General features: G+C 44.6%; 34 protein-coding genes. 10 read left to right on the forward strand and 24 right to left on the reverse strand.

Annotation, left to right across the window (positions count from 1 at the left end; all coding sequences use genetic code 11):
- Window positions 1–380 (reverse strand): HAD family hydrolase (locus ACJ751_RS05370; RefSeq protein ID WP_407744347.1); only part of this gene is annotated, 380 nt, incomplete at its 3' end.
- 44 nt (window positions 381–424) lie between these two features.
- On the opposite strand from ACJ751_RS05370, the gene ACJ751_RS05375 reads away from it, so the two are divergent.
- Together ACJ751_RS05375 and ACJ751_RS05380 are read left to right on the forward strand one after the other, a co-directional pair.
- Window positions 425–1126, forward strand: a complete 702-nt coding sequence (locus ACJ751_RS05375) for an SDR family oxidoreductase (protein WP_407744348.1) — start codon at window positions 425–427, stop codon at window positions 1124–1126.
- 249 nt (window positions 1127–1375) lie between these two features.
- Window positions 1376–3145 (forward strand): BatD family protein, encoded by a 1770-nt coding sequence (locus ACJ751_RS05380; RefSeq protein ID WP_407744349.1) that lies wholly within the window; start codon window positions 1376–1378, stop codon window positions 3143–3145.
- A 215-nt stretch (window positions 3146–3360) separates the two neighbouring features.
- Here the strand turns inward: ACJ751_RS05380 and ACJ751_RS05385 are convergent, their stop codons facing one another.
- From ACJ751_RS05385 to ACJ751_RS05405, 5 genes are all read right to left on the reverse strand, one after another.
- Complete coding sequence (locus tag ACJ751_RS05385; protein WP_407744350.1) at window positions 3361–4062, reverse strand: response regulator transcription factor; 702 nt, start codon at window positions 4060–4062, stop codon at window positions 3361–3363.
- Window positions 4055–5044, reverse strand: a complete 990-nt coding sequence (locus ACJ751_RS05390; RefSeq protein WP_407744351.1) for a sensor histidine kinase — start codon at window positions 5042–5044, stop codon at window positions 4055–4057. The genes ACJ751_RS05385 and ACJ751_RS05390 overlap by 8 nt, the downstream gene beginning before the upstream one ends.
- A 19-nt stretch (window positions 5045–5063) precedes the next feature.
- Complete coding sequence (locus ACJ751_RS05395) at window positions 5064–5558, reverse strand: gliding motility lipoprotein GldH (protein WP_407744352.1); 495 nt, start codon at window positions 5556–5558, stop codon at window positions 5064–5066.
- Between the two features lie 97 nt (window positions 5559–5655).
- Window positions 5656–6531, reverse strand: coding sequence for a YicC/YloC family endoribonuclease (locus ACJ751_RS05400; protein WP_407744353.1), 876 nt, complete (start codon window positions 6529–6531; stop codon window positions 5656–5658).
- 140 nt (window positions 6532–6671) lie between these two features.
- Complete coding sequence (locus tag ACJ751_RS05405; RefSeq protein ID WP_407744354.1) at window positions 6672–7256, reverse strand: pseudouridine synthase; 585 nt, start codon at window positions 7254–7256, stop codon at window positions 6672–6674.
- Between the two features lie 527 nt (window positions 7257–7783).
- Between ACJ751_RS05405 and ACJ751_RS05410 the strand changes: the two genes are divergently transcribed.
- Window positions 7784–8731 carry a UDP-3-O-(3-hydroxymyristoyl)glucosamine N-acyltransferase gene (locus ACJ751_RS05410; RefSeq protein WP_407744355.1) on the forward strand — a complete coding sequence of 316 codons (948 nt, stop codon included), beginning with the start codon at window positions 7784–7786 and terminating at the stop codon, window positions 8729–8731.
- Window positions 8732–8903: 172 nt separating this feature from the next.
- Here ACJ751_RS05410 and ACJ751_RS05415 read toward each other — a convergent pair whose 3' ends face one another.
- The 6 genes from ACJ751_RS05415 to ACJ751_RS05440 form a co-directional block, all read right to left on the reverse strand.
- Complete coding sequence (locus ACJ751_RS05415) at window positions 8904–9647, reverse strand: LytR/AlgR family response regulator transcription factor (RefSeq protein WP_407744356.1); 744 nt, start codon at window positions 9645–9647, stop codon at window positions 8904–8906.
- On the reverse strand, window positions 9610–12537 hold the full coding sequence (locus ACJ751_RS05420; RefSeq protein ID WP_407744357.1) for a histidine kinase: 2928 nt from the start codon (window positions 12535–12537) through the stop codon (window positions 9610–9612). Before ACJ751_RS05420 ends, ACJ751_RS05415 begins: the two co-directional genes overlap by 38 nt.
- A 132-nt stretch (window positions 12538–12669) precedes the next feature.
- Window positions 12670–13752 (reverse strand): carboxypeptidase-like regulatory domain-containing protein, encoded by a 1083-nt coding sequence (locus ACJ751_RS05425; protein ID WP_407744358.1) that lies wholly within the window; start codon window positions 13750–13752, stop codon window positions 12670–12672.
- Window positions 13753–13932: 180 nt separating this feature from the next.
- Window positions 13933–14931 carry an NAD-dependent epimerase/dehydratase family protein gene (locus ACJ751_RS05430; protein ID WP_407744359.1) on the reverse strand — a complete coding sequence of 333 codons (999 nt, stop codon included), beginning with the start codon at window positions 14929–14931 and terminating at the stop codon, window positions 13933–13935.
- Window positions 14932–14991: 60 nt separating this feature from the next.
- Complete coding sequence (locus ACJ751_RS05435) at window positions 14992–15834, reverse strand: 3-hydroxyacyl-CoA dehydrogenase family protein (RefSeq protein ID WP_407744360.1); 843 nt, start codon at window positions 15832–15834, stop codon at window positions 14992–14994.
- A gap of 85 nt (window positions 15835–15919) precedes the next feature.
- Window positions 15920–16951 (reverse strand): phenylalanine--tRNA ligase subunit alpha, encoded by a 1032-nt coding sequence (locus tag ACJ751_RS05440; protein ID WP_407744361.1) that lies wholly within the window; start codon window positions 16949–16951, stop codon window positions 15920–15922.
- 115 nt (window positions 16952–17066) lie between these two features.
- On the opposite strand from ACJ751_RS05440, the gene ACJ751_RS05445 reads away from it, so the two are divergent.
- The 4 genes from ACJ751_RS05445 (at window position 17067) to ACJ751_RS05460 (ending at window position 22202) form a co-directional block, all read left to right on the forward strand.
- Window positions 17067–18206 carry a formimidoylglutamase gene (locus ACJ751_RS05445; RefSeq protein ID WP_407744362.1) on the forward strand — a complete coding sequence of 380 codons (1140 nt, stop codon included), beginning with the start codon at window positions 17067–17069 and terminating at the stop codon, window positions 18204–18206.
- Between the two features lie 76 nt (window positions 18207–18282).
- Window positions 18283–19680, forward strand: a complete 1398-nt coding sequence (gene dacB / locus ACJ751_RS05450) for a D-alanyl-D-alanine carboxypeptidase/D-alanyl-D-alanine-endopeptidase (protein ID WP_407744363.1) — start codon at window positions 18283–18285, stop codon at window positions 19678–19680.
- Between the two features lie 156 nt (window positions 19681–19836).
- Complete coding sequence (locus tag ACJ751_RS05455) at window positions 19837–20379, forward strand: RNA polymerase sigma factor (protein WP_407744364.1); 543 nt, start codon at window positions 19837–19839, stop codon at window positions 20377–20379.
- A 2-nt stretch (window positions 20380–20381) separates the two neighbouring features.
- Window positions 20382–22202 carry a hypothetical protein gene (locus tag ACJ751_RS05460; protein WP_407744365.1) on the forward strand — a complete coding sequence of 607 codons (1821 nt, stop codon included), beginning with the start codon at window positions 20382–20384 and terminating at the stop codon, window positions 22200–22202.
- Here the strand turns inward: ACJ751_RS05460 and mutL are convergent.
- Together mutL and ACJ751_RS05470 are read right to left on the reverse strand one after the other, a co-directional pair.
- Window positions 22188–24110: a DNA mismatch repair endonuclease MutL gene (gene mutL, locus ACJ751_RS05465; RefSeq protein WP_407744366.1), complete on the reverse strand. Its 1923-nt coding sequence runs from the start codon at window positions 24108–24110 to the stop codon at window positions 22188–22190. The genes ACJ751_RS05460 and mutL overlap by 15 nt on opposite strands.
- A 62-nt stretch (window positions 24111–24172) precedes the next feature.
- Window positions 24173–24718: a Uma2 family endonuclease gene (locus ACJ751_RS05470; RefSeq protein ID WP_407744367.1), complete on the reverse strand. Its 546-nt coding sequence runs from the start codon at window positions 24716–24718 to the stop codon at window positions 24173–24175.
- Between the two features lie 157 nt (window positions 24719–24875).
- Between ACJ751_RS05470 and ACJ751_RS05475 the strand changes: the two genes are divergently transcribed.
- The 3 genes from ACJ751_RS05475 (at window position 24876) to ACJ751_RS05485 (ending at window position 30607) form a co-directional block, all read left to right on the forward strand.
- Window positions 24876–27803 carry a glycoside hydrolase family 3 N-terminal domain-containing protein gene (locus ACJ751_RS05475; RefSeq protein WP_407744368.1) on the forward strand — a complete coding sequence of 976 codons (2928 nt, stop codon included), beginning with the start codon at window positions 24876–24878 and terminating at the stop codon, window positions 27801–27803.
- Window positions 27804–27868: 65 nt separating this feature from the next.
- Complete coding sequence (locus ACJ751_RS05480) at window positions 27869–28384, forward strand: DinB family protein (RefSeq protein ID WP_407744369.1); 516 nt, start codon at window positions 27869–27871, stop codon at window positions 28382–28384.
- 366 nt (window positions 28385–28750) lie between these two features.
- The gene (locus ACJ751_RS05485; RefSeq protein WP_407744370.1) at window positions 28751–30607 is read left to right on the forward strand and encodes a 2-oxoacid:acceptor oxidoreductase subunit alpha; all 1857 of its coding nucleotides are present in this window, start codon (window positions 28751–28753) and stop codon (window positions 30605–30607) included.
- Between the two features lie 85 nt (window positions 30608–30692).
- On the opposite strand, the gene ACJ751_RS05490 is transcribed toward ACJ751_RS05485, so the two are convergent.
- The 10 genes from ACJ751_RS05490 to ACJ751_RS05535 form a co-directional block, all read right to left on the reverse strand.
- Window positions 30693–31316 carry a hypothetical protein gene (locus ACJ751_RS05490; protein ID WP_407744371.1) on the reverse strand — a complete coding sequence of 208 codons (624 nt, stop codon included), beginning with the start codon at window positions 31314–31316 and terminating at the stop codon, window positions 30693–30695.
- Between the two features lie 91 nt (window positions 31317–31407).
- Window positions 31408–32517, reverse strand: coding sequence for an adenylate/guanylate cyclase domain-containing protein (locus ACJ751_RS05495; protein WP_407744372.1), 1110 nt, complete (start codon window positions 32515–32517; stop codon window positions 31408–31410).
- The gene (locus ACJ751_RS05500; protein WP_407744373.1) at window positions 32514–33767 is read right to left on the reverse strand and encodes a Pycsar system effector family protein; all 1254 of its coding nucleotides are present in this window, start codon (window positions 33765–33767) and stop codon (window positions 32514–32516) included. Before ACJ751_RS05500 ends, ACJ751_RS05495 begins: the two co-directional genes overlap by 4 nt.
- A gap of 10 nt (window positions 33768–33777) precedes the next feature.
- On the reverse strand, window positions 33778–37428 hold the full coding sequence (locus tag ACJ751_RS05505; protein ID WP_407744374.1) for a BamA/TamA family outer membrane protein: 3651 nt from the start codon (window positions 37426–37428) through the stop codon (window positions 33778–33780).
- Window positions 37425–38282, reverse strand: coding sequence for an SdiA-regulated domain-containing protein (locus tag ACJ751_RS05510; RefSeq protein WP_407744375.1), 858 nt, complete (start codon window positions 38280–38282; stop codon window positions 37425–37427). The genes ACJ751_RS05505 and ACJ751_RS05510 overlap by 4 nt, the downstream gene beginning before the upstream one ends.
- 500 nt (window positions 38283–38782) lie before the next feature.
- A complete protein-coding gene (gene nth / locus ACJ751_RS05515; RefSeq protein WP_407744376.1) occupies window positions 38783–39433 on the reverse strand; it encodes an endonuclease III in 651 nt (216 codons plus the stop codon).
- 96 nt (window positions 39434–39529) lie between these two features.
- Window positions 39530–39763 carry a hypothetical protein gene (locus tag ACJ751_RS05520; RefSeq protein ID WP_407744377.1) on the reverse strand — a complete coding sequence of 78 codons (234 nt, stop codon included), beginning with the start codon at window positions 39761–39763 and terminating at the stop codon, window positions 39530–39532.
- A gap of 174 nt (window positions 39764–39937) precedes the next feature.
- Window positions 39938–40234, reverse strand: coding sequence for an FtsB family cell division protein (locus ACJ751_RS05525; RefSeq protein WP_407744378.1), 297 nt, complete (start codon window positions 40232–40234; stop codon window positions 39938–39940).
- A gap of 138 nt (window positions 40235–40372) precedes the next feature.
- The gene (gene eno / locus ACJ751_RS05530) at window positions 40373–41662 is read right to left on the reverse strand and encodes a phosphopyruvate hydratase (protein ID WP_407744379.1); all 1290 of its coding nucleotides are present in this window, start codon (window positions 41660–41662) and stop codon (window positions 40373–40375) included.
- 39 nt (window positions 41663–41701) lie between these two features.
- On the reverse strand, window positions 41702–42119 hold a 418-nt coding region (locus tag ACJ751_RS05535; RefSeq protein WP_407744380.1), incomplete at its 5' end, for a DUF4259 domain-containing protein.

The following is a 42119-nucleotide window of genomic DNA, read 5'->3' on the forward strand; positions in this document are numbered from 1 at the left end:
AAATGCAACCGGTATCCTTTATTGGTGAGATAAGTGAGTATTTCAACCGTATAGGGGAATAATAATTTGCGGGTAGGCAACAGATCGAGAAAACGGGTGGCCATCTCCCGCGCCAGTTTTTCTTCGCCTATTTTAAATTCGAGCAGGGTGAGCCACATACGTTTCCAGCGCAGGTCGTCCATTTTTATAAAACCCTTTCTGAAGCGGTCCCACAACTTTTCATTGTGCGCCGTATAGTGTTCAAAAAAGCTATCGAAACTATGAACGCCTCTTGTTTGTAATTCGAAGGAAAGGTACAGGTCTTCGAGGGTTTGGCGGCTATTGGCATCAAAATCCCAGAGTGTATGGTCGAGGTCGAAAAAGATATGCCGGTACTTCATTCCGCAAGTTACAAAATATGTGTTTTGTAATTAATTTAGCAATTATGAATGTTATAATAACCGGAGCATCAAGAGGATTTGGCAATGCCATTGCCCATGTGTTTGCGCAAAACGGACACAATCTTGTTTTAACATCCCGAAATGAAGTGGCTTTGTACAATGCCGTGCAGGAATTTATGACCGTTTACCCTGCCATTACAGTGAAAGCCAAAGCATTTGATATTTCCATAAAGGAACAGGCGCAGGCTTTTGGTCAGTGGGTATTGGGTTTGAAGTTGCCTGTGGATGTGTTGGTGAATAATGCGGGGTTGTTTGATCCTGGCAGTGTTTACAATGAAGCCGAGGGTACCTTGGAACATATGATGGCGGTGAATTTATACAGTGCTTACCATGTAACCCGGTCGGTGATCGATCATATGATCGCTCAAAAGAGCGGCCACATCTTTAACATGTGTTCCATTGCTTCGTTTAAGGCGTATGCGAATGGCGGCGCTTATAGCATCAGCAAATATGCGCTGGCCGGTTTTTCTACCAACCTCCGTGAAGAAATGAAGCCTTTTGGCATAAAGGTTACGACTGTTTATCCGGGTGCTGCCATGACCGATTCATGGGCCGGAAGTGGGGTTGATCCCAAACGTATTATGGAAGCCAGTGATATTGCAAAGATGATCTATGCTGCCGCACAGTTATCGCCACAGGCCTGTGTGGAAGAAATTATATTACGTCCACAATTGGGCGATTTGTAGTCAATGGGCAATAGGCAAATAGACATTACTATTGACCTTGTCAATTGCTGATTGCCAATTGCTTACCACTCAACCTTGCCAATTACCGATTGTCTATTGCCAATTGGTTTAACTCGCCTTTAACGCTAACATTATCACCAGCCTAAACCGGCAAAATCTATATTTGTTACAGGAGTTAAGGCAAATAGTAAAACAAAAAGCATCAGGAAATTTCTACATATCATTTTAGCGGGGCTTTTTTGCTGCCAGTTGAGCGGGTCATTGATGGCGCAGGTAAAGTTTTATACCATGGTGAGCGAATCGCCCATTGACCAGCATCAAACTTTCCAGGTACAATATGTTGTGGAAGGTGCCAACAGCATCAGGCAGTTTGTGGTGCCCCGGTTTAAAGATTTTGAAGTAGCTGAAATGTTCGATTACAGCACAAGCAGTTTTGGACAGGGCCAGGCGCTTGATACCTATTCCAAAATAATTGTGTTGATGGCCTCGAAAAAAGGAAAGTTTACGGTGCCTGGCGCCAGTGCTATCATTAATGGCAAACAAATGCATTCCAATGCGGTGCCGGTGGCTGTAATGGGCGGTGGTTTGCTAGGGTTGAACAACATTAATCTCGATGATCTTGATACGGAAGAAGAATCCCTGTTGCATCCGGGTGATAATATAAATGATAAAATAGAGAAGAACCTGTTTCTGCGGGTAGAAACCAGCAAGAACAGCTGCTATGTGGGTGAACCCCTGGAAGCTGTTTATAAATTGTATTCGCGCCTGAACGCCAATTCACAGGTGGTAAAACGGCCTTCCCTAACCGGTTTTAGTGTTATGGAAATGGTAGATGCTTACGATGGCAAAGCTGTTATCGAAAAACTGAATGGCCACTCTTATTTTACCAACCTGGTACGTAAGGTACAGTTGTTTCCCCTGCAGGAAGGCACTTACACGCTTGACCCCGCCGAAGTAGAGAGTATGGTTCACTTTGTAAAAACGAATGAACCGGCCAACAAAAAGTCCCCACCTTCCATGAATAACCTGAATGCCACGCCTATGTATCCTATGGCTGTGGACCACCGCACTATTTTACGCACGGCGCCGGTAACCATTAAGGTAAAGCCGTTGCCTACGGCCAATCAACCTGCTGATTTTTCGGGCGCCGTTGGGCAATTTACCCTGGCAGTTAAAGCACCTGCTGATCCTATACATGCGGGCGACCTGGTAAAAATTCAGGTAACAGTAAGCGGTAGTGGTAACCTGTCGTTACTTACGCCCCCGGTTATAAACTGGCCCGCAGGCGTTGATACGGCAGCCCCATCCGTAAAAGAAAATATCAATAAATATGTTTTCCCATTAAGCGGTTCCAAAACATTTGAATATTCCTTTGCCGCACCCGATACCGGTGATTATGTAATTCCCGTGGTGCACATGCCTTATTACGATCCGAAAGAAAATAAATACAAAACGGCTACCAGCGGTTCCATTACCATGCATGTGTTGCCGGGGGTAAAAAAGGTGTTTGGTAACGCAGGTCTTGTTGCTGACCAGGGATCGGGCATTGAACCGAAGTTTTACTATTTTAGTTTGATTATACTGGCAATAATCGCGGCTATTGGTTACCAGGTTGTTTCTTTACGCAAATCAAAAAAGAAGGAAAAAGCAAAGGCCGTTGCGTCTGCGCCTGTGAAAGAAATACTCACCCCTCAACAAAAAGTTACGGATTTGCTGAAAAGTGCAAAGCTGGCATTCCAGCTGAATCAACAACAGATCTTTTACCGGGAAGTGCAACAGGCGCTTTGGCAAACTGTAAGAGATACCTGGCAGGTATTGCCTTCAAAACTGAATAAGTACCACACTACTCAGCTATTGGCTGAAAAAGGTGTGCCCGCCGATACCATCCGCAACTTTTCGGCTGTGCTCGATGAATGCGAATGGGCATTGTATACGCCCGATCAATCCATTAAAAGTATGGAAGCCCTCATGAATAAAGCCGAGGGGTTATTGAAGGAATTGATGGAGATGAAAGGGTGATGGATCGGCTGTCGACAATGGTGAAACGGCAAACGTGAAATGGCAAAGGACTCGCGGCCAAGTATCCTCCTCACAGTTTTCTTCTTTCTCTTGTTTCATCTTTCGTCCCTCATCAACTATATCAACTTCGTCAACCCTATCAACCAACCACTTCTTACCAAAATCACCTCACTTAAAACCCAACTTGTTAACTGGTCAACTCGTCAACTGGTCAACTATTCTGTATACTTATAACCAACCCCACGCACGGAATGAAAGTAACGGGGATTGCGGCTATCATGCTCGAAATATTTACGAAAGTTCAATATGAAGTTATCGATGGTGCGGGTAGTGGGATATACGTTGTAGCCCCAAACCGTTTGCAGGATCTTTTCTCTTGGCACCACATCGTTCTTGTTTTCGAATAACAGCTTCAGCAGCATGGCTTCTTTTTTACTGAGCTGAATGCGTTGTCCTTCCTTTGTAAGCGCTTCCTGGGCATTAAAATCAATGGTATGGCCACCAAACTGATAGGTATCACCTACGGTGTCCTTGTCCTGCATTTTTTTATTCTTGTCAATGAGTTTCTGTACCCGCAGTAACAGCTCTTCGAGGTTAAAAGGCTTGGTAAGATAATCATCGGCGCCTTTTTTTAACCCCAGTACCCGGTCAGAGCTGGTGTCCTTGGCGCTGAGGATGAGAATGGGCACATGGTTATTTTGAACGCGAATGGTTTCGGTTACACTGATGCCATCTACATCGGGCAGCATTACATCCAGTATGATCAGGTCGAAATATTCGCTTTGGATCTTTTGCAGGGCCTCACTACCGGTATAAGCAGAAGTAATTTCATACTGCTCCAGTTCAAGGTTCAGCTTTAATGCTTCGTGCAGATTTTCTTCGTCTTCAACCAATAATATGGATGGTTTATTACTCATGGGCGTGTTTTACAGTAAAACTTACCATAAAATTACTGCCTCTTGGTAAATTATCAGCCACCTTAATGTGTCCATGATGATCTTCTACAATCTTTTTACAAAGGTAGAGTCCCAAACCGGTGCCTTTGGTGGTACGGGTGGTTTCGTTGCCTATGCGGTAAAACTTTTCAAACACCCGTTTCTTTTCATCGTCGGGTATTCCGGCGCCCTCATCGAGTACCTGGAACAGGATGGTCCTGTTCTTTTGAGTGAGTTTACAGGTGATAATGCCTTCTTTGGGGGAATATTTGATGGCATTTTCAATCAGGTTGTTTACCAGGATCTGTAACAGTAAGGGATCACCGTCGATATCTATTTCCGGTTCTATTTCGCTGTGAAATTGCCTGTCGGCAAAGCGGTGGTGAAAGTCGTTATAGGCTGTTTTTACCAGGTCTGACAAGTCCAGTTCTTCTTTTGTGATGCGGTAGCGGCCGCCTTCGAGTTGCGACGAAACCAGGATGTTGCTGGCCAGGGTATTCAGCCGGTTGGTTTCCTGCAGGGTGGCCTGCAGCATTTTTTGTTTCTTTTCTTCGGGCAGGGAATATTTCAGCAGGGTTTCCAGGTTCAGTTTGGCAATAGCGATGGGTGTTTTTAACTCATGCGTTATGGCCATCATAAAGTTTTCCTGCTGGTTTTGTAAACGGATCTGGCGGCGCACGGCCTGATAAACAAAGATGGAAGCGATCAGGATCACCACCAGGAAAATAGACCCTTCGCCAATGTTACGGATCTCTTTGATTTGTTTTTCCTGAACCATTAACTGGTATTTGGCCTGAAAGGAGGGATCATCCATTTTCAGTTCACTCATCTTATAGCTGATCATTTGATGATTTTGCCGTTGCAGGGCAATAAACCACCATACCAGCGCTACTACTATGTAACACAGCAATAACCAGTATACAATACTGGCAATAGCCAATCGCTTTTTTGTAAATACGTCCATGGGGCCAATTGATGAATACCTATTGAGCTTTTTCGAGCCGGATACCAACATTCATTACGTTCTTCAGGGGGTCTTCCCGCATAATGTTTTCCAGTTTAAAGCGATAAGTACCTGCGCTTAGCCGTTCAGGATTTTGCGGCGGGGTAATCTGGATACGGTGTTCAAAAATATCGTCCATACCACTGCCCAGCCAACCTTTGTTATCGGTAGCCAGTTGCAGGTTCAGGGGCTGGTTATTGGTAACGCCGCCGGGTGATTCGGTTTGTATATTGAGCCAGATGTTTTTATAGCGGTAAGCATCTGTATGCCGGATAACGATATAAATATTATACCGGTTGATGGTATCCTCGGGTTGTATAGTGAAGGTTATTTCCGGCTTGTAGTTGCTGCTCCAGGACTGTTGGGGGATGGTGGCGTTTTTTTCAAACACATCTACCTTACCACAGGCGGAAAGCAGGAAGAAGGATGTAAGAACCAGGACGTACGAACTATAAGTAAGGAACCTCTTTTTCAAGCGAAATATTTTTACAAAGATAGGAACGAAACAAAATATGGTTTGTTGTTCAGGTCGCCGGTTCCCGGTTAACCGGTAGCCGGGAACCGGCACCTGGTTATAGTACGTTCAATACCTGTTCTTTTGCTTTTTCCAGTTCGTCTTTCATTAGCACCACACATTTCTGAATAGTGGAATCGTAGGCTTTGGCGCCGGTGGTATTTATTTCACGGCCTATTTCCTGCAACACAAATGATAACTTTTTGCCTTTTCCTTCTTCAGGTTCGCTTAGAATGGTTTTAAAATATTCGCAATGGGTTTGCAGGCGTACCTGCTCTTCACTGAGGTCAATTTTTTCAATGTAGTAGATCAACTCCTGTTCCAGGCGGTTGGGATCGTAGTTTTCTTTCCCCACATTGTCTTCCAGCACTTTGGTTAAGCCTTCTTTGATCTTTGTTTTACGTAAAGGCTCCAGGGTAGCAATGATGTCCTGTTGCTTTTGAATATTGTTTATACGCAACAGCAGGTCGGCTTCCATTATTTTACCTTCCTGAAGGCGATGGGTGGTAAGATTGGCCATAGCGGCTTCAATTACCCTTTCAAATTGCGCCCATTCATCGTCGGTTAGGGTATCACCGGTAGGCGTGATAACTTCAGGTAATTTAATAAGAGTGCTTAAGATATGAGAGGGATCGAGGTTCAATGCCTTCGATAATTCAGCAATGGGTTGATAATAGGCTTTAGCCAGGTCGGTATTTATGCTTACGGGTTTGGCGGCGCCGCTTTCCTTAAGGCTGATGGTACAATCGATGGTACCTCTTCCGAGTTTTTTAGATAACAACGATCGGATATCAAACTCAAAAGGCTTCAGGAAAGCCGGGATCTTTAAGGATAGTTCAAATTGTTTTCCATTCAGTGATTTAATATCAACCAGGAAGGTTTTATCTCCCACGGTTTGTTCACTTCTTCCAAAGCCGGTCATTGATTTCAACATAACGTACCTTTTTTTAGCAAGGTAATGAAATAAAGGCACACGTCTACGCTAAAGCTCCGGCGTGTAAAGCAAGGCGCAAGCCTTGAAATTCAGGCAGGCCGATAAAACCCGGGGCGTCCCGGAATATAATTATCGGTGCCTTACCCGAACAATCGGGTATAGATGTCATTTTTATTCATTTCACGCATTTCACCGGGTAATAAACCTTCCAATGTGATGCCTTCAATACGATAACGGATCAACCGAAGGGTAGGAAAGCCGGTTTGGGCTGTCATTTTTCGAACCTGGCGGTTCTTTCCTTCTGTTAATACCAGTTTAATCCAACTGGTAGGGATCTCTTTTCGATAACGAATGGGTGGATTGCGTTCGGGCACCGGCGGTGTGTTGGTAAAACGCGTTGCCTTACAGGGCCGGGTGCGGTATTTTGACCCGTTAATGGTTATTGTAACGCCGGTTTGTAATTGCTGTATTGCTTTATCATGTATATCACCATCAACCTGCACCCAATATTCCCGTTCGTGTGCAAAGGAAGGATTCAACAGGCGATGATTTAACGAAGTATCATTGGTAAGTATCAATATTCCTTCACTGTCATAATCTAACCGGCCTACCGGATATACATCTGCAGGCACATTGAAAAATGTTTTCAATGTATGTTTTCCTTCTTCAGAAGTGAATTGTGATAATACCTGGAATGGCTTATAGATAATAAAATAGCGATGCATACAAATGAAAATCTCCCGGTGAACCGGGAGATTTATTATATGGATGGGTTAGTAAGTACCGGGAAATAAATTTCCCTCCACAATATTAAAAATAATTTTTTCTATCTGAAAAAATATTCTAATAAATTTTATTCACATTTTTTTTATGTAATGGGGAAAAGCGAAGGCTTATTTCATCGTTATGTGCAATGTTGAACATGTTTTTATATCAACAGGATGCTATACGCTTCCTTGTTTTGATTTTTTACATCAGCTGAAACAGGCGCTGGCAGCGGGTTGTATGTTATGTGGTATGTTGAGTGATAACAACACGTGTTGTTTATTGCATGTTTACTTCACCATCAGATTATACATGCATCACAGTAAAAAAATCCATTGATCGAGCTGGTAACTGTAATTTACTTTTTGGCAAAAAGATCATTGAAAAGGTTAAAAGGCGGTCATAATATATCATAAAACATGAAACTGAAAGGAAATACCCCATCGGTGTGCTGATCGTGCGTTACTTTTGCGAAAATTAATCGGTTATGAAATTTCCTGCTCCTGTTTCGGTTAAATGGATAGCCAATTTGATTGGTGCTGAGCTTGCTGGCAATACAGAAGGAATGGCTACTGGTATCAATGAGATCCATAAGGTAGAACCAGGCGACCTGGTTTTCGTTGATCATCCCAAATATTACAACAAGTGTTTGCATTCAGAAGCCACTTTTATTATCATAAATCAAAAAACCGAGTGTCCTGAAGGGAAAGCATTGCTGATCGTTGATAATCCATTCGAAGCTTATCAAACCATAGTACGTCACTTTCGACCCTTTAAACCCGCTGTTAAGCCTGTCAGCGATTCGGCAACCATCGGAGAAGGTTCATATATAGCGCCTAACGTTTATATTGGCCATGAAGTAAGTATTGGAAAGGATTGTTTTATTGGTCCCAACGTTACCATAATGGATCACTGCGTTATTGGCGATAATGTTATCATTCAGGCCGGCACAGTTATAGGATCGGATGCTTTTTATTACAATACCAGGAAGGACCGGGCGGTGTGGTACAAGAAAATGGAAAGTTGTGGAAGGGTAGTTATTGAAAGTGATGTGGAGATCGGTGCCGGTTGCACCATCGATCGGGGGGTATCGCACGATACCCGTATTGGCCGGGGCAGCAAACTCGATAATATGGTTCACATTGGTCACGATACGGTTTTAGGTGTAAACTGTTTGCTGGCTGCACAGGTTGGTATAGCGGGCGCTACAACGCTTGGTAATGGTGTTATTCTTTGGGGTCAGGTAGGCGTGTCTAAAACCTTATCTATAGGTGATAACGCGGTTGTACTGGCGCAAAGCGGTGTAGGCGGCACCCTGGAAGGTGGTAAAGTTTATTTTGGTTCACCGGCTGAAGATGCCAGTATTAAAAAACGGGAACTGGTTTGGGTGAAACGGATCCCGGAGATCTGGGAAAAGATAAAAGGAGCTAAGTAATTCAGGTGAATATTTTCGTTTTTTAAGTGGCTGAAGTAAGAAGTAGGAAGTAAGAGTTGACAGGTTGAAAAGTTGACAGGTTAACAAGTCAATTATTAGCATTATACCTTGTCAACACGTCAACCTGTTAACTTTTCAACTCATTTTTCTCCTGCTTCTGCAGCCTCACTGTTTATTTAAACTTCGACAGAAACTCATCCTTCTTGCGCATAGACACTTCAATAGTAGTACCGTCTTCCATTTCAATGGTTCCCCCCCGGCCTCTGTTATATTTTTTTATAAAAAAGTGATTGATAATGTACGATTGATGCACACGGCTAAAGTTTTCAAAGGGAAGAATGTCCTCAAACTCCTTTAACGTGCGCGAAACCATTATTTTTTGCTGGTCCTGCATATACACAAACGTATAACTGCCTCTTGCTTCCAGCCAAACCAGTTCATTGATATTTACAAAAACCAATCCATCGAGGGTAGGAAGGGCTACTTTTTGCAAAACAGGTTTGTTTACCGACAGGTTATACATCAAGGTATCTATTTTGCTGGTAATATTTTTTGTTTTAATACGATCGGCTGCTTTGTAAACGGCTGCCTGCAGATCTTTTATATTCACCGGCTTTAACAAATAATCCAGCGCAGAATATTTTATGGCATTGATGGCATAGTTATCGAAGGCCGTTACAAAGATGATCTCAAAGTTAACCGGCGACAGGTTGTTGAGCAGTTCAAAGGCATTGCCAAATGGCATTTCAATATCAAGAAAAACCAGGTCGGGTTTGGTTTGTAAAATAAGGGCCTGGCCGGTACGGATGTTCTCGGCCACTCCGATCAGTTCTGCAAGCGGACAGTATTTGATCAACAGCTGTTTGAGCGCTTCAATGTTATTGGGTTCGTCGTCTATTATAATGGTTCGTATCATTTTTCACAGGTTTAAATGTAATCGTATAGGGAAAACGCAACGTGATCCGGGTGCCTGTGGCTTGATTATGTGCATCCGTGAGGTCATTTATTTCTATCGTAATGGGTTCAGATAATTGGCGATTTAAAATATTTATTCTTTCGGCGGTCAATGACATGCCTTTCGACTGGTATTCAACATGCATTTTTGATTTGTATTCACTGGCTTTTTTTCTTCCGATGCCATTGTCCTGGATAATGCACAGGAACCCTTCGCTGATTTTTTGAAACTTTATATCAATAGTACCAACGCCGCTTTCTTTATACCTGATACCATGCCTGATGCTGTTCTCGATATAAGGTTGCAGTATCATAGTTGGTATATGTTCCATATCGGGGTCGAGTGCAGCATCAACCCCTACAGTATACTTGAAGGAATGGCCAAAACGCATCATCTCCATTTCAAGGTATCGCTTTAGGTATTTTATTTCGTTGGTAATTGAAATGGTGCTTTTTTCCGAATTGTCGAGCGTTTGCCTGATGAGCTGGGCAAATTCAGTCAGGTACTGGTTGGTTGACTCCAGGTCGTTTGTTATTATAAAATTTTGTATACTATTGAGGCAGTTAAAAATAAAATGCGGGTTCATTTGCGCCCGCAGGGCCATTTGTTCCAGTTCGTTCAGTTTTTGCTGTACGGATGTTTTTTCCTGTTCTTTTCTACGCAGTATACTAAACCGCCACGCCACCAGCAGCCAGGTGATTAAAATAACCACGGCAATGAACAGGATCTGGAAGGGCAAAGTTTGCCAGAAGGGCGCATCTACAATAAAGGCAATCTTTACCGGATCACTCACAATGCCTTTTTTGTTTATGGCAATCAGTTCAAACTCGTAATTGCCAGGTGGCAGGGATGGATATTCCAACACGTTTTGCAGGGTTGAATCCCAGGTATCGGTGAGGCCTTTTAACCGGTACCGGTACCAGATATTGCCACCCGATTTAAAGGAGATGCCTGCATAAGAAATTTTCAAGCTGTTTTCCTGGTAACCCAACCGGTAATTATCTTTCAGGGGCTGGGATTTATTTCCTACCGAAATATCGAGGATACGCAAATTGCATTTTGAGTAATGGCCTGTTTTGGTTTCATTGAACCAGGTAACACCGGCGGGGGAACCGGCATAAATGATATTGCTATCAACGTATACTGCATTAATAATATTTGTGGGCAAACCATCGGAAGTGCTATAGGTTGTAACCGGATAAGGCGTTTGACTGATGTTGATCTTATTCAGCCCTTTGTCGGTACCTGCCCACAGGAAATCATTATTTATAAACAGGGTTCTGCAGATATTACTTGAAATACCTTCCTGGGTGGTAATCTGGTTCACCACCTGGTCGTTTTTCATACATATGATACCGGCGCCATACGTAGCAATGTACAACAGGCCATCGGGCGATTTACAAAAATAACTGATGCGTTGCCGTAACGAAGGAACGGAATCGCCCAAATAGCGCACCTGATTATTAAGGTTCGCAACATACAATCCGTTTACCGTTCCGATGTAGTAATTGTTGTTATAGAAACACACACAGGTAGTACGGCTGGGAAAAATGGTATCTTGTATAGACAGATCGTTGGGATGTAGCAACAGGGCCCTTTTGGCTGTACCCACCAATACCATCCCATTGGCTAATTCTTCAATTGATTTTATGGCATAAATGCGGGTGTTGAATACAGTACCCTTGCTGGTTTTTTTAACCAACAGCCCATCGGAACCCATCAGCAGGGAACCATCTTTTAATTGTTGCAGACAGGTTACGCGGTTAGTGCTGCCATAGTATAAGGAGGTATTAAACTCTTTATTGGCATTGATGGTGTCAATGACCTTTCCATGCAACAGGTATATTTTTCCGAATGCAGTACCTGCGTATATTTTGCCGTTTATCTTAGCCAGCGAAAAGATCTCCTGCGACTTGTTCTCACAGAAAAAATGGGTTTTAAATTCCCGCGACGCCAGTTTGTATACGCCTTCGCCCAGGGTGGCAAACCAGATGTTCTTTTCACTGTCAACCAGCGCATGGCTGATCTGCTTTCCCTTAAGGAACGGTTCTTCGTAATGGTCGAAAGTTACCGTGTCAACCATGTAGCTGCCGTACCAGGTATTGGTAAACAATACATGGTTATAACCGGGATCATAGTCTTCGGCCGTAATTTTTAAGCCGGCTTTTACCTTATTAAGTTTTGGATCGATGTTCATGGATCCAACATTTGCACAGGGAACGGGGATCATTTTCCCATTGGCCACCACATAGCACGAGTCGTCGATGTTTAATTGAAATCCTTTGCCATGCGGGTTAGGCCGCAGCAGCGCACCGCTGCTTTCATTGCTTTTGTATTGGGTAATGGTATTGTTGGCGCTCACAACGGTGAAGGAATTATATGCATAAAACCCAACATCCTGATCGCTGCTTTCTCGAAAAAAGCCTATCACAGCGGAGAGGTTGATCTTTTTCAGCACAGGATCATTTTCCTGGTTGTGAATTTTTCCGTTGTAATAGTAACAGACAGTGTTTTTGAAAGGGGCCATCCATATTCTGCCTTTTGAGTCGGCAAAAAGTTTTAGGATCTCTGTTTCTGGCAGCCCGTCGCTGGTAGTGAAGTTTTTGAAATGGGTGCCATCGAAACGGCTGATACCGGCTTCTGTTGCAAACCAGATAAACCCGTCTTTATCCTGGCAGAGGTCGTAGATGGTAGAACCGGCTAATCCGTCCTTTACATCATAATGAATATAATTATACTCCTGGGCATAGGAAGTACATGCAGTTACTAAACCGGTAAAAAGCAGAAGCGTTTGAATGGTGCGTTTAGTGATCATAGAAAGTTCAACCGCTATGACAACAGGTGTCGTCATAGACTAACAGTTTGCTTTCATCACCGGTCGCGCCTACGGTTTTGAAATTCCGACTGAAGGTATAAAAAAAGGTTTTAGGCGGGTATTTTAAAATGCAAAGATTTTATTAATACGCGTACGCCTGACAGGTATTTATTGATATATATAATCGTAAGGCAACAGTTCGGATAGTTTTTTCCAGGCCCAGTAGCCTGAATTAATTACGTCGTTCTGCTCGTAAAAGTAGCCGTTCTTTTCTATCACAAATCCGTTGGATACGTCCAGCACCGTGATCTGGAAGCGGGTGGTTGGCGGTAATTTATATTCTTCGAGGAATTGTTTATCGGGGTATACCTTGTCGTAACTGATGCGGTAACGGCCGTTCCAGCTTACTTCCACATCGCCGCTGTCTACCAGGTAATCCTGTTCGTTATAAGGGTTGGTGATGAAGGTGCCTTTTACGGTCTCGGGGTCGTCGTTCAGTTTTTCAAGAATAAAACCGTCCTGTTTTAAGGTGCTATCGTAAAAAGAACGCATAAAATGCATCCGTGAACCCAAATAAGTTCGTGCGCGGTTCTTTTTCCATTGCGCTTTTACTTCTTCCGTACTATCCATTTCCTGAAACAGGGGTGAACCGGAGTAGGAGGAGATATTGGTGTTATAATCGTAGCTGAAGGAATCGAGCTGGTACCTGATCTTATATCCAAGGGCATAGTTAACGACGATAACGTCTTCTTTGGCCATTATTTTCAGGCGGTTCCTTTTTTTAGAAAAGTAAAAGTGTAATGCCTGGGGATTTTCAATGGCGCACTGGTTTGAATTACCCGAATTGCCGATAAAGTTCTGGTTAAAGAATTTACCGTATTTGTTTAAGCCATCCGGGTCTTCGGTACTGGCAACTACTGCCACTTCTGATAATGATTTATTTTCTTTTGCCAGTTCTATCTGTAAGGTGTCGGTGGCCGGTTGGCTGGCGCTGATGCGCATGATCTTTTTTTCGTAACCGGTATAGGTTACTACCATGTCGTAACCGCCATTAGGCAGGCGCATAAAAAATAATCCCTGGTTATTGGTAATAGTTCCCTGTGTAGTACTTTGGCAATAGGCCGAGGCGCCGACCATTGGTTGCTTTGTTTCTGCATCTACTACCTTTCCAAAAACAACAAATGTTTTTTCCTGTGCCAGGGTAGCGGAATAACAGGTAATGGATAACAGCAGGATCATTAAATGTTTCATCTTCAATGGTATTTTTCAAAAGATGGATATGAATATTTTCCAATATACAACCAGCCTGTGATTATTAAAACGTTTGGCTGGCTGTGAAAGTATTGAGATAACCGGCTTCTGCAAACGGTCCCAGGTTAAATTTCTTTAACATATTAGCAGGGGCGGGCATGTATAACCGGTTTTGGCCGGTTATAGCGATTGCAAATGGGCCAGGTATTGTTCACAATCTTTTTTTATAGCTTTTTCCAGGGGCGTAAATGAAAATCCGGGGAGGGATCTTAATAATTTACTGTTGTCGAAGTAGGTAACGCTTTGCGCAATGCGGGCGCTTTCACGGGTAAGCAGCGGTTTTTTGCCCGACATCATGGCTTTCAACTTTTCCATGCGCCAGGCCAGGTTGCCCAAAAAAGGCGTTGCTTCTTTGTGCGGGTGTTTTTTACCCAGGCCGTCGGCGATGGTATTGAATAATTGTTGAAAGGACCAGTTATCACCGTTAACGATAAACCGCTCGCTGCTTAATTCGCTTTCCATAAGTAGTACGGCCGCCCGCGCTACATCTGTTACCGCCACAAATCCATTTATTCCCTTTGTAAACCAGGGAAATTCCCTGTATACGCTTTTGAACAGGGCGCAGCTGGAAGAGTTCCAGTCGCCATAACCCAGCACCGTGCTGGGGTTTACGATCACCATGTTCAGTCCTTCGGCTGCGCCGCGCCATACTTCCACTTCAGCGTGGTATTTGCTGATGGCGTAGGTGGTGTGCCATTTACCGGGCAGCCATTTTTTTTCTTCATTGACGGTTTCACCGCTTAGGGTGCGACCGATGGCGGCTACGGAGCTGAGGTGCACAAAGCGTTTGATGTCTTTTTCCAACGCCAGGTTCACCACGTTAGCCGTTCCGTCAATATTGATCTTGTTAAGCGTTCTTCTGTCGGAGTCGTGAAACGATACTTTGGCGGCGGCATGAATAACGGCGTCAGTTCCCTCCATGGCCTCATCGAGTGACACCACATCGAGCACATCACCGGGCACCCATTCAACTTTGTCGTTGATGTGCGCCGGCATAAAAAAAGGAGTAGCCTTGCTATGGCGGATGGCCCGTACAGCATACCCTTTTTCTACCAGTTCTTTAATAATGTAGGCGCCAATAAATCCGGTACCGCCTGTAACGAGTATTTTGGTTAACAAGTGCAATAATTAACAGGGCACGAAGATAACCTTTCTGCAATGAAGAAGGGCGATAATTAGCTAGTATTCGTAATATCCTATACCGCTTTTACGGCCCAGTTCTCCTTTTTGAACTTTTTCTTTTTGAATGGGGGAAGGTTGCAGCCTGTCGGGTTTGCCCAGGGCATCGTACACCTGGCAGCTGACGGCATAATTGATATCGTTGCCGATGAGGTCCATGAGGCGGAAGGGACCCATTTTAAAACCCGAAGCTTCGAGTAAGGTATCGATGGTATGAAAATCGGTTACTCCCTGTTCAACCAGTTTCAGCGCTTCCAGATAGTAAGGGCGGGCAACATGGTTTACAATAAAACCCGGGGCATCCTGGCACAGCACGGGGGTTTTATTCATTTGCCGGGCTGTTTGGGTTATAATGTCAATGGTTTGCTGGTTGCTGAAGGGCGTGGCCACTACTTCAACCAGTTTCATGATGGTGGCCGGGTTAAAAAAATGCATGCCGGCTACCCGTTGGGGGTTCACCACTTTTTTCGCAATATCTGTAACCGATAATGAAGATGTATTGGTAGCAAAAACCACATCGCTGTGGTTTACTTCTGACAGCTGGTTGAACAAACTCACTTTTATTTCCGGCTTTTCAACAATGGCTTCAATAACCAGGTCGGCCAGGCAGTCGTTGGTGTCGGAAGCAAATTTTATGCGGCTCATGATGCCGGCGCTTGCTTCGGCAGTGAGCTTGTTTTTTTGCACGAGGGTATGCAGATTGCTTTCCATTGCCGAGCGGGCTTTGTCGAGCATGCCTTCGTTTACATCATACAGTATTACATGAAAATTATGCTGGGCGGCCGCCTGGGCAATTCCGCTGACCATTGTGCCTGCACCGCAAACGCAAATTGTTTGAACCATAGTAGTCAATTGGCAATGGGCAATTGACAATGGGCAAGCTGAAAATTAAATATTGCTTATTGCCTGTTGTCTATTGCCTATTGGGTTAAGTAGCGCTGGTAAACTGTCGCAGGAACCGCACGTCGTTTTCACTGAACAAACGAATATCGTTGATTCCGTATTTGAGCAGGGCCGGGCGTTCAATACCCATCCCGAATGCAAAGCCGGTGTATTTTTCAGGGTCGATCTTACAGTTCTCCAGCACTTTCGGGTGCACCATACCGCAACCTAAGATCTCCAGCCAGCCGGTACGTTTGCACACGGGGCAACCTTCGCCGCCGCACAACAGACAGGTGATATCCATTTCGGCGCTGGGTTCGGTGAATGGGAAATAAGAGGGGCGGAACCGCACTTTTACATCTTTGCCATACATCTCCTGTACAAAGAAGTACAGAGTTTGTTTCAGGTCGGCAAAGGAAACATTTTCATCTATGTATAATCCTTCGATCTGGTGAAAGAAACAATGGCTGCGGGCGCTGATGGTTTCGTTGCGGTATACACGACCGGGGCATACAATGCGGATCGGTAACTGCCCTTTTTCCATAGCCCTGATCTGCGTATTGCTGGTATGAGTACGCAGCAGCCAGTCGGGATTTTGCTGAATATAGAAAGTATCCTGCATATCGCGGGCCGGATGGTGCTCGGGCAGGTTCAATGCGGTGAAGTTGTGCCAGTCGTCTTCAATTTCAGGGCCTTCGGCTACCGAAAAACCGAGGCGGTTGAAGATGCTGATCACGTGGTTCAGGAACAGGTTAATGGGGTGGCGGGTGCCCAATGGCAGGGGATCGCCGGGAAGGGTTACATCGATGGCAGCTGCATGGGAATCGCCGGAGCCTTCCAGTTGCTGTTTCCAGGTTTCGTATTTGGCTTCGGCCAGTTGTTTGAAATCGTTCAGGATCAACCCGAATTCTTTCTTTTTATCGGCCGGCACATTCCTCATTTCGGTAAAAAGGTTCTTTACAATACCCTTAGTACCCAGGAATTTAATACGGTAAGCCTCCAGGGAATCGGCGCCATTGGTGGGGATGCTCTCAATTTCCTGCTTGTATGCTGCTATTTGTTGTAACAATTCATCCATGGCGCAAATATAGGCATAAGTTGAAAAGTTGAAAGGTTGATAAGTTGACAAGGCAGTTTCGCAGAAATCCTTGTCAACCAGTTAACTTATCAACCTGTTCCTTATCTTGCGTCCTATGTCGGATACATTAAATATTGGCGACTTTCTTCAACCTGTTAACCGGTACATGTTATCGGAAGATGAAGGTTACAAAGACGGGCAGATAGGGAAAAAAATACTGGTGTATGAAGATGAGGAGATCCCTGATCTGCGGTCGGCCGACATCGTACTGCTTGGTTGCAACGAGGTAAGGGGTAATCATTTACAACCCGGGGTATCGGGACCCGACGCCATCCGCCGCCAGTTTTATGCATTATACCATTGGCATTCCGATGTAAACCTGGTTGATATTGGTAATATCATGCTGGGTTCGGGGTTGCAGGATACCTATGCCGCCCTGAAAACCGTGCTGGCAGAATTAACCAGCGCCGGCAAAACGGTGGTGATCCTGGGCGGGTCTCACGATCTTACCCTGGCGCAATACCATTCCTACACCAGCAAGAAGCAGATCATAGAGGCTACCTGTGTAGATTCGCTGATTGATCTGAGCATGGAATCGCGCAACCGGTCGCAGAATTTTTTAATGGAAATGCTCACCGGCGAACCCAATTTTATAAAGCATTATAATCATATCGGTTTCCAAAGTTATTATGTGCACCCGCATATGCTGGAAACAATGGATAAGCTGCGTTTTGATTGCTTCAGGGTAGGTCATGTAAAGGATAATATTGAAGAAATGGAACCGGTGATCCGTGGTTCGCAACTGTTTAGTTTTGATATTGCGGCCATTGCCAACGCCTATGCCCCGGCCAATCATATTACGCCCAACGGGTTAACCGGCGAAGAAGCCTGTGTGCTGATGCAATATGCCGGGTTAAGCGCCAATGTAAACACCATTGGTATTTATGGTTATGCGCCCCACCTGGATAAAAATCAATTGACGGCCAAACAGGTCAGCCATATGTTGTGGTACCTGGTTGATGGCTATTACCGGGGCCAGCGCGAAGCCAAAATGGAAGAAAAGGATTCGTTCAACGAGTTTCACATGGCTTTTGCTGAAATAGAAACGGTTTTTTTACAAAGCAAGAAAACCGGTCGCTGGTGGATGCAAATGCCCGATAAAAAATACATTGCCTGCTCGTACAAAGATTACCTGCTGGCCAGCAGCAATGAAATACCTGAACGATGGTTCAGGGCGCAGGAGAGGGAAATGTGAAAATGAGAAAATGTGAAAATCAGCAAATGGAAAACCAATACGAGTTGCTTGTCGGAATAAATAATTAATTTTCAACATGACCAACACAAGCAGATCACGTATTAATAGCCGTTCCTTCTCTGTAATATCCAATCCTGTTTTTAAAAACCTGTGGCTTGTAGCTTGTGGCTTGCAGCTTCTTGCGTCCTGCTCTACTCAACGCCAAATAAACAAAGCAGCCAATAAACAACTGTTTCCCGACAGCAGCGTGGAGCATGCGCATGTGGGGATCAGTCTTTTTGATGCATCGGCCAATAAATACCTCTATAATCATAACGGTAAAAAGTATTTTGTTCCGGCTTCCAACACCAAATTGTTCAGCTGTTATGCGGCCCTGAAATACCTGGGCGACAGCCTGCCGGGCATTCGCTATTGGGAGAATGACACCGCCCTGTATTTGTTAGGAACGGGCGATCCCAGTTTATTGCATCCCGATTACAAAAAGCAGCCGGTTATTGAGTTTCTGCAAAAAACAAAAAAGCACCTGTACATAACCGACACCAATTGGAAAGACGAAGCGTTGGGCGCCGGCTGGTCGTGGAACGATTATAATGACAGCTATATGGCCGAGCGCAGCGCGCTGCCGGTGTATGGTAATACGATCCACTGGGTGCAGGAAATTGCCGAAGGCGTTAGTAATGAAGCCCAGGAAGGTCAAACCCCTTCAATTTATTCCATTCCCGAAATAAACTGGAAAGTGCGTTTTGCCGGAATTACGCGTAAGGCTTTTTTTGTACAACGCGACCGGGCCGAGAACCTGTTTATGATCACCGAGGGAACCGAAAAGAAGAAAGAACAGGATGTGCCTTTTGTGACCCATGGTATTCAATCGGCCATTGAACTGCTACCCGATACAATTGGTAAACAAATTGAATACAGGGAGGTGTTTAGAAAACAGCCTGCCATCTTAAATACCCTTCATTCGCAGCCCCTGGATTCTTTATTACAACCCATGATGTACCGCAGCGATAACTTTTTTGCGGAACAAACGCTGTTGATGGTGAGCCAGGCAAAACTGGGCGAAATGAACGACGGGAAGATCATTGATACCTTGCTAAAAACCGATCTGCGCGAGCTGCCCCAAAAGCCCCGTTGGGTGGATGGCAGTGGGCTAAGTCGTTATAACTTGTTTACTCCCAATGACTTTGTTGTGTTGTTACAGAAAATGAAGCAGGAGATAGGGATGAAGCGGCTGCAGGGCATACTGCCTACCGGCGGCAAGGGCACTTTGAGTAATTTGTACAAACAGGATAGTAATTATATATTTGCCAAGACCGGTACCCTGTCGGGCGTTGTAGCGTTGAGCGGGTATTTGTATACTAAAAAGAATAAGCTGCTGATTTTCTCGGTTTTGGTGAATAACCACACCGGCAGCGCAAGCGATATCCGCAAACGGGTTGAGACATTTTTGAACGGGATCCGGGACCGGTATTAACAAAGTTTTCCAATTTTCTCTTTTTCTCCCCAACCGTAAGGTTACCCTACTCCGTATTATTATCAGCAACTGGCAATTGGCCGTTAAACTAAAGTGAATTTTAGCATTCAAAGAGCATTCAGGTTTTTTTAGATCAACACCATACAACAGGCTTGATTGTCCACCAATGCTACTGATATTGAACTGATAAATGGTTGTATCAATAACAACCGCAAGGCCCAGGAACACTTGTATAAGAAGTTCTACGGCCCCATGGCATCTATTTGCCTGCGATATACCCGCAATCAGGAAGATGCAATAGAAGTATTGCATAATGGTTTTTTGAAGGTATTCAAGAACATTCATACGTATGATATGAGCCGTGCTTCTTTGTATACCTGGGTTAGGACCATTATCATTAATTGTTCTATTGACTTTGTAAGGCAGCGCAGCAAATTCCATACGCACATTGAACTGGAGAAAGTAGATGAGCCATCCATAGATGCAGACGCCATACAACGAATGTCTTCCCATGAGGTTTTATTACTCGTACAGAAGTTATCACCGGCTACCCAAACGGTGTTTAATCTGTATGTAGTAGAAGGGTATAATCATCGGGAAATTGCTAACCTATTGGGCATTAGTGAAGGTACCAGTAAATGGCACCTGAGCGAGGCTCGCAAACAACTGCAAAAATTATTACAAACCTTGCAAGTGTAAATGTGATGAACCTAAAACATCCATACGAAAAACACTTAGCGGAGAAACTGGTGCAACTACCGCCACCCGGCGACCCTGACCAAAACTGGCAGCAAATGAAATCGCTGCTTGATAAAGATCTGCCACGAGGTGGAGGCGGTGCTGGTGGTGGATACCGCTGGTGGATCGCCGGCACTGTTATAGTGGCCGTGCTGGTGGGAACCTGGTTTGGCGGCAAACAACTGATTACGAAAGAACAACGTAATGAAACGGTTGCCGGCACTATTAAAACCGTTAACAACAAAAAAGCGCCAGCCGTTGCGTCAACAGAAAAGAATGTTGAGCAACCTGCTACAAAACATAAAAATCTGCCGGGGGCCGAATACGCCTCCACTACCAGCACTCCTTCAGCTGCTGCGGTTACTACTGACCAGCAGTCAGATGTTGCTGTTACCAATAACAATGGTAAAGGCGAGTCTGTGGTGCCTGATAACAAAGCCGCCAAAGCGCGAAGTAGTGGAAGCAATGCCAGTACACCGCCCGGTTCGGTAACAACCAACGATAATAACCGGGCAGTGCCCAATGTCCCAAACAATTTGAACGCTCACAATAAAATATTCCCTGATAGAAAAAACATTTACGCTGCTGATACAAAGAATGAAAATACAAGAACCGGGAATAACCATGCAATAACCAACAACAATCGTCATCGCGGAGTTAACAACAAAAGCGGCAATAATACGATAACCGATGGAGGTACTGTTATAACCAGCGGTGCTGCTACCAACAACGTTAAAACCCAAAAGGGGCACCGGGGAAACAACCATTCCGGGACAGATAGAAACCGGGCTGAAAAAGGTGTGGTAGAGCCAGGCAACAGTACGTATACGCCAACCATTTTATTACCACGCCGCTCCCTGCCATCTCAGCCGTCAACCGGTTCGGAGTTAAAAGAATCGCCTGTGACGTATAAAATCAATTATACTGGTGATGCCGTCATCTCGCCATCGGGTATGGTACAACGGGAGTTTACTTATTATACACAGGCTGATCTGTTTCCTGATAAAGCGGCCGGTAAAAAAACAGTCCGTAAAAAATCGAATCCTTTCAGTACAAATGAGGATAAAAAATTTGCCCTTGGCTTATCGCTGCCCCTGGGATTTCCAATAGGCGATCAGGAGGCTTTGGCTTATAACAGCAGGGGAGGGGTCAATACTGTTTCTGATTATATTCCATCGCCCCATTTTCAATATCATTTCAATAATAAAACCTACGTGCAGGCGGGGTTGCAGTTTAAAGCGCCCCAGTTTATACATCCCCTGTTGCTCTACCAAAGCCAGGTAATGTACCAACAGGGCCCCAACCTGATGGAGCAGATCACTAACATCACTGCCCGTAAATTGTATTACTTTAATATCCCGATCACTATTTATCATAGTCCGCTTAAAAACTTTTATATGGGAACGGGTTTACAGTATTCTAACCTGTTGAGCGGGGTAGCACAATATGAGCAGATAGAAAAGCGATACAATCCCATTGGGCCGCCACAGGAGTACCTGGTGAAGAATTACTTTACCCAATTTAAGAATGACTCGCTATCGAGCCGGTTGAACGGAAGTGAAGTGCGGTTACTGGTTGACATGAGCTATTACTGGAGCCGGTTTACCGTGGGGTTGCAATACAGCCAGGCGTTCAATAATTATGTCAGCTTCCAGGTAAATCCGCCCATTTCGCCATATACATTCGATAAAAATAAAAGCCTTCAGTTTTACCTGCGGTATAACATCTGGGAAGATAAAAAAAGGAAAAATCCCAAAGGACAATCTTTGTTAACGCTTAAATAATTGCTCCAGGTAGTCTTTTTTAAATTCTATATAAGTGGGGTTGCCGCTGGCCGTTACGTTTGGCTGTGCGCATTTGAACAGGTCAGTGGTAAGGCCACGCATTTCATCCAGTGAGAGGGATGTGCCTGGCTTTATAGCCTGTTGCCAGGCCAGCGAGCGGATCAGTTTCTCCCGGCGGGAGAATTTAAGATCGCTGCTGAAGTGTTTGAATTGTTCCAGCAAATTTTCAATGGCCAGTTTTTCATTTCCTGCCGATACATCGGCCGGGGTGCCCTGTATTACAAAGGCATTGGCGCCAAAGGGTTCAATTAAATAACCCAGCTGAATGAGGTCGCCGGCTAATTCCTGCAGCAAGGCTGCATCAGAGGCTGATAGCTGCAATGTAACGGGGAACAGGCTGCGCTGGGCAGGAATGCTTTTGCCCACGGTAGCGGCGGCAAAGCGTTCGTATAAGATCCGTTCGTGCGCCAGTTGCTGGTGAATGAGCATAAAGCCACGGGCTGTAGGCGCTACAATATAGGTGCTGTGCAACTGGAACAACAGGGCGTTGTCATCAATCAGTTGTTTGGCAAATGGTGTATAGTGTTGGGCCGGGGGCACATAATCGCCACCGCCTTCCTGTTTTTTTAATTGGTCAAGCAGGGACTCAAACTTCTCCTCTTTTTGACCGGTATCTATTGCCGATTGCCGATTGCCGATTGCCGGTTGCTCAGTCCCATCTTTCTCGAAGAAATCCTTCCAGTGTTTCAACTCCTCTTTATCGGTAGGATTTATAAAATGGGCCTGTCCTTTTTGCGAGAAATTTTTTGCCAGGTCAGAAGAACGGGCAGCCTGCTGTTGATCTTCTGTGAAGGGTTTGTTTACGGCATCCAGTTGTTGAATGGTAGGGTCAAGGTCGAACTCGAGCGTGGGTGTAATGCTGAACTGGCCCAGCGCATGTTTAACGGCTGCCTGCACAAATGCATACACGATCTTTTCATCTTCAAACTTTATCTCCTGTTTAGTAGGATGCACGTTGATATCCACCTGAGCAGGGTCGAGGTCAATGAACAGGGCGTATAAAGGAAAACTATCGGCGGGGATCATTTCCTTGAAAGCGCTCATGACCGCATGGTTTAAATAAGCGCTGCGGATGAACCGGTTGTTTACAAAGAAGTATTGATCGCCCCGGGTTTTTTTAGCCGTATCGGGTTTACCAACAAACCCGTAAATGTTCAGGTAATCGGTTTTTTCCTGTACGGGAACCAGGCGGGCATTGTAATGCTGGCCCAGCACCTGAACAATACGTTGTTTAAGGCTGCCTTTTTCGAGGTGAAATATTTGCGTGCCATTATTGGTAAGCGAGAAAAATATATTAGGGAACGACAGGGCCACCCGCATAAACTCATCGATGATGTGCCGCGTTTCAGCTGCATTGCTTTTGAGGAAATTGCGGCGGGCGGGCACATTGAAGAACAGGTTCTTCATAGCAATGCTGGTTCCGTTGGCGGCGGCCACCGGCTCCTGCAGTTTTACCGCGCTGTTCTCAATTTCTATAAAGGTGCCGGTTTCGTCATCGGCGCGTTTGGTTTTCAGTTCTACCTGGGCAACGGCGGCAATGGAGGCCAGGGCCTCGCCCCGGAAACCCATGGTGCGAATGTGAAACAGGTCGTCGATGTTGCGGATCTTGGAGGTGGCGTGGCGTTCAAAACTCATACGGGCGTCGGTTTCGCTCATACCTTTGCCGTTATCAATTACCTGTACCAGCTGTTTGCCGGCATCCTGGATAATTAATTTCACTTCAGTGGCGCCGGCATCAACAGCATTTTCCAGCAGCTCCTTTACGGCGCTTGCTGGTCGCTGAATAACTTCACCGGCAGCGATCTGATTGGCAATATTGTCGGGTAATAAATGAATGATATCCGCCAAGGCTACTCTCCTGATTTTGTGGGGCGAATTTACGGGAATAATTTGGGCCTAAGACGTGGCCGTTAATCCCAGGCGCCTGTAAAATTTATATTAATGGGCCCATCGCAGTCATTATCAAATGAAAATTCAAAGGAATCTGGCGTAACAGCTACTGGCTGGTATTTTTTATCAATTAGTTGGTATATTTCTATTTTCTTGAATTTGGGATCAACAATAAGATAATATTTTACGCCTTCCATCTCATACAGTTCAAACTTTTCATGCCTGTCTTTATAAGCTGTTGACGTAGATAATATTTCAATTGTCAGTGCTGGTGTAAATTCAAGATGTATTGTAGTAAAATCCTTACATACCACCATTAAGTCTGGTTGAACAACTGTTTTTGAATTGATCTTCCAGTCCAGGGGCATATATGTCCTGCATTTGGAACAATGCTTTTTCAAATGTGTATCAAAGATGGAATACAGGTTGCCGTTGATCATTTGATGCTCCCTTGCAGGGGATGGACTCATGGCATATGGCATACCATCAATTAATTCCCATCGTCCCTCCCAGAGGCAATAATCTTCATAACTAAATTGCGGTCTGTATTTTTCTGCAATAGACATACACAAATTTACTAAATATTACCCAATCTTACTAGCTTTCAGCACTTGTCACCCGCACAAAAACGCACCCAATATTAGAAGAATTTTAATGGCCCAAACCCCTTATTAACAGTAAATTTGATGTTCATTCCCGGCTTACTAAAATCAGTTCATGTACATGAGGAACTCGTTAAAAACTATTGGTTTTATTCTTTTGATCGGTTTGGTTGGTAGCAAAGTTCAGGCGCAGCGTTCGGGTAACCCCGCTGCCGATCATTGGGTTGACAGCGTTTTCAAAACATTATCAAAAAAACAGAAAATTGCCCAGTTGATGGTGGTCAGGGTGTCATCCATTGGCCCCGACCATACCGTGGTGTTTTATGATAAACAGGTGGAGGAAGCCATCAATAAATACAATATTGGCGGGCTTTGTCTTTTTCAGGGCGGGCCAATAAAACAAGCCACCGTGCTTAATCACTTGCAGGCCATTGCCAAAACACCATTGCTGGTCACCATCGATGCCGAGAACGGTGTGGGCATGCGGATGGACAGCGTGCTGGGCCTGCCCCGACAAATGATGATGGGCGCCGTGCAGGACCGTTCCCTCATTTATGATTACGGCCGGGTTGTAGGGGAGCAGTGCAAACGGATAGGCATCCAGGTGAATTATGCGCCCGTGGTTGATATCAATAATAATCCTAATAACCCGGTTATCAACGACCGGTCGTTTGGAGAAGATAAATACAAAGTGGCCGATTACGGTATTGCATACATGAAGGGCATGCAGGATGTTGGAGTGATGGGTTGCGCCAAACACTTTCCCGGTCATGGGGATGTAGCTGTGGATTCACACCTTGACTTACCCGTGATCAATAAAACAAAGGCTCAGCTCGATTCACTGGAGTTGTATCCTTTCAACCAGATCTTCAGAGCGGGTGTGGGCAGCGTAATGATAGCGCATTTGTCGATCCCGGTTATTGACAGTACCGAGCATAAACCAACTTCTATTTCCTATAACAACGTTACCAATCTTTTGCGCAAGGAGCTTAATTATAACGGGCTTACGTTTACCGATGCGTTGGAGATGAAGGGCGTGGCTAAATATTATCCCGATGGGGAAGCATCGCGCGAAGCGTTGATCGCTGGTAATGATATGTTGTGTTTGCCCGGAGATATTCCCGGAAGCATCAAGAAAATACGTAAAGCCATCCGCAAAGGGAAACTGCACTGGAGCGATATCAATGAGCACGTAAGAAAGGTGTTGTATGCCAAGTATCAATACGGATTGGCTGACTGGAAACCGATAGATACTACTAACCTGTTGAACGACCTCAACAGTAAGGTGGCTGCTATGCGACGCAGTATTGCTGAAAATGCGATTACCCTGTTACGCAACGACAATCAGGCCATCTTCCCGCTTACCAAGGGCCCACGCATTGCTTATGTAGGCATGGGTTTAACACAGGACAATGCTTTTGCTGCACAGGTGCGCAAAGGATTTGATGCGGAGGTATTTTACTTCGATTATAAAAAAGACAGTACCGCTGTTGCGCCTTTGTTACAAAAGCTGAGAGACAGTTTTAATGTGGTGATCATCGGGGTGCACAAATTTGCCCGCTATCCCGCCAATAACTTTGGTATGAGTAATGCCGCCCAGCAATTGATCCAGGGCATTCAGCAACAGCAACAATCCATCACCGTTGTATTTGGCAATCCCTATGTCATCAAAAACATGTGTAATGCGCCGGTGCTCATTGCGGCGTATGAAGATGATGACATTACCCAAACTACAGTGAATGATCTGTTGCATGGCCGTTTTCTGGCAAAAGGTAAACTACCCGTAACAGTTTGTCCCGAATTTAAATATGGCGCCGGAATTATTATCCGCCGGTTATTGTCCACCGTGCCTGCAAGTCAGTTGGGCTTCAATTCCGTTAAAATGAGTACGGCCATCGATTCCATTGTGAACGATGCCATCAAACAAAAGGCCATACCCGGCGCTGTAGTAGTGGTGGCAAAAGATGGCAGGATCGCTTATGAAAAAGCGTTTGGATATTTAACCTATGACAGCACTGAACCGGTTTATCCTGAAACTATTTACGACCTGGCTTCGGTAACCAAGATCATGGCCACTACTTTATCGGTAATGAAATTATACGATGACGGCAAACTGGATCTTCAGAAAACACTGGGCGATTACCTGCCGGTAACCCGTGGCACCAATAAAGCGCCTTTGAAGTTGTGGGATATATTATTGCACCAGGCAGGACTGAAAGCATTCATTCCTTTTTATCGCGAAACCATGGATGCTTCCAACAATCCGCTGCCTGCTATTTACCATACCGATCCCGATAGCATTTACAGCATTCGCGTGGCTGCCCACCTGTACATTCGTAAAGATTGGGAAGACACCATCATGAAACGCATTTTGGCCAGCCCGCTGGAGCCCAAGGGTAAATACATTTACAGTGATAACGATTATATTTTCCTGGGCAAGATCGTGGAGTCGATCACTAAAATGCCACTCGACGTATACGTAAAGAAAACCTTTTACGATAAACTGAACCTATTGGAAACAGGCTTCAAACCTGCCGACCGTTTTCCGCTTGATTATATTGCGCCTACTGAAAATGAAAAAGGTTTCCGCAATCAATTGTTGCATGGCGATGTACATGACCCCGGTTCTGCTATGTTTGGCGGCGTAGCCGGTCATGCCGGGTTGTTCAGCAATGGTTATGAAGTAGCCGTGCTGGCGCAAATGTTGTTGAATGGCGGCGTATTAAATGGACATAACTTTTTCAGTCGTAAAACGGTGGATTACTTCAATCAATATCATAGTGAGATCAGTCGCCGCGGACTTGGTTTTGATAAACCTGAAAAGGACAATGCCACGCGTGCAGAACCGTATCCCTGTGCTTCTGCTTCGCCACAAACGTTTGGCCATACCGGTTTTACCGGCACCTGTTTCTGGGTTGATCCTAAGAATAACCTGATCTTTGTTTTCCTTTCCAACCGGGTGAACAGTCATGATCCAAGCAAGTTCCTGAAGATGAGCATCCGGCCAAAAATACAGGAAGCCATTTACCAGTCACTGAAGCCTTATTAAGATCATTTACAGCATATAGCAGAGAATGCCCCGAACTTTTCCGGGGCATTCTTGTTTGTAAGCGTATGGCACAAAGCAATCAACCCGAAGTATGGCTGCGTGGCCCATTACCCGGCTTTCCTGCATTGGTGCAACCAATAGCGCATGCTTTATTACAGGCAAAGGAGGAGATCCATAACAAGATGGATAATTTCCCTGATGCCCTGCTTTGGGAACGCCCGGCAGGTGTAGCATCGCCCGGCTTTCATTTAAAACATATGGCGGGTGTGCTTGACCGGTTATTCACTTATGCCGCGGGCCAGCCGCTTTCACCCACGCAACTGGATTATTTAAAAGCAGAAGAAGTACACGAGGATCATGATACGGTAACCTACCTGCTTGTTAAACTGGATACGCAAATTACCGCTGCACTGGAAGCATTGAAAACCATCGATGAAACCACGCTTACGCAATTCAGGGGCGTTGGCCGCCAGCAATTACCTTCCACCGTATTGGGTTTGCTTTTTCATGCCGCTGAACATACTATGCGTCATACCGGGCAATTGCTGGTAACGGTGCAAGTGTTGCTAAAAGATTTGTAAGGTGGGTCGCCCTTAACGGACATCCCATTTTTCGCGAAGTAAAGGGGCGGCTCACCTTCAAAGGTGAGCCACCCTGCGACAGCCCAAAAAGCAAATCTTCATCAAGGGTGACCCACCTTCCTCCGCGCCGGATAAATGCAGAAAAACACTAAAATGACAATGGCAGGTGAAAGGCCAGATGTCACAGAAATAACAGAAAATCAACCGGCTGTATCATTTTCCGCTTATCGTAAACAGGGGTAAATCCTTGCCGCACGGGCATCCGGGAGTGGTGAAGGTGCGTATAGTGTTAAACCAATAGCAATTAAGTCAACAATCTGTCTTAACTTATAGTAATTTTGCAAACTAACTAGAACAACGACTACAATGATTCGTAAACAACAGGTCCTGCAGGATGTAGTGATAAAATTTGCCGGTGATTCCGGAGATGGGATGCAGTTAACAGGTACTCAGTTCACTAACAACACTGCTTTGCTTGGCATTGACCTAGCCACCTTTCCTGACTTTCCGGCCGAAATACGTGCCCCCCAGGGAACCCTGCCTGGTGTGAGTGGTTACCAGTTGCGGTTTTCAAGCGACCGGATCTTTACCCCAGGCGATGAGTGTGATGTGTTAGTAGCTATGAATGCCGCTGCGCTGAAGGCGAACCTGAAATCCCTGAAAAAAGGTGGAAAGATAATAGCCAATACCGATGGTTTTGATATTAAGAACCTGCGCCTGGCCAACTATCCCGACGGGATAAATCCGCTGGAAGATGACAGTCTCGCCAATTATGAGGTCATTAAAATGGATGTGACCAAGATGACCCGCGAGGCGCTGAAAGAAATTACCATGGGCACGAAGGAGAAGGACCGTGCCAAGAACATGTTCGTGCTGGGTTTTCTATACTGGATGTATAACCGGGATATGGAGAATACGATCCAGTTCCTGAAAGATAAATTTGGCAAGAAGCCCGAGATCCTTGAAAGTAACGTCAAGGTATTACAGGCTGGTTATAATTTCGGCGACACTACTGAAACGTTTACTACCCGCTATAAAGTAGAGAAGGCCCGCATGGACAGCGGTGAATACCGTTCCATTATGGGTAACCAGGCAGTGGCCTATGGCCTTATTGCCGCTTCGCAAAAAAGCGGTTTGCCTTTGTTCCTGGGTACTTATCCCATTACGCCGGCTTCAGATATTTTACATGAACTGAGCCGCCATAAAGGCTTTGGCATAAAAACCTTCCAGGCAGAAGATGAAATTGCGGGTATTTCTGCGGCCATCGGGGCTGCTTATGGCGGCAACCTGGGGGTTACTACTACTTCCGGTCCCGGTATGGCATTGAAGGGCGAGGCTATGGGTCTGGCTGTGATGCTGGAGATCCCCCTGCTTATCTGCGATATTCAACGGGGTGGACCTTCAACCGGTTTACCTACCAAAACGGAACAAAGCGATCTGTTACAAGCCTATTATGGCCGTAATGGCGAATGCCCCATGCCGATTGTATCGGCCAGCACCCCGAGTGATTGTTTTGATGCGGTGTATGAAGCGGTGCGCATTGCAGTGCAACATATGACGCCGGTGATCTTCCTGAGCGATGGATATATCGCCAATGGTGCTGAACCCTGGCGTTTCCCCCAAAGTGACGACCTGCCGCCTATACCGGTTAAATTCAAAACAGAACTGGGGCATGGGGAAGATAAATTCCAACCTTATTTGCGTGATGAAAAACTGGTTCGTCCCTGGGCTATTCCGGGTGTGCCTGGTTTGGAACACCGCATTGGGGGTTTGGAAAAACAAAACAATACCGGTAACGTAAGTTACGATCCCGAGAATCACCAGTTGATGGTGAAGATCAGACAGGAGAAAGTTGATAAGATAGCTGATTATATACCTGAACAAACTTTAGACAGCGGTCCTGAAACCGGTAAGATCCTCGTGCTGGGTTGGGGTAGTACGTATGGCGCTATTAAGAGTGCGGTGGCTGAATTGCAACAACAAGGGTATGCAGTAAGCCATGCGCATTTAAGATATGTACGTCCCTTCCCCAAAAACCTGGGCGCCATACTCAAAAACTTTGAGCAGGTGTTGATCCCTGAGATCAATAACGGACAACTCATAAAGATCATCCGTGACCAGTATTTTGTTGATGCGAAAGGCTACAACAAGATCATGGGTATTCCCATTACCAAAACCGAACTGGTAATGAAGCTGCAGGAAATGCTGGGTCGCTCGAATTAATAAAAACTATTTCAATTAATATAAATCCCGTCTCGGTTCAGCCAAGGCGGGATTTTTTTGCATTAAGCTATTTGTAAACAGGTAATTAATATTTCTTGGTCTTTGATCTGTCTCCTTCCATTTTTTTCTTCATATCGCCCGTCTTCATTTTTCCGTTGCTGGTATCGCCCTTCATTTTCATATCTGGTTCTTTCATTTTCATCTTCATATTACTATTATCCATTTTGAATTTCTTATTGCCCTCTTTGATCTTGATCTCGTTTTTATCCATTTTTATCTTATCAGCACTCAGCCTGTACTTTCCTTCATCCGACCTGGTAATGTAATTGTTTACAACATATCTGCCCTGACCATAGATGGTGTCGCCTGTATTCATGTCAATATAAAAATCAACAGGCTCGTTGGTCATGGCAGAATACACTCTTCTTGCTTTGGGATCATAATAAAGATCAACCGGCTGTCCTGTACTCAGGTCAACATACCGGGGAGATGTAGTATCACCCATTCGGTTGGTGCTATCATTCATCATTCGGTTTGTAGTATCACCCATCCGGTTTTGCATTGTATCAGATCTTTTGGGAACAGTGTCAACAGTTGATTGTTCTCCCGCCGCATTATTCATCGCATCATTGTTATTGTTGGCGTCCTGGCAGCTTGCAATGATCAATACACTGCCAGCAATAGCCATAAAATGTTGAAGGTTCTTCATATCGGTTTATCATATTATAAGCAAAAATTATGCGAAGTGAAATCGATCTGTTTACTGATAAGATGTGGAAAAAGGGCAACGCTATAAAGGATTAAAACTTCAAGGCATATAATTCCATAGCTGATTCCTTTCCTTTTAGATCAACCAGCCCCAGGCTAACAGGTTCCCAGTTCTTTAAATTCGTTTGAGCAACAAAATCTTTTGAGATGATCACTTTTTGGTTCAGCTCACTGGTAGCGGAACGTAACCGGGCTGCGGTATTCTCGGTATCGCCACTCATGGCCAGGTCTTTTTTAATAACCCCTATTTCGCCAATAGTTACTTCGCCGGTATGAATGCCTGCCCTGAATTCGGGCACAACACCATATTGTTTTTTAAAATAGTTCCTGTTGCGTTGTAACAGCCTTTTGCAATCCTGCAATGCCCGCAGACATTTTCTGTTGGCATTTTGTTTTTTTACTGTCCATGAGGCTACCACTTCATCACCTACATACTGATATATCTGGCCGTCGTTTTCCAACAAGGCTATTGATATAAAGTAGATGAAATCGCGAATGAAGCGGAAGTATTTTTTATGACCCAGTTGTTCTGCAATGCTGGTGGAATCAACCAGGTCGATGAAAATTACGGTGCGCTTTTCATTTTTGGGCGTTAAGTACCGGCCGGCCAGGATATCGAAAAAAACACCGGGTGAGTATTTTTCATTTACTTCAATAATCAGAATGGTAATCAGGAAGGTGATGAGCCAGCGGACCCATTGGCTGAAGAAAAGGGAGGATTGAAATGTTTTATAGTAATTATGACCCAGCTCGGTAGTGAGCGGTTCTTTTTCTATTAACCAGATGTAGGTAAAGTGTAAAATGTAGTTCAATAAAAAAGCGGCTGCTACCAGTATAATGCTTTTTATCAGTAGGCTTAACCCCAGGGGAAGATTTCTTACCAAATGTTTTAACTGATAAATGAGCAGGTAAGCCATGGCCAGGCATATAATAAACACCAGTCCTGTCCGTAACAGCAATACAGCCGAGGTATGCATGTCGAACGGATGTTCTGCTTCGTTAATACGATCGCGAAAGAATTTATACAAATAAACGCCCATATCGACGATAGTCCAGAATAAGGCGGTCATCAGCATGAGTTTTATGCGGTACCTGCTGATGGCGCCTAATTTGAGAACTATATTATGGCCAAAGGCTTTCATGAGCTGTATGGTGAAACGGATGATGAATTTATTACAGGTTGCTGTGGTGTATGCACCAAAATGGCTACAATAAAGGCAATTACCGAAAGAAACAACCCGATCATAAATACGGTATAGGCCAGCCTGATGAGCTTGTATTTTCTTGCCAGTACAACGCCCAGCTGGTGAATATCCATTATTAATGAGCTGTATAAATAATCCGGATCGCGCATCATGGTATTCATGGCCCACTTGTATTCACTCACCTGTGTTCTATAAAAATTCCCAAAGAACAACAGGTTGGTATTTTTATGCAGAATGTCTTCCCGGCTGAAATTTCCCGTTGATACTTTGGGCCGGGTGGCCATAATGGCAATGATAATGGTTGCTAATGAGGATGCCAGGAATAAAAAGGTAGGAATGGTTAAATGCCTTTCTATTTCTATACGGCGAATGAGCACCGATAAGATCACTGAAATAATGATGGCATTCACACTGATCAAAATACTGGCTTTTCCATCAGCCATTCTACTCAGTTCTAAATGATTTCCCGAGGTTATCCGTAACATGGTTTGAATACCTCTTCCAACAAGCGTATTCTTTTGTTTGCTGAGTGGGTCTTTATCTTTCTCCGGCAGCAATAATGTTTCACTAACGTTAAGGCCTTCTATGTCTTTGTTTATTTTTTTATTAAGCTTACGCATATTCTTTTCCTTTCCCTTTTGCAGCAGGCCAATACAATAGGAAGTATAGAACTGGTGTTTCTCCAGCAGATCAAGGCTGTTCTTTTCCCAATCCATAACCATCGTATTCATGTTGCGCAGCACCAGTTCTTTCTTCATGGCTTTATTGGTGTCCTTGAACTCAGGCAGGCCAAAATGATAGGTATCTGCATCGCAAATGATCTGTTCCTGTAACGACTGGGGCGTTGGCGGAAATTTGGTGATGCGAATGAGGGTAGCTATTTTATTGACCATCTCCACATCATCTGTTTTCGATGTCAGAAATTCCGACATCAGGGCCACGCTTTTTTCTTCGTGATTGCTTGGGTCGCTTACGAGGTGACCGGTATCGTGAAACCAGGCTGCTATAAATAATTCAAGCAGTTCTTTATCGGGCATTTTATAGTGTGCTGCAATTTCATGTGCCCGCTCTACAACGTTTAATGTATGTTGCAGGTTATGAAACACCAGGTTGGCGTGGTTATGTTGTTTAAATAAGGTTCTTACATAACTTTCTGTATCCAACAGCAGCGCATTATAAGTTGACATACGAATAGAATTAAAATGTTAAATTCAATTTGGTGCCCAAGGTGAAATTCACAATGTGTTCTTCTTTTGAAAAACCTACTGTTGCAGACACCAGCACCATATTATAAGGTACGTAATAAAAGCCGCCACCATAAGCATAATGCCACCGGTGGCTATTTTCTCCCTTTAACCAAACCCGGCCAACATCGTTAAATGCTACCAGTCCTACCTGACCGGGCAGCACATATGATTTGCTATCGAACAGTTTTACACGAAATTCCAGGCTGCCATAGGCCAGGGAGTTGCCTGAAAACCGGTTCTTTCTAAAGCCGCGTAAATAGTTATTGGCGCCCAGTGTGAGGGCCTGAAAATATTCGAGGCTGTTACTGAATATATGGCCGCCGCCTAATCGTAAAACGGTCACCCATTTTGCGGGAAAGCTCATGCTGGCATAAACGGTCATATCCGATTCCAGTTTGGTCAGGGTTGAACTGTTTTTATTAAGCGGTTGCAATTGCGTAAAGGTTGTAAGCCAGTTGATACCCCGGGTAGGGAACAGTTCGTTGTTGAGGTTATTGATCAGGAACCCGGCTTTAGCGCCTGCATATGCTTTTACCGAATACACGTCGGATGAATCGAGCCCTATGTGCGAGGGTTTACCCAGGATATAATTTTTGTTGTTTTTCTGATCATTCCAGTAACTGTAAATCGATGGCCCGGCAAATACGCTGAACACCGAGGCCACTTTATACCTGAATAAGAAGTCTCCGGCAATATCTTTATACCGTGCCCGGTAATATTTTATGGTTGAATCTTTATTGACCTTTGTATTGTTGCCAAAGCCAAAGAAATTACCCAGCGCCGGGTTCATTATTTCGGCATTGATCCCTACATCTGTTTTAGGCAGCACATCAACAAACAATGCCCGGTATTTTACCTGCATGGCTTTTTGACCAGCAGCAAACAATACCGAAAGCCGTTGCTCGGAAGAGTAGGGCTCTTTGCGGAAGGCATATTTGCGATACCATAAGCCAAAGCCGAACATAAATCCATCATCGGCATTGTAGCCAAGATTTATTCGGGGAAAATGGAAAATATTATACTGGTATTGCTCTGTAAAATCATATTTATTAACATCGGTTTTAGTGCTGAAGCGGTTCCGGGTGTATTTTCCTTTATCCACATAATTCTTTTCTGTGCTGAGGTCGTACAAGTAATTTTTGATATTTCCATTTATATGAAAGGTATCATCGCCTTTGCCGCCGATCACTCTTAAAAATGTTTTATTGGGCACATTGGCGGTTATATCAAACTTGTCGTTTCCACGCAGGCCGTATAAGCGGATCTCTTTTGTTTTATAGGGGTCGAACAGGCGGTCGTACATCACAAACCCTGAATCTTTTCCTTCATGCGCCAGCACCTGCACGCGCACATTTTTTCCTTCATTGTATACTTTAAATAGTTCTGTTTTGTTACTGCCCAATACGGTTACCCGTTTGGCCAGGAAATCGTAATACATCATTGATTTTTTTTCCAGGTCGTTGCGGCGGCTGATGAGTTTATCAGCGGTTTTTTTGCCATTGAGGGCATATATTTCCGGCGGCATTTGTTTCATCGCTTTTTGAATAGCGGTATCTGTCATTTGCCGTGTGAAAACAGTGGTCACCGAATCCCATTCTTTTCTATCAAGGTCATTCAGGAACAGGCGGTCAAAATCTTTTGACACGGCGTTGAGGTGGTTTACATCAGGGATCTTGTATTTCAATCCTTTTAAGAATGGAAGGCGTTTCCGCGATATATAAGCGAGTAACAAACCATCTGAATGAAAGAAAGCCTGGTCACGGTCTTTTGGGATAGGGTAATATAATTTGCCACGACCGGTATCGCGAACGCCCCATTTAAACTGGTCCAGGTGGCGGTCCCAATCGGCAATCAGAATATCGAGAAGCCGGGCTTTCAATACTTCCGTTTGAATAACACGTTTATTATTGTCTTCAGTCATATCATTGAAAACAGTGATCGTGCTCTTGGTATCGGTGCCATCCCAGCTGGCATCTTTTTGTTCCAGCATACAAACCTTATTGGCAAACATAGGACGGTAAACGCCAAAGGCCAGGTCGTCGGGCACCAGGAAGAACTGTGGTGTAGGATGGGGTATATGCGCAGATGCGGCCAGTGAAGCAACCGGTAATGGCGCGTAAGGCTGGGCAGCCGAGACCATATCCTGCACAATTTCTGAAGCCATGGTGTTGCGCAGGTTTTCGGGTAATGCCTGTTCCGGGTCTTTTTCAACGGTACGTAACGCCCATTCCTTACCGTTTTTATCTTCGAGGGTAAGCGATTTGGTTTGCTTGCCGCCGCCCATGCTCTTGATCTTGAACCCACCGTGTTCTTCGGTAAGCCGGAATACTTTCAATTTCACCGGCTGGCCCCACACCTCACGATAATTGTTGCCTAACACCAGCCGTTTTAAATCAGATGCTTTTTGTTTATAATGCAGGCCGGCAGCAGCTTCATAATAATCGGTATAGGGTGGTATTTGTAATTTAGCGGTATCTTCTTTGAGGGTTGGTGGTTTTGAAAAGTCGATGATGCTTTTTGAAAAGGATTCTTTAGCTGTTTCAGACTCAATATCTACTGTATAGAATTTGCAGCGCACCGTTTTGTTTTTTGAGATCTCCAGTACGGCGAACCCCAGTGAATCGCCATTTATATACAGGGAGTTCTTGCTTTTTTCTGCCCGGCTGTTATGGCAGCCTGCCCCACTCACAATATAATAATGGCTGGTATCTTTCAATAATTGTAAACTATGGTCGTGACCGGTTGCATATATAATGTTGGGGTGTAATCTTGTTTCGGCCCTAATGGTATTCACCATATTGGTGTAAGCGGGGTAACTGATGTCCTGCGGGCTGCCAAATACGCTTCGGCTGATGGGATAAATGGAACCTAATACCGGCAAGGGGATCCATAAATTCTTTTTCATGTCGGTAAAGGGAAATATATGTTGCTTCAGGCCATAATAACCACCATGGATGCCGTTGCTCATAAAAGGATGGTGGCAGGCCATAATCACCAGCTTGTTATAGTTTTTGCGCAACAGTTCAGACAGCTGCAGCATGAATTCGTTCTCTGATTTACAAGGGCAATCCCAGTCAACACCGGGTTTATCATTTTTATGCAGGAACCACTGGCTGTCGAAAACGATCATGACCACATCTTTGCTGATGGGCACTTCTACCGGTCCGGGACAACCTTCTTTTGGAATGAACTCAACGTTTTTTTCTTTCATCAGGTTTACATAGGCTTCCTGGCGTAACAAGGTTTCCCAGCCATAAGGCCTGCCATTTGCCCAGTCGTGGTTACCGGGGATCATGTAAACATGGGCGGGGGTATTGGCGGCAACGGCCATTTGCGAATCGAGCACCGTTCTTGATAAAACATAATTCCTGTTGCCTTCATCGGGCAGGCCGAACTGGTACAGGTTATCGCCCAGGTAAACGATGGTTGTTTTTTTATCGGGATGCAGATCATTTTTCACCGCTGAAGCAACCGGATGTTTGCCATTGACCAATGCACCGGCATCACCAATTAAAATAATCCGTGCCGTTACCGAGTCATCTGTTTGAGCTATAAGTACATGGCCAATTAGTACCATAAAAAGAGCAAACAAGTACTTCATGATTTCGCTTTCTTGTTATATTTAAAAAATAGGAGGTTAGCTACTCCGCTTTTAGCCGATTCGTTTGAAATAATCATATTCCCCTCGGGGGTAAAAGTTATTCCTTCCGGCTGTTTAAAAAGACCTTCATCTATAGGATAGGCTTGTTTCGGGTTGCCCTGACGATCGGCTATCACTAACAGCTTATTGATCGATGATAAAATGTACAATTCATCTGTAACCGGGTTAATGGCTGCAGCAGAAGGTTTGAACTTGATCTTTTTTTCTCCTATCATGTTGGCAAGGGCCGTTACATCGATGGAAGTGGAATCGTCGAAATGTTTATTAAGCAGATTAAAATAGAAAGCCGTTAATGCTTTCTTTTTATCGCTTTCACAGTCCTTACAGATCAAAGTGAGTTTAAACAGGTGCGGATCGTAGTACAGGATCTCGAATTCATTGCCGCGCGAGGGAAAATCTACCTGCTGGGTCAGGATCCGGTTTTGATCATCGAAGGTGAAGGCGGTTATATTGCCATTGCTTTGCAGCACGTAGAAAACCTTATCAACCATTACCAGGTCTTCATAATCACCATTAGCAGAGAACTTCCATTTGTGAATAGGTTTACCCCCCGTTAAAGGTATCTTATACAGCCACCCGAACTCATCCCCCACGGCAAATACACTGGTATCTTTTGCATAAAAGGCCACTCCCGAAATTTCATCCAGTTCTACCGGAAGTTTTATTATGAAAGGTTTGTTCAGGTCGTAGCCATCGGGACTTTTATACGCATCATCGCCATTGGCTGGTGGTGTGCAATGGCTGTTTAAGATAGCAATGAAAAGGCATAATAAACAAGTGGATCTGTAAAGCATAAAAATTCGGATGGCTAACCGGTTATATGTCAAAATCTGGTGCCATGGGTGGGGGGAGGCAAAGAATTGGATACCAGTAGCCTATTAGGGCTTGTGTAGAAAATCGTCTACAATGGGGGAAGTTGATAGGGTTTACAAGTTAACAGGTTGACAAGGGCTGACTGGTTGGAGACAGGTTGATTATCAATTCTTTTCTTTTAGCTAAGCGCATTAATCAATTAAATAGAAAGCCGTTTAATTGAACGGCCCGCCGGTTAAATGAAAAGCCGTTTGGATTTAATTGAACGGCCAACCGGTTAAATGAAAAGCCATTTGGATTTAACTAACCGGCCAACCGGTTAAATGAAAAGGCGTTTGGATTTAATTAAACTGTCTGCCGGTTAAATGAAAAGCCGTTTGGATTTAATTCAACGGCCAACCGGTTAAATGAAAAGGCGTTTGGATTTAATTAAACTGTCTTCCAATTAAATTGTAACGACTAATAATTGAATAAGTGGGCTTTATTTCTTCTTCGCAACCACCTGCTGGTAGTACTTACAAACTTCGGTAATGCCGCATTTGTCGCATTTGGGATTGCGGGCAACGCAAATGTAGCGGCCATGTAAAATAAGCCAGTGGTGGGCTATATGTACCAGTTCTTTAGGTATGTGTTGGATGAGTTGCTTTTCGGCAGCAAAGGGTGTTTTGGCATTCAGGGTGAGGCCAATGCGTGCTGCTACCCGGAAGACGTGGGTGTCTACCGCCATATTAGGTTGCTGGTCAACTACCGAGGTAATGACATTAGCCGTTTTTCTGCCTACGCCGGGGAGCGTAACCAGTTCATCAACCGTGAGCGGGACCTCGCCATTAAACTCCGTCTGGAGCTTTTGGGCCATCCCAATCAGGTGTTTGGTTTTGTTATTGGGGTATGAGATACTTCTTATTAACGGGAACAGTTCATCAAAAGTAGCTTTTGACAAACTGTACGCGTCCGGGTATTTTTCAAAAATAGCCGGTGTAGTCATGTTAACCCGCTTGTCGGTACATTGTGCCGACAGAATCACCGCCACCAGTAACTGGTAGGGATTATCATACAGCAACTCAGTTTCCGCATCGGGTGCATGATGCAAAAAATAGTCGATTACGAACTGGTAACGTTGTTTTCTTGTCATTCTTTCACTTAGAATGACTGCGAAATTAAGGGAGTGGATTAATGTAGCCCAATGATTGTTACATTATTGGGGGGTACTTGTTTTCTGCCGGAAGTTTTATGCAGTTGCAGTCACCGTTTCACGGGCGTATTGCAAGATGTTCATAATAACTTCAGTTCTGGGAGATTCCATGATCTTGTCCAGGTTACGGGCAGAAGCTTTCAAAACCTCTAATTTTTCGCGAAGCGTCCAGTCTTCCTCTAATGCGGCTTCAATTGCGGCATTCATTGCCGGCGAGGTTTCTTTGTACAAATAGCGTAAAAGGTCCTCCGGTGTAAACAGAATAGTCATAGGCAAACCATTTATGTCCTTATAAAATTCCGAAAGAGTCAATTTCGGAGTCCGTCCGTGTTATAAAACGATATTAGGTTTCTCTTATTGTGCAGGAGATTGGATAGGAATGCGAGAATTCGACGACAATATATAAAAAGACGGTGAATGATACAATAGAAGGACCGAAACTACTTATTCAGGTGATATGAACAAATCTTCATTGTCCTTTTTCATGAGATACTTTTCGCGGGCGTATTTTTCGAGCTTTTCGGGGCTTTGTTTAAGGCCTTCCAGCTCTTTTTTTGTGGTATCTATTTGTTGCAGGTAGTAATCGCGGCTTTTTTCCAGTTGTTTCAGCTCGTTGCGGTACTTAAAATGGGTGGTAATAATATCGCGGTCGTCGAAGAACAACAGCCATACTGCAAACACCAGGGTGGTGAGTATGTACTTATTTCTAAGCCAGGCTGGTATGTTCTTAAGAAGTTTCAAGATTTCAAGGTGCAAGTTTCAAAATACAAAATTCAAACCATGACCCGAAGGTCAAGGCACAAAGCTCATGAAATTAGGCGGGGTCATCGAATATAAAACGACTTGTGCCTTGTTTCCTGATCCTTGTGCCTTAAGGTATTATTTACCAAATTTAATTCTTCCTTTTGGATAAATGGCATTTTCGCCCAGCGCTTCTTCAATACGAAGAAGCTGGTTGTATTTTGCCAAACGGTCGCTGCGGCTGGCAGAACCGGTTTTAATCTGTCCGCAGTTTAAGGCTACGGCCAGGTCAGCGATGGTAGTATCTTCCGTTTCACCGCTGCGGTGGCTCATAATAGATGTATAACCATTTGTTTGCGCCAGTTGTACGGCATTGATGGTTTCGGTGACGGTACCAATTTGGTTTACTTTAACCAGGATGCTGTTGGCAATACCTTTGTCGATACCTTCCTGCAGGCGTTTAACATTGGTTACAAACAGGTCGTCGCCTACCAGCTGGCATTTGGTGCCGATGGCTTCGGTCAGTTTTTTCCAGCCATTCCAATCGTCTTCGGCCATACCGTCTTCGATTGAAACGATGGGGTATCTTTTAACCCAGTCAGCCCAGTAAGCCACCATTTCATCGCTGCTGATGGTTTTGTTTGAGCTTTTGTAGAACTTATAGGTGTTGCTGGCCTCGTCGTACATTTCGGTGCTGGCTGCGTCCATAGCAATACCAATTTGCTCGCCAGCTTTGTAACCGGCTGATTCAATAGCAGCCAATACAGTCTCAATAGCCTCTTCGGGGCTTTGGATATCAGGAGCATAACCACCTTCGTCACCAACGTTGGTGCCATAACCTTTCTTTTTCAGAATAGATTTCAGGTGGTGGAAGATCTCAACGCCCCAACGCAAACCTTCGCTGAAAGAAGAAGCGCCGATGGGAACGATCATAAATTCCTGGAAATCAATTTTATTATCTGCGTGTACACCGCCGTTCAGGATGTTCATCAAAGGCATTGGTAACACAGTGGCGTTAACGCCGCCCAGGTAACGGTACAAAGGCAGGTTGGTTTCTTCCGCAGCTGCTTTGGCAACCGCCATAGAAACGGCCAAGGTAGCATTGGCGCCCAGTTTGGCCTTATTTTCAGTACCGTCGATCTTGATCAGCAGGTCGTCGATGTAGGCTTGTTTTACTACTTCAATACCAATCAGTTGGTCTGCAATAATTTCGTTTACATTTTTAACTGCCCCTAAAACGCCTTTACCCATGTAGGTTTTTTTGTCGCCGTCGCGCAATTCAACAGCTTCGTGTTTACCGGTAGAAGCGCCGCTTGGTACAGCTGCTCTTCCTACAAATCCGTTATCGGTAACTACATCTACTTCTACAGTGGGATTGCCGCGGCTATCTAAGATCTGGCGGGCATGAATGTCTGCAATGTAACTCATGAGTTGGTATTAGTTTAAATTATTGTCTATTGGAATTATTTAAGCGCTGATCCTGGTATTCAGGTCGTCCAGTACTTTGTTCCAGTTCTCAAAATCTTCGGTTTCTTCCCAAAGATCTTTCAGTTCTGAATTATTTTTGATCCGGTCGATGGCCTGCTGACATTTGGTAACAATACCGCGAATGGTCAGTAACTGGGCCTTGTGTGCCTGTACCCAATCCTCCGCATCTTCGGGAAAATCTTCAGCCATACGGTCTTTTGCGGTAGCTATGTACTCAATAGCGGCGAGCGCTTCTATGCACAGGTCCGAGTCGAGATAAGCGTCTTCTTCTATAGTTTTTATTACCTCTATAGCCGAAATTATCCGGTCAATGCCCTCTTCTTCTACGACTGCAACAAAATCTTGGGCGGTGTCATTATCGAAATTTGTATGTCCCCAGGATCCCATAATAAGGTGT

This window comes from Niastella sp. (assembly GCF_045805085.1).
GTDB lineage: Bacteria > Bacteroidota > Bacteroidia > Chitinophagales > Chitinophagaceae > Niastella.

Excerpts from the sequence above, each read along its gene's own strand:
- ACJ751_RS05375 (WP_407744348.1), top strand. The coding sequence starts at position 425 with ATGAATGTTATAATAACCGGAGCATCAAGAGGATTTGGCAATGCCATT.
- ACJ751_RS05385 (WP_407744350.1), bottom strand. The coding sequence starts at position 4,062 with ATGAGTAATAAACCATCCATATTATTGGTTGAAGACGAAGAAAATCTG.
- ACJ751_RS05390 (WP_407744351.1), bottom strand. The coding sequence starts at position 5,044 with ATGGACGTATTTACAAAAAAGCGATTGGCTATTGCCAGTATTGTATAC.
- ACJ751_RS05400 (WP_407744353.1), bottom strand. The coding sequence starts at position 6,531 with ATGTTGAAATCAATGACCGGCTTTGGAAGAAGTGAACAAACCGTGGGA.
- ACJ751_RS05405 (WP_407744354.1), bottom strand. The coding sequence starts at position 7,256 with ATGCATCGCTATTTTATTATCTATAAGCCATTCCAGGTATTATCACAA.
- ACJ751_RS05410 (WP_407744355.1), top strand. The coding sequence starts at position 7,784 with ATGAAATTTCCTGCTCCTGTTTCGGTTAAATGGATAGCCAATTTGATT.
- ACJ751_RS05415 (WP_407744356.1), bottom strand. The coding sequence starts at position 9,647 with ATGATACGAACCATTATAATAGACGACGAACCCAATAACATTGAAGCG.
- ACJ751_RS05420 (WP_407744357.1), bottom strand. The coding sequence starts at position 12,537 with ATGACGACACCTGTTGTCATAGCGGTTGAACTTTCTATGATCACTAAA.
- ACJ751_RS05425 (WP_407744358.1), bottom strand. The coding sequence starts at position 13,752 with ATGAAACATTTAATGATCCTGCTGTTATCCATTACCTGTTATTCCGCT.
- ACJ751_RS05435 (WP_407744360.1), bottom strand. The coding sequence starts at position 15,834 with ATGGTTCAAACAATTTGCGTTTGCGGTGCAGGCACAATGGTCAGCGGA.
- ACJ751_RS05440 (WP_407744361.1), bottom strand. The coding sequence starts at position 16,951 with ATGGATGAATTGTTACAACAAATAGCAGCATACAAGCAGGAAATTGAG.
- ACJ751_RS05445 (WP_407744362.1), top strand. The coding sequence starts at position 17,067 with ATGTCGGATACATTAAATATTGGCGACTTTCTTCAACCTGTTAACCGG.
- dacB (WP_407744363.1), top strand. The coding sequence starts at position 18,283 with ATGACCAACACAAGCAGATCACGTATTAATAGCCGTTCCTTCTCTGTA.
- ACJ751_RS05470 (WP_407744367.1), bottom strand. The coding sequence starts at position 24,718 with ATGTCTATTGCAGAAAAATACAGACCGCAATTTAGTTATGAAGATTAT.
- ACJ751_RS05475 (WP_407744368.1), top strand. The coding sequence starts at position 24,876 with ATGAGGAACTCGTTAAAAACTATTGGTTTTATTCTTTTGATCGGTTTG.
- ACJ751_RS05480 (WP_407744369.1), top strand. The coding sequence starts at position 27,869 with ATGGCACAAAGCAATCAACCCGAAGTATGGCTGCGTGGCCCATTACCC.
- ACJ751_RS05485 (WP_407744370.1), top strand. The coding sequence starts at position 28,751 with ATGATTCGTAAACAACAGGTCCTGCAGGATGTAGTGATAAAATTTGCC.
- ACJ751_RS05490 (WP_407744371.1), bottom strand. The coding sequence starts at position 31,316 with ATGAAGAACCTTCAACATTTTATGGCTATTGCTGGCAGTGTATTGATC.
- ACJ751_RS05495 (WP_407744372.1), bottom strand. The coding sequence starts at position 32,517 with ATGAAAGCCTTTGGCCATAATATAGTTCTCAAATTAGGCGCCATCAGC.
- ACJ751_RS05500 (WP_407744373.1), bottom strand. The coding sequence starts at position 33,767 with ATGTCAACTTATAATGCGCTGCTGTTGGATACAGAAAGTTATGTAAGA.
- ACJ751_RS05505 (WP_407744374.1), bottom strand. The coding sequence starts at position 37,428 with ATGAAGTACTTGTTTGCTCTTTTTATGGTACTAATTGGCCATGTACTT.
- ACJ751_RS05510 (WP_407744375.1), bottom strand. The coding sequence starts at position 38,282 with ATGCTTTACAGATCCACTTGTTTATTATGCCTTTTCATTGCTATCTTA.
- nth (WP_407744376.1), bottom strand. The coding sequence starts at position 39,433 with ATGACAAGAAAACAACGTTACCAGTTCGTAATCGACTATTTTTTGCAT.
- ACJ751_RS05520 (WP_407744377.1), bottom strand. The coding sequence starts at position 39,763 with ATGACTATTCTGTTTACACCGGAGGACCTTTTACGCTATTTGTACAAA.
- eno (WP_407744379.1), bottom strand. The coding sequence starts at position 41,662 with ATGAGTTACATTGCAGACATTCATGCCCGCCAGATCTTAGATAGCCGC.